The organism is Hydrogenovibrio crunogenus, assembly GCF_004786015.1.
Taxonomy (GTDB): Bacteria; Pseudomonadota; Gammaproteobacteria; order Thiomicrospirales; family Thiomicrospiraceae; genus Hydrogenovibrio; species Hydrogenovibrio crunogenus.
In genome coordinates this window covers 461374-519044 of the sequence record NZ_CP032096.1, presented here as the reverse complement: position 1 = coordinate 519044, position 57671 = coordinate 461374, and the positions used below count along the sequence as shown (strand labels likewise).

Annotated in this window: 55 protein-coding genes (2 of these 55 only partly in view); 28 read left to right on the top strand and 27 right to left on the bottom strand. The window is 42.1% G+C overall.

Going from position 1 to position 57671, the window contains the following annotated elements:
- From GHNINEIG_RS02410 to GHNINEIG_RS02350, 13 genes are all read right to left on the bottom strand, one after another.
- Positions 1-303, bottom strand: partial view of a nitric oxide reductase activation protein NorD gene (locus GHNINEIG_RS02410; protein ID WP_135795169.1) — the start only. Its footprint begins 1446 nt before the window's first position; 303 of the gene's 1749 nt are visible here — the first part of the coding sequence; its start codon is at positions 301-303; the stop codon falls past the left edge of the window.
- Positions 304-317: 14 nt separating this feature from the next.
- Positions 318-1361 (bottom strand): aliphatic amidase, encoded by a 1044-nt coding sequence (locus GHNINEIG_RS02405; protein WP_135795168.1) that lies wholly within the window; start codon positions 1359-1361, stop codon positions 318-320.
- 307 nt (positions 1362-1668) lie between these two features.
- Positions 1669-2316 carry a hypothetical protein gene (locus tag GHNINEIG_RS02400; RefSeq protein WP_135795167.1) on the bottom strand — a complete coding sequence of 216 codons (648 nt, stop codon included), beginning with the start codon at positions 2314-2316 and terminating at the stop codon, positions 1669-1671.
- A 5-nt stretch (positions 2317-2321) separates the two neighbouring features.
- Positions 2322-2924 carry an urease accessory protein UreG gene (gene ureG / locus GHNINEIG_RS02395; protein ID WP_135795166.1) on the bottom strand — a complete coding sequence of 201 codons (603 nt, stop codon included), beginning with the start codon at positions 2922-2924 and terminating at the stop codon, positions 2322-2324.
- A gap of 49 nt (positions 2925-2973) precedes the next feature.
- On the bottom strand, positions 2974-3672 hold the full coding sequence (locus GHNINEIG_RS02390) for an urease accessory protein UreF (protein ID WP_135795165.1): 699 nt from the start codon (positions 3670-3672) through the stop codon (positions 2974-2976).
- 18 nt (positions 3673-3690) lie between these two features.
- Positions 3691-4194 (bottom strand): urease accessory protein UreE, encoded by a 504-nt coding sequence (gene ureE / locus GHNINEIG_RS02385; protein ID WP_135795164.1) that lies wholly within the window; start codon positions 4192-4194, stop codon positions 3691-3693.
- A 28-nt stretch (positions 4195-4222) separates the two neighbouring features.
- Positions 4223-5938, bottom strand: coding sequence for an urease subunit alpha (gene ureC, locus GHNINEIG_RS02380; protein WP_135795163.1), 1716 nt, complete (start codon positions 5936-5938; stop codon positions 4223-4225).
- Positions 5935-6270, bottom strand: a complete 336-nt coding sequence (locus tag GHNINEIG_RS02375) for an urease subunit beta (RefSeq protein WP_135795162.1) — start codon at positions 6268-6270, stop codon at positions 5935-5937. The genes ureC and GHNINEIG_RS02375 overlap by 4 nt, the downstream gene beginning before the upstream one ends.
- Positions 6271-6300: 30 nt before the next feature.
- Entirely contained in the window at positions 6301-6603 is a 303-nt protein-coding gene (gene ureA / locus GHNINEIG_RS02370) for an urease subunit gamma (RefSeq protein ID WP_135795161.1), read from the bottom strand.
- Between the two features lie 42 nt (positions 6604-6645).
- A complete protein-coding gene (locus GHNINEIG_RS02365; RefSeq protein ID WP_135795160.1) occupies positions 6646-7485 on the bottom strand; it encodes an urease accessory protein UreD in 840 nt (279 codons plus the stop codon).
- 69 nt (positions 7486-7554) lie between these two features.
- Positions 7555-8271, bottom strand: coding sequence for a TorF family putative porin (locus GHNINEIG_RS02360; RefSeq protein WP_135795159.1), 717 nt, complete (start codon positions 8269-8271; stop codon positions 7555-7557).
- A 211-nt stretch (positions 8272-8482) separates the two neighbouring features.
- Positions 8483-8965 carry a hypothetical protein gene (locus GHNINEIG_RS02355; protein WP_135795158.1) on the bottom strand — a complete coding sequence of 161 codons (483 nt, stop codon included), beginning with the start codon at positions 8963-8965 and terminating at the stop codon, positions 8483-8485.
- Positions 8966-9118: 153 nt separating this feature from the next.
- Entirely contained in the window at positions 9119-10156 is a 1038-nt protein-coding gene (locus GHNINEIG_RS02350) for a porin (protein WP_135795157.1), read from the bottom strand.
- Between the two features lie 639 nt (positions 10157-10795).
- Between GHNINEIG_RS02350 and nrdA the strand changes: the two genes are divergently transcribed.
- Positions 10796-13078 (top strand): class 1a ribonucleoside-diphosphate reductase subunit alpha, encoded by a 2283-nt coding sequence (nrdA, locus tag GHNINEIG_RS02345; RefSeq protein ID WP_135795156.1) that lies wholly within the window; start codon positions 10796-10798, stop codon positions 13076-13078.
- A gap of 163 nt (positions 13079-13241) precedes the next feature.
- Here nrdA and rpsI read toward each other — a convergent pair whose 3' ends face one another.
- From rpsI to GHNINEIG_RS02330, 3 genes are all read right to left on the bottom strand, one after another.
- Positions 13242-13634 carry a 30S ribosomal protein S9 gene (gene rpsI / locus GHNINEIG_RS02340; protein WP_135795155.1) on the bottom strand — a complete coding sequence of 131 codons (393 nt, stop codon included), beginning with the start codon at positions 13632-13634 and terminating at the stop codon, positions 13242-13244.
- A 13-nt stretch (positions 13635-13647) separates the two neighbouring features.
- Positions 13648-14076, bottom strand: a complete 429-nt coding sequence (gene rplM / locus GHNINEIG_RS02335; protein WP_135795154.1) for a 50S ribosomal protein L13 — start codon at positions 14074-14076, stop codon at positions 13648-13650.
- 243 nt (positions 14077-14319) lie between these two features.
- Positions 14320-14703: a winged helix-turn-helix domain-containing protein gene (locus GHNINEIG_RS02330; protein ID WP_135795153.1), complete on the bottom strand. Its 384-nt coding sequence runs from the start codon at positions 14701-14703 to the stop codon at positions 14320-14322.
- 127 nt (positions 14704-14830) lie between these two features.
- On the opposite strand from GHNINEIG_RS02330, the gene GHNINEIG_RS02325 reads away from it, so the two are divergent.
- Positions 14831-15028 carry a YgaP family membrane protein gene (locus tag GHNINEIG_RS02325; RefSeq protein WP_135795152.1) on the top strand — a complete coding sequence of 66 codons (198 nt, stop codon included), beginning with the start codon at positions 14831-14833 and terminating at the stop codon, positions 15026-15028.
- Between the two features lie 63 nt (positions 15029-15091).
- On the opposite strand, the gene GHNINEIG_RS02320 is transcribed toward GHNINEIG_RS02325, so the two are convergent.
- Entirely contained in the window at positions 15092-15604 is a 513-nt protein-coding gene (locus GHNINEIG_RS02320; protein ID WP_223260916.1) for a hypothetical protein, read from the bottom strand.
- Between the two features lie 283 nt (positions 15605-15887).
- Here GHNINEIG_RS02320 and GHNINEIG_RS02315 point away from each other — a divergent pair, with 283 nt between their 5' ends.
- Complete coding sequence (locus GHNINEIG_RS02315; RefSeq protein ID WP_135795150.1) at positions 15888-16937, top strand: GGDEF domain-containing protein; 1050 nt, start codon at positions 15888-15890, stop codon at positions 16935-16937.
- A gap of 21 nt (positions 16938-16958) precedes the next feature.
- Positions 16959-18038, top strand: coding sequence for a CobW family GTP-binding protein (locus GHNINEIG_RS02310; protein ID WP_135795149.1), 1080 nt, complete (start codon positions 16959-16961; stop codon positions 18036-18038).
- Between the two features lie 72 nt (positions 18039-18110).
- On the opposite strand, the gene GHNINEIG_RS02305 is transcribed toward GHNINEIG_RS02310, so the two are convergent.
- From GHNINEIG_RS02305 to GHNINEIG_RS02290, 4 genes are all read right to left on the bottom strand, one after another.
- Positions 18111-21428, bottom strand: coding sequence for an efflux RND transporter permease subunit (locus GHNINEIG_RS02305; protein WP_135795148.1), 3318 nt, complete (start codon positions 21426-21428; stop codon positions 18111-18113).
- Positions 21428-22549 (bottom strand): efflux RND transporter periplasmic adaptor subunit, encoded by a 1122-nt coding sequence (locus tag GHNINEIG_RS02300; RefSeq protein ID WP_135795147.1) that lies wholly within the window; start codon positions 22547-22549, stop codon positions 21428-21430. Before GHNINEIG_RS02300 ends, GHNINEIG_RS02305 begins: the two co-directional genes overlap by 1 nt.
- Positions 22550-22612: 63 nt before the next feature.
- A complete protein-coding gene (locus GHNINEIG_RS02295) occupies positions 22613-24025 on the bottom strand; it encodes a TolC family protein (protein ID WP_135795146.1) in 1413 nt (470 codons plus the stop codon).
- 301 nt (positions 24026-24326) lie between these two features.
- The gene (locus GHNINEIG_RS02290; RefSeq protein WP_135795145.1) at positions 24327-24980 is read right to left on the bottom strand and encodes an alpha/beta hydrolase; all 654 of its coding nucleotides are present in this window, start codon (positions 24978-24980) and stop codon (positions 24327-24329) included.
- Between the two features lie 132 nt (positions 24981-25112).
- On the opposite strand from GHNINEIG_RS02290, the gene GHNINEIG_RS02285 reads away from it, so the two are divergent.
- The 4 genes from GHNINEIG_RS02285 to GHNINEIG_RS02270 all read left to right on the top strand — a co-directional run bounded on the left by GHNINEIG_RS02285 (position 25113) and on the right by GHNINEIG_RS02270 (position 29903).
- Positions 25113-26240, top strand: coding sequence for a 4-phosphoerythronate dehydrogenase (locus GHNINEIG_RS02285; protein ID WP_135795144.1), 1128 nt, complete (start codon positions 25113-25115; stop codon positions 26238-26240).
- Positions 26241-26456: 216 nt separating this feature from the next.
- Positions 26457-27026 (top strand): DUF302 domain-containing protein, encoded by a 570-nt coding sequence (locus tag GHNINEIG_RS02280; RefSeq protein WP_135795143.1) that lies wholly within the window; start codon positions 26457-26459, stop codon positions 27024-27026.
- A 517-nt stretch (positions 27027-27543) separates the two neighbouring features.
- Positions 27544-28920 (top strand): OmpP1/FadL family transporter, encoded by a 1377-nt coding sequence (locus GHNINEIG_RS02275; protein ID WP_135795142.1) that lies wholly within the window; start codon positions 27544-27546, stop codon positions 28918-28920.
- A 152-nt stretch (positions 28921-29072) separates the two neighbouring features.
- Positions 29073-29903 (top strand): NAD-dependent epimerase/dehydratase family protein, encoded by an 831-nt coding sequence (locus GHNINEIG_RS02270; protein ID WP_135795141.1) that lies wholly within the window; start codon positions 29073-29075, stop codon positions 29901-29903.
- A gap of 72 nt (positions 29904-29975) precedes the next feature.
- On the opposite strand, the gene GHNINEIG_RS02265 is transcribed toward GHNINEIG_RS02270, so the two are convergent.
- Entirely contained in the window at positions 29976-30497 is a 522-nt protein-coding gene (locus GHNINEIG_RS02265) for an FxsA family protein (protein ID WP_223260915.1), read from the bottom strand.
- Between the two features lie 162 nt (positions 30498-30659).
- Between GHNINEIG_RS02265 and dsbD the strand changes: the two genes are divergently transcribed.
- From dsbD to GHNINEIG_RS02190, 15 genes are all read left to right on the top strand, one after another.
- A complete protein-coding gene (gene dsbD, locus GHNINEIG_RS02260) occupies positions 30660-32849 on the top strand; it encodes a protein-disulfide reductase DsbD (RefSeq protein ID WP_135795139.1) in 2190 nt (729 codons plus the stop codon).
- Between the two features lie 277 nt (positions 32850-33126).
- A complete protein-coding gene (aroQ, locus tag GHNINEIG_RS02255; protein WP_135795138.1) occupies positions 33127-33561 on the top strand; it encodes a type II 3-dehydroquinate dehydratase in 435 nt (144 codons plus the stop codon).
- Between the two features lie 41 nt (positions 33562-33602).
- A complete protein-coding gene (gene accB / locus GHNINEIG_RS02250) occupies positions 33603-34067 on the top strand; it encodes an acetyl-CoA carboxylase biotin carboxyl carrier protein (RefSeq protein WP_135795137.1) in 465 nt (154 codons plus the stop codon).
- Between the two features lie 12 nt (positions 34068-34079).
- Positions 34080-35429, top strand: coding sequence for an acetyl-CoA carboxylase biotin carboxylase subunit (accC, locus tag GHNINEIG_RS02245; protein ID WP_135795136.1), 1350 nt, complete (start codon positions 34080-34082; stop codon positions 35427-35429).
- Positions 35430-35524: 95 nt separating this feature from the next.
- Complete coding sequence (gene prmA / locus GHNINEIG_RS02240) at positions 35525-36409, top strand: 50S ribosomal protein L11 methyltransferase (RefSeq protein ID WP_135795135.1); 885 nt, start codon at positions 35525-35527, stop codon at positions 36407-36409.
- 11 nt (positions 36410-36420) lie between these two features.
- Positions 36421-37383, top strand: coding sequence for a tRNA dihydrouridine synthase DusB (gene dusB, locus GHNINEIG_RS02235; RefSeq protein ID WP_135795134.1), 963 nt, complete (start codon positions 36421-36423; stop codon positions 37381-37383).
- Entirely contained in the window at positions 37380-37643 is a 264-nt protein-coding gene (locus GHNINEIG_RS11805) for a helix-turn-helix domain-containing protein (RefSeq protein ID WP_135795133.1), read from the top strand. The genes dusB and GHNINEIG_RS11805 overlap by 4 nt, the downstream gene beginning before the upstream one ends.
- Positions 37644-37704: 61 nt before the next feature.
- Positions 37705-39267 carry a bifunctional phosphoribosylaminoimidazolecarboxamide formyltransferase/IMP cyclohydrolase gene (purH, locus tag GHNINEIG_RS02225; RefSeq protein WP_135795132.1) on the top strand — a complete coding sequence of 521 codons (1563 nt, stop codon included), beginning with the start codon at positions 37705-37707 and terminating at the stop codon, positions 39265-39267.
- Positions 39268-39311: 44 nt separating this feature from the next.
- Positions 39312-40604 carry a phosphoribosylamine--glycine ligase gene (gene purD / locus GHNINEIG_RS02220; protein WP_135795131.1) on the top strand — a complete coding sequence of 431 codons (1293 nt, stop codon included), beginning with the start codon at positions 39312-39314 and terminating at the stop codon, positions 40602-40604.
- A gap of 102 nt (positions 40605-40706) precedes the next feature.
- Complete coding sequence (locus tag GHNINEIG_RS02215; RefSeq protein WP_135795130.1) at positions 40707-40982, top strand: late competence development ComFB family protein; 276 nt, start codon at positions 40707-40709, stop codon at positions 40980-40982.
- Between the two features lie 88 nt (positions 40983-41070).
- Complete coding sequence (locus GHNINEIG_RS02210; protein WP_135795129.1) at positions 41071-41856, top strand: outer membrane lipoprotein-sorting protein; 786 nt, start codon at positions 41071-41073, stop codon at positions 41854-41856.
- Between the two features lie 4 nt (positions 41857-41860).
- The gene (locus GHNINEIG_RS02205) at positions 41861-43156 is read left to right on the top strand and encodes an ABC transporter permease (RefSeq protein ID WP_135795128.1); all 1296 of its coding nucleotides are present in this window, start codon (positions 41861-41863) and stop codon (positions 43154-43156) included.
- Positions 43157-44434 (top strand): ABC transporter permease, encoded by a 1278-nt coding sequence (locus GHNINEIG_RS02200; RefSeq protein WP_135795127.1) that lies wholly within the window; start codon positions 43157-43159, stop codon positions 44432-44434.
- 30 nt (positions 44435-44464) lie between these two features.
- A complete protein-coding gene (locus GHNINEIG_RS02195) occupies positions 44465-45166 on the top strand; it encodes an ABC transporter ATP-binding protein (RefSeq protein ID WP_135795126.1) in 702 nt (233 codons plus the stop codon).
- Positions 45159-46388 carry a hypothetical protein gene (locus GHNINEIG_RS02190; RefSeq protein WP_135795125.1) on the top strand — a complete coding sequence of 410 codons (1230 nt, stop codon included), beginning with the start codon at positions 45159-45161 and terminating at the stop codon, positions 46386-46388. The genes GHNINEIG_RS02195 and GHNINEIG_RS02190 overlap by 8 nt, the downstream gene beginning before the upstream one ends.
- Positions 46389-46448: 60 nt before the next feature.
- Here the strand turns inward: GHNINEIG_RS02190 and GHNINEIG_RS02185 are convergent, their stop codons facing one another.
- From GHNINEIG_RS02185 to GHNINEIG_RS02165, 5 genes are all read right to left on the bottom strand, one after another.
- Complete coding sequence (locus tag GHNINEIG_RS02185; RefSeq protein ID WP_135795124.1) at positions 46449-46982, bottom strand: hypothetical protein; 534 nt, start codon at positions 46980-46982, stop codon at positions 46449-46451.
- Between the two features lie 18 nt (positions 46983-47000).
- Positions 47001-49334: a nitric oxide reductase activation protein NorD gene (locus GHNINEIG_RS02180; protein ID WP_135795123.1), complete on the bottom strand. Its 2334-nt coding sequence runs from the start codon at positions 49332-49334 to the stop codon at positions 47001-47003.
- Positions 49335-49439: 105 nt separating this feature from the next.
- The gene (locus GHNINEIG_RS02175; protein WP_135795122.1) at positions 49440-50258 is read right to left on the bottom strand and encodes a CbbQ/NirQ/NorQ/GpvN family protein; all 819 of its coding nucleotides are present in this window, start codon (positions 50256-50258) and stop codon (positions 49440-49442) included.
- Between the two features lie 243 nt (positions 50259-50501).
- A complete protein-coding gene (locus GHNINEIG_RS02170) occupies positions 50502-50855 on the bottom strand; it encodes a ribulose bisphosphate carboxylase small subunit (RefSeq protein WP_135795121.1) in 354 nt (117 codons plus the stop codon).
- Positions 50856-50876: 21 nt separating this feature from the next.
- The gene (locus tag GHNINEIG_RS02165; protein WP_135795120.1) at positions 50877-52295 is read right to left on the bottom strand and encodes a form I ribulose bisphosphate carboxylase large subunit; all 1419 of its coding nucleotides are present in this window, start codon (positions 52293-52295) and stop codon (positions 50877-50879) included.
- A 221-nt stretch (positions 52296-52516) separates the two neighbouring features.
- Between GHNINEIG_RS02165 and GHNINEIG_RS02160 the strand changes: the two genes are divergently transcribed.
- From GHNINEIG_RS02160 to GHNINEIG_RS02140, 5 genes are all read left to right on the top strand, one after another.
- Complete coding sequence (locus GHNINEIG_RS02160) at positions 52517-53443, top strand: LysR family transcriptional regulator (RefSeq protein WP_135795119.1); 927 nt, start codon at positions 52517-52519, stop codon at positions 53441-53443.
- A 9-nt stretch (positions 53444-53452) separates the two neighbouring features.
- On the top strand, positions 53453-54397 hold the full coding sequence (locus GHNINEIG_RS02155; protein ID WP_135795118.1) for a LysR substrate-binding domain-containing protein: 945 nt from the start codon (positions 53453-53455) through the stop codon (positions 54395-54397).
- Positions 54398-54612: 215 nt separating this feature from the next.
- Positions 54613-55992 (top strand): ribulose-bisphosphate carboxylase, encoded by a 1380-nt coding sequence (locus GHNINEIG_RS02150; protein WP_011369845.1) that lies wholly within the window; start codon positions 54613-54615, stop codon positions 55990-55992.
- Positions 55993-56236: 244 nt separating this feature from the next.
- A complete protein-coding gene (locus tag GHNINEIG_RS02145; protein WP_135795117.1) occupies positions 56237-57037 on the top strand; it encodes a CbbQ/NirQ/NorQ/GpvN family protein in 801 nt (266 codons plus the stop codon).
- A gap of 86 nt (positions 57038-57123) precedes the next feature.
- Positions 57124-57671 carry the 5' end (the start) of a nitric oxide reductase activation protein NorD gene (locus GHNINEIG_RS02140; RefSeq protein ID WP_135795116.1) on the top strand. 1726 nt of this gene lie beyond the right edge of the window, so only the first 548 of its 2274 coding nucleotides appear in the window; the start codon lies at positions 57124-57126; the stop codon falls past the right edge of the window.

The window sequence follows — 57671 nt, the reverse complement described above, 5'->3', positions numbered from 1 at the left end:
CACTCTTGCATCTTCAATAAGAGAGACCATCACTAACTGTCGATTTTTATATCCCTGAGCATCCATGGGTGTTGAATACAAAATATGCCCCATTGCATGAATGACACACATAAAATAATAAGCTTTAGCTTGGAGGTAGGATTCTGCAGATATGCTACTTGGAAGCGAAATACTTCCTTCTTGAATCATCGGTCGACTTTGCGGAGCACCCAAAGGCAGTAATTGAATTTTCCTACCAAAGAGTGCCAATATAGTAAGCTCCAGTTGAGGAACGAACAACTTCAACTGGAATTGAATTGCCATAGAAAAGCTAGACCTTAACTGTGACTTTTAACAGTATCTTCATTGGGAATGCCTTCGATTGGGCACTCAGCAGTTCCAACAGTTGAGCGTGTAATTTTTTCAACTTGCTCTTTCGCTTTCTGAGGATCATTAATCCAAGTCGAGTAGAACTCGTAAGGACAAGCAGCCACTCCTTCATCATCTTCACCGGAGTTTATTTTTCCTGTATACCCTCTATGAAGTAATTTAAATAAATGGTTTTGTGATTGAGCATTTTTTCTAAAATCTCTAATCTGCGACACTGAAAGCTCTGCGTACTGAATACCGTAATCTTCCTCGCCGCATTCACCCAATGTATGACCATCAAAACCAACAATTGCAGAATGCCCAAAGTAAGAATACACACCATCAAAACCACTGGCATTAGCAACGGCTACATAAGTATTATTCATCCATGCCATTGCTTTAGACACCATAATTTGCTGCTCTTTGGCCGGATACATATACCCCTGACAACGCACAATTAACTCTGCCCCTTTCATTGCACAATCTCGCCAAATTTCAGGGTAATTCCCATCGTCACAGATAATCAAACTGATCATCATTCCCTTTGGCCCTTCGGTGACATAAGTCTTATCTCCTGGATACCAACCTTCAACAGGACACCAAGGCATAATTTTTCTATATTTTTGGACAATTTCACCTTCATCATTAATTAAGATCAAAGTGTTGTAAGGGGCTTTATTCGGGTGATCTTCATGCCTTTCCCCTGTTAAAGAAAAGACCCCCCAAGTTTTCGCTTTTTTACATGCTGCTGAAAAAATCTGAGTTTCATCCCCCGGTATTGTTGATGCCGTGTCATACATTTCTTTGGCATCATACATAATCCCATGCGTAGAATACTCAGGAAAAATCACCAAATCCATTCCCGGTAATCCCTGTTTCATGCCAATAAGCATATCCGCTATTTTATTAGCGTTATCCAGTACTTCTTGCTTGGTATGTAAGCGAGGCATCTTGTAGTTTACAACTGCAACCCCAACCGTATCATTACTTGAAGAAATATCACCATGTCTCATTTCAAACACCTCTTATTATGGTTTTAAATTATTTAGATAAACAACCGTGTTTAAAAACTGTGATTACTTCGTTGTAATACAGCGCTACTGCATAAAAATTATTAAAAACGTAATAACCATAAAACAAGAAGTGCGCCACTCTATAAGACAATTCTAAACATTAAATAAAACCATTTAATAATCGCTTATAATTCATAATGTTAGAACATATACTTGATATTTAAAACAGACACATAAGGCCGTTAAGAACTCATTTCAGCGAGTTTTTGCACTATTTTTGTGCGCATTGCCAATGTACAGCAAAGCGTTAGAGAAACGCTTGCCCACCAACCAGGCATGAAATCAACCCTGCCCCGAAAACGGCACGTCTTAACGGCTTTTTAGACTGAAGAAACTTTTGATTGAATACGGCAATGGTCAGCCCGAAAACAGCAAATACTAATGTCACGCCCAATGTAAAACTTAGAATCATAAGACCTGAAACTTGATCATTGGAAACAGCTGATAAGGTAACTAACATTCCTCTTACTCCACCAATCCCCATTAAAACCCCCATCATTGCAGAACCCGAAAGCCACTTACGGTTTGCATTCTGGTGGTGATGCTCATGACCAAACCAAATATGGGCATGCTCTATTCCATGGTGCTCATGCTTTCTAATATGGATTTGGTTCGCGGCCACTAAATACAGCAGATACATTCCCATTAAAATAAGTACCAAAGAGGCCAACACATCCCCATATGCCAATACCTGCTCAGGTATCTCTAAATCTGACAATAGAAGAGAAAACAAGTACAAACTAACGCCATGCCCCAAAGCAAACCCCAATGTAATCATCATTACTTTGGCTTTTTGTTTTCCAATTGAAAAATTAACAATCGCAGTCATATGATCTGGAGCAAAAGCATGCATCAAACCATACCAAAATATTAAAAACAGTCCGTACTCAATCATAAAGATTACAACATCCCTTTATCAACGATAAACTCAATGATGGAATCCAATCCATGCTGGCTTTTAAGATTGGTAAATACATAAGGTTTGTCGCCACGCTGAATCTTGGTATCACGATCCATGACATCTAAGTCCGCACCAACATAGGGGGCTAAATCAATTTTATTAATAATCAACATATCAGAATGAGTAATGCCTGGTCCTCCTTTTCTAGGAAGCTTATCCCCTGCGGCGACATCGATCACGTATAAAGTTAAATCGGATAGTTCAGGACTAAACGTCGCACTTAGATTATCGCCACCCGATTCAATAATTACCATTTCTAAGTCATCAAACTTAGCATTTAATTCATCAATCGCCGTAAGGTTCATTGAAGCATCTTCACGAATCGCGGTATGCGGGCACCCTCCTGTTTCAACTCCAACAATCCGGTCTTCACTTAATGCCTGCTGACGAATCAAAATTTGTTGATCCTCTTTGGTATAAATATCATTGGTCACAACGGCAATGTTGAATTGATCTCGCATACGCTTACACAACATTTCAACCAACGCCGTTTTCCCTGACCCTACAGGGCCTCCAATACCCAATCGTAATGCTTGCTTCATATCCTTCCTTTACTGCATAAAGTGTGGCAAAACACACTTTCAAAAAATATTATGAACGAAATAAACGACTGTATTGAGTTTCATGCTGACTGCTTAAAATTGCCAGCATTGGCAAGCTACTGCCTATTTCGTCTTCCTCAACAAGCAGTGCCTTTTTGACAGCCTGCTGAATTAAATCATCAAAACTCAGCATCAATTGCTGGCCTTGAGTTTGTCCAAGCGGCACCAATTTAACCATGGCTGCCAATTGATTTTCTAACCAGCTCCATGCATAGCCTTGAATCGTCTCTTCAACTGAAATATTCCAACTCACTGCAAAACGCGCAAACAACATAGGGTAGGTCTTAGGCACATCTGAATCCAACTGCAATTCAACACCCAGTGGCTGAGCCAATCGCGTCAAGGCCAACGCCATATGCTGATCTTCTTGCAATAATTCAGCCGTTTCTCGAATAGCGGCACTTAAGATCGCTAAAGATTTTAATTTTGAACGGGCAGAAAGAGCTGAGGGAACATCAAGAGATTGGGCGTCACATTCTCGCCAGGCCTGGTAAAAATAATTTAACAACGCTAAATCACCGTATACTTGGCCATGCAACAAACACCCTTCTAGCCAGTCTTTAACGGAATCAACATCTGATACCAACCCACTATATACGGCCGATTCTGCCCCTTGAGAATAGGCATACGCACCTACTGGAAGGGTTGGACTGGTTAACTGTAACAATCGTGTTAAGGCCATGTTCATTACAAATACCCAACGTTGTTAGACAGCTGCAACATGATGATTATGGCTGTGAGACGACTCATGATCGTGACCATGTTGATGACCACCTCCATAAGCACCACTTTCGGGTTGCAAAGGTGCCTGTTCAACAGTAACGTGACCACCCAATAAACGAACCATATCATCCAAGACATGATCATGTGCATAACGTAGCCAAGTTGATTCCACCTGCAGCGGAACATGGCGGTTACCTAAATGATAAGCTATCCTTAATAACAGGTGCATATCATCCGTATAAATGGTCGAAACACTTTCTTCTGCCGCACAGACTTCTAAGACATCCCCTGCATCATTTGTTAATAAATCACCCTGTTTAAGCACACTGCCCCGTGGCAAAAACAACCCAACGGATTCTCCGGAGAGCAAACTCACTTTCAAACGACTTTTTTCTCGTTGTTTAAATGTTAAGGTAAGTGATTCAACAGAATCCGTTAAATGAACAGTCTCATCAGTTACTTCAATAATATCTGTAAACTCTCTCATTTCATTTCCTTTGATGTGACAAGCAGCTTTAAAACAAAAAGTAGCGTTGCGCCAGTGGTAACTCAGCCATCGGCTCACAAGATAATAATTCACCATTAGCTTTAACCACATAGGTTTCCGGATCAACCGACACATCTGGTTGAAAATCATTCAACACCATATCGGCTTTGCTAATGTTTCTAGTGTTTTTGACTGGCATCACCCATTTTTGCAATCCTAATTGAGACTGAATATCAGCCTCAAACGCGGCCTGCGAAACAAAGGTGATGGCGGTTTTAAAAATGGCTTTACCATGTGCTGCAAACATGTTGCGATAATGCACGGGTTGAGGCGTTGGAATTGATGCATTCGCATCCCCCATTGGAGCCGCCACAATCATTCCACCTTTAATAATCATCGATGGTTTGGTCGCAAAAAAGGCTGGCTTCCATAACACTAAATCGGCCAGTTTTCCCACCTCTATTGACCCCACCACATGACCTATTCCATGCGTTATAGCAGGATTAATGGTGTACTTCGCCACATAGCGCTTCGCTCTAAAATTGTCGTTATTAACAGGAGGCGCACCTTCAGGCACTAGCGGCCCTCGCTGTACTTTCATTTTATGGGCTGTCTGCCAAGTACGCGTGATAACCTCCCCCACTCGCCCCATTGCTTGCGAATCTGATGAGATCATAGAAAACGCACCCAAATCATGAAAAATATCTTCCGCTGCAATCGTTTCACGACGAATCCTAGATTCGGCAAATGCCACGTCTTCAACAATATTGGGGTCTAAATGATGGCACACCATCAGCATATCCAAATGCTCATCAATGGTATTTACCGTAAATGGGCGTGTTGGATTGGTTGAAGAAGGTAAAACATTACTTAAACCGCACGCTTTAATAATATCCGGTGCATGACCGCCGCCAGCCCCCTCAGTATGATAGGTATGAATGGTTCGTCCCTTCAAGGCACCTAAGGTACTTTCTACAAAACCCGACTCATTTAAGGTATCGGTGTGAATCGCAACCTGAACATCGTATTCATCCGCAACCGCTAAGCAATTATCAATTGCGGCGGGCGTAGTTCCCCAATCTTCATGTAATTTCAAACCAATAGCACCGGCTTCAACCTGTTCTTTTAAAGGCTCAGGCAAAGAAGCATTCCCCTTGCCTAAAAACCCAATATTCATTGGCAAGTCTTCTGCTGCTTCTAACATGCGATGCATATACCAAACACCTGACGTACAAGTCGTTGCATTGGTTCCTGCTGCCGGGCCTGTTCCACCACCCAACATTGTCGTCACACCCGACATTAAAGCTTCTTCTACTTGTTGCGGACAAATAAAATGAATATGAGAATCAATTCCCCCTGCTGTTATAATTTGCCCCTCACCTGCAATTACTTCTGTTCCGGGGCCAATTTCAAAATCAACATCAGGTTGAATATCAGAGTTGCCTGCTTTACCAATACCGACAATAAAGCCCTCTTTAATGCCGATATCCGCTTTTACAATGCCCCATGTATCCAAAATAAGCACATTGGTAATAATCGTATCAACTACCGTACCGGCACAGCCTTGCCCTTGTCCCATTCCATCGCGAATGACTTTCCCACCGCCAAACTTGACCTCTTCACCATAAGTCGTAAAATCTTTTTCCACTTCAATCAGCAGTTCAGTATCGCCTAGACGAACTTTGTCACCCACGGTTGGCCCATACATCTCGGCATAAGCTTGACGATCGATGGCATAACTCATAATGGACCTCCTGACTCTCTATATCCTTCAAGTGATCCCATAATTTTTTGATTAAAACCATATACCATTTGCTTACCTGCATAGCGTACGAGCTGAACTTTTCGTTTTTGTCCTGGTTCAAAACGCACCGCCGTGCCAGCTGGAATATCCAGTCGAAAACCCAATGCCGTTTTACGGTCAAACTCAAGACTACCATTGGTTTCATAAAAATGATAATGAGAACCAACCTGAACCGGGCGATCTCCGACATTTGCAACCTCAACCTCAACGGTATCTCGGTTTGCATTTAATTCAATTTCACCTGCTTCAACAATCACTTCACCTGGAATCATTTACTTAATCCTTTAAATCATTAACCCTAATCACACAATCGGTTGATGAACCGTTACCAGTTTGGTTCCATCTGGAAATGTTGCCTCCACCTGAACATTGTGGATCATTTCAGGAACACCATTCATCACATCCTCTTGAGACAGAATGGTTGAGCCATAGTCCATAAGCTCTGCTACAGTTTTTCCTTCACGCGCGCCCTCTAAAATGGCGCAACTGATCAAAGCCACTGCTTCGGGATAATTAAGCTTTAACCCTTTTGCAAGTCTACGCTCAGCCAGTAGCCCAGCTGTAAACAGCAATAATTTATCTTTTTCTCTTGGTAATAATTCCATGCATCCTCCTCCGACGCACTGCTTTAATAACTATCATTCGATCTATGTATTCCAAATCCTGGGCTTAACCACCGGCACTTTTAAAATATCAGGCCTGGCGATTTTCCATGCTTCAAACAAAAGGGTTTTCAATTCATCCAGCTCAGTCGCCAAAGCGCGTAACACAATCAATTTTTTGATTTTGGTGACGCCAAAATTAACTGGCGAAGACATTGCTTGAAGCTTCTCCAATAAATCACTCTGAACAGTTGAGTCTTCACAGTAAAACAATGCTGAAGCATACAGTACATGAGCATTTAAGCCACTGATACTATCTAAGAGGATTGAATCTTGGCTCAACTTTAATCGATCGACAAAAACCAACTCATTTTCTATCCAAAACTCAAGTGATTGAGTCAATACCCCAGACGCAAACCCCTCCCCTCTGGCGGGCCGACCTAGGCCAACAATATCCCAAGCTATTAATTTATTGTTAGGAGAATCCAGGCAAATAATTAAACGGTTATCAACATTGGAGTGATCAAAAAATAGAGTCTCTTGCGGTAACCACTCCACTTCGGCGAACTCATTCACGTGAATAGTTTGTGTCTGTTTGGCCAACTGGCCTTGACTACGATAAAACTTTGTCGCAGCAGGCGTGCTGACCAGCCCTTTAGCTTCTAAACCGAAGCGCACAATAACTTCTAGCTGATCTCCTCCAACAATCCCTCCCGGCGGATGTATTACCAGCACCGTCGGGCGATTCAACTCTTGATAATAAGGTCTCTGTAAAACAAGCGGACCAAAATGTTGTTTATCTTTTACGACTGTTTTGCTTTTTTGATTCACAAACGTAAAAGATAAAAAGCCTTTCCAACCCGTTTTTAATGAAATGTTTTGCATAATTTTTTCTTAAAAAAAAGGAGCCTTTCGGCTCCTTAAAACTAACTAACTATTCATAGGAGGAAATAATTAGATTGGGAACGCGTAAGTAACTTGTAGTTGTGGGTTTTCAGCTTTTTCACCAAGAGCTACATTATTAAGTTTAATATTTTTTGCTCCATCACCCTGCGCTTTACTTAGAGTAAACGTCAAATTGTCTGTTGCTGCATAACTCACATTAAACTCTGTGTATTCTGATGCTGAGTCGTCATTTTTGTTAATCCCTGCATGCAAGCCAAATTTACCAATTGCGTAATCAGCCGTAATATAGTAGTTATTACCTGAATCTTTACGCACAGTATTCACATAAGCAGTCAAAGAAAGATCTTTATAAGAAGCCCCTAGGATATAATCAGAAAGCATCCCACCACCATCTGATTGTTGCTTAAGCATATCCTTATTATTATATGGATACAAATAAGCGACATATCCTACTGTGAATCCAAAGTCACCAAATGTTGGAGAATAACCAGCATACAAATCCCACTCAGAACTATTATCGAACCCACCTTCAGATGAAGCCCATGTCCCAGCATAAAGACCAGATTCATGACTATAATCAGCACCACCAAAAACTACTGGGGATGGGTTACTGATGTTAATACCACGCCATAAATACATATTACTCACAGCCGCGTTATAAGAAATCTCACCCGCTTGTGTTGTTGCAGGTGCAACAGATAAGGCAGCAGAAGAAGCGATAGCCATAGAAACTAATAAAGATTTAACAGAAAATGTTTTTTTCATTTTTATACTCCAAGGTTTAACGAATAATGACTTAATAAAATCAACTCTCTTATAGAAAGGAGTATACCAACATTTTAATTAAACTTTAAAAACAACAAGTTAACCTAAAAACCCAACTATAAATTAAAAAATAGATCAGAGAACCTTTATATTTTTGTCATATTTTGCACCAGAATATTTTTTTTGCACCATCTCAATCATTTTGCAAGCATTACCATAACTTCACTCCCTGAGCCTGCTGCTCAAGCACCCACTCTTGAAATGCCGGTGGACCATAAGCCAGGGTTAACGGATTTTTCTCCAACACATCAGCTTCAGGATCTTGCATTTGATAAATCAAAGGGCGCATGGTCTGTTCCGCATGCTGCATTAACCATTGCAATGTCTTTTCTGGAATTTCTCGCCCAACCGGAACCGCTAAATCCACCACCAAACCTTGCCACTTTAAAATATGATCAATCACTAAGGCACCGCATTCATTGGGACGAAAGTCTTCTGGCAAAAAACTCCCAGGCCTGACCCAAGCACATTCAAATTCACGACAAGGGCTTACGGGACGGTTTTCATAATCATCACACCCCTTTCCCGTGCTATGCGGGCAAGGATGACCAGGATAGGCTTCACAGCCTTTAACGGTAATTTGCACCCAGCCATCACAACAGGCGGTACAAGGTTGACACTCTCTCTTAGACATCAATACATCCTTTATCATTCTTTTAAATAGATATAAAAATATATAAAATTTTGTTTAGAAAACCCTATATATTTTTATAATTACTGAAACTAAAAAACCCCGCCTAAGCGGGGTTTTCATCTAATGATAACACTCGCTTAAACGAGCCTTAAATTAGAACTTGTGGAACAACCCAACTGAAATCGCTGAATCAGATGCTTTACCACCAATATTCTTACGATCATAAGTTGTTTTATCATAAGAAACATACTCAGCGTAAACTTTAGTTTTCTTAGCTAAAGCATAGTCAAGACCTAACCCAAGACCTGTAGAATCTTTAGTTGCTTTATCTTTGTAATCATTCATTGAATACTTGATTTTAGGCATTAGGTTACCCATTTTATACCCAACGTTCAACATGATGTTAGACCCTTCTTTTTTTGCACCATCACCAGAAACATCTTGGTACATTGCGTTTGCAATTAAACCTGCAACAGCATACTGAGCTGCTAAACGATATTGAGTAGCATCACCTGCAGCTGACCCGCCAGCACCATCACCAATCAAAGCTTTATTCGCTGAATCCATTGCTGCCGTCAGGTAAAGACCTTTTTTCTTAGAACCGTACATCGCTGCTACAGAAACCCAATCAGTCATAGAAGATTCTTTCGTTGTATCACCGGAATTTTCTTTAGGAACCAAAGCACCCACTAATTTAACACCACCGAAAGAAGGTGAAACATAAGCTAATACATTAGACACACGGTTTTCACCACCGTTTCCAAGGATACCTAAACCACCTGTCATAGGCTTGTTATCAGCACGAGCATCGTTAAATAAATCTTTTGGTTGAGCCATTTTATAAGGCGTGTCATGACGACCTAGAAAAACAGTCCCGAAACCACCCGATAAACCAACATATTGGTTACGGTTTTCAAAGCTTTCTTTAGCATCAGGATTAACTTTAAACTCAGCCTTATAGATTGCTTTTAAACCATTCCCTAGGTCAGCAGACCCTTTAACACCAACACGAGAATTATAGCTGTTTACTTGTGAACCAGATTTTGCTTGAACTTTATCACCATTAGTATCTTTATAACTAATAGAGTCGATTGATAATTGCATTTGACCATATACAGTCGGAGCGTCAGCCATAGCAACTGGAGCGGCGATAGCAGATGCAACTGCTAGAGCGATAATATTCTTTTTCATGTAATAGTTCCCTATTCAAATAGTTAGTTTTGAAACTTGCTCACTTAATGTGAACTTGTTGGCAACTATATTGAGTTTTACTGGGACGTGCAACCTTTTTTCAAAAAAAAACAACAAAAATTGCATGTGTTGTTTTTTTACCACACAATAAGAGTGATTACTTATTGGAGTTTTCTTGCTTTTTCCCATAAACATTGGGCAGACAAGCCTTTTATGTATTACCGAATCATAATTGATTTACATCAATTTTTATTAAAACCAAAATCATTCTTGTAAAAACCTCAACCCTTACACAAAAACATCACCTAACTTTATTAAAAACACATTAAATAAGGTGCGTAAAAAAACGTCAAAAATTCTAAGTAAAAACACTCAATCTTTATTATAGGCAGGCTTAACCCGCGTTACCTTCTCTACTATCAAATTTTTATATGGAATACTTAAAAATAATTCATCAAATTGCTTTTTTTTAAGCTTGATTTAAACGTCTGTTTGCACTATATTTTGTTAAGGATTCTGATTGCTTAACTACATATAGTGTATAAACACAAAAACAACCACACTATGTTAATCGCACTTATTCAAGTCCCACGACACGATACTCATTTAACCAACTGAAATAATTAAAGATTGCAAATTATGTCTACAGAAACCATGAATGTTGCCAAGCGCAATGGCGAAACAGAGCCGCTCGATTTAGAAAAAATTCACCGCGTCATTACATGGGCCGCAGAAGGTCTGGAAAATGTCTCCGTATCTGAAGTTGAACTAAGATCTCATATTCAGTTTTATGATGGCATGAAAACATCGGACATCCATGAGACAATCATCAAATCTGCGGCAGACTTGATTTCGGAAAGCGCACCCGACTATCAACATCTTGCAGCGCGTTTGGCTATTTTCCACTTACGCAAAAAAGCATTTGATCGCTTTACGCCGCCAACATTATTTGAACATGTCAATAAAATGGTACGCAATCGCCTTTATGACCCTCAAATACTGGACGACTACACCAAAGCCGAATTTGATGAGCTGGACAACTATATCCAGCATGACCGTGATATGAACTTCAGTTATGCGGCCGTCAAACAACTGGAAGGGAAGTATTTAGTTCAAAACCGCGTTACCGGCAAAATTTACGAAAGCCCGCAATTCATCTATATGCTGATTCCGATGAGCTTATTTGCACACTATCCAAACGATGCGGAATCAGGTAAAACTCGACTGGATTATGTAAAACGCTTTTATGATGCCGCGTCTAACTTTAAATTATCGCTACCAACCCCAATTATGTCAGGGGTTCGCACACCGACACGCCAATTCAGCTCTTGCGTATTAATTGAATGTGGAGATTCTTTAGACTCTATCAATGCCACCTCTTCTTCTATCGTGAAGTATGTATCACAAAGAGCCGGTATCGGCGTGAATGTCGGGCAAATTCGTGCCTTAGGCAGCGAAATCCGTGGTGGTGAAGCTTACCACACGGGCATGATTCCTTTTATCAAACACTTCCAAACAGCGGTTAAGTCCTGCTCTCAAGGAGGAGTACGCGGTGGCGCAGCAACCCTTTTCTATCCTATTTGGCACCTGGAAGTGGAATCTTTAATTGTTCTTAAGAACAACCGCGGTGTGGAGGAAAACCGTGCCCGCCATTTAGATTATGGGGTACAGGTCAATAAACTCATGTATCAACGCATGATAGAAGGCGGTAATATTACGTTATTCAGCCCATCTGACGTACCTGGGCTTTATGATGCTTTCTTTGAAGACCAAGAAGAGTTTGAACGCTTATATAAAATCTACGAAGCCGACGATACCATTCGTAAAAAGACCATGAAAGCCGTCGATTTGTTTACACAAGTTGCACAAGAGCGCGCACAAACCGGTCGTATTTATATTCAAAATGTGGATCACTCCAACACCCACAGTTCATTTGACCCGAAAAAGGCACCGATTCACCAATCAAACCTTTGTTTGGAAATCACCCTTCCGACCCATCCGCTTGACTCCGTAGATGATCCAAATGGTGAGATTGCCTTATGTACATTATCTGCTTTTAATTTAGGTGCTTTGGAAAACCTCGACGAACTGGAAGAGCTGTCGGATCTTATCGTACGAGCCTTAGATAGCTTACTTGACTATCAGGATTATCCTGTTGAGGCGGCACGTAAAGCCAGCATGGGACGACGCACCTTAGGTGTTGGGGTTACAAACCTCGCTTATTATTTAGCGAAAAACCACGTCAAGTACTCTGACGGCTCTGCCAATAATATCGTGCATAAAGCATTTGAAGCGATTCAATACTACTTATTAACAGCTTCTTTAAATTTGGCAAAAGAATACGGTAAGTGCGACTTTTTTGAAGATACCAAATATGCTCAAGGCATTTTACCAATCGACACCTATAAAAAGGAATTGGATGAATTTTGCAACGAACCTTTGCATTATGATTGGGAAACACTTCGAACTGAAATTCAGCAACACGGTTTAAGAAATTCAACCATGACCGCATTAATGCCTTGTGAAACCTCTTCACAAATCACCAACTCAACCAATGGGATTGAACCACCACGGGGCTATGTTTCAGTTAAAGCTTCTAAGGATGGGATTTTAAAACAAGTGGTTCCAGGCTTTAAAGAATACCGTGATCAATATGAACTACTTTGGCAAATCCCTGATAACAAAGGCTATTTGCAACTTGTTGGTATCATGCAGAAATTTGTGGATCAGGCGATTTCAGCCAACACCAACTACGATCCAGCGAAATTTGAAGATGGGCGCGTCCCGATCAAATTAGTGCTTCAGGATTTATTGTATGCCTACAAAGCAGGGCTAAAAACGCTTTATTATCACAACACCCGTGATGGGGCTGATGATGCTCATGAAGATGACGGCTGTGCAGGCGGTGCTTGCAAACTTTAAACTCTGTAACACATACTCAAATAAAAAAGGCGCTTAATAAGCGCCTTTTTTATTGCCTGCATTTAAAATGATAGAACCCCGTCAAAGTCTGCCATTTCAAATTCAACAGACATAAAAAAACCGCCAGGCCTGGCGGTTTTTTTGTTCGTAAACGATAATCGAATTAACGTTTTGAGAACTGTGGACGACGACGTGCTTTACGTAGACCCACTTTCTTACGCTCAACTTGACGCGCATCACGAGTCAATAGACCACGCTGACGTAAAGGAGAACGATTGTCTTCGTTGAATACAACTAGAGCACGTGAAATACCATGACGAACCGCACCAGCTTGACCAGTAGTTCCGCCACCAGCCACTGTAACAGTGACATCAAATTTGTCCACGTTTTCTGTCGCTTCTAATGGTTGATTGATTACCATTAAATCTGTCTCACGAGCAAAATACTCTGTGACATCACGACCGTTTACTGTCATTTTCCCAGAACCTGCACGTAGGAATACGCGAGCCACTGAGTTTTTACGACGACCTGTTCCGTAATATTGTTCTGTTGCCATTATCAAATCCCTCTTACAAGTCTAGTTCTTTAGGTTGTTGTGCCGTATGAGGATGCTCAGCACCTTCATACACTTTCAGTTTTTTCAACATTGCACGGCCTAGAGGACCACGAGGCAACATTCCTTTAATGGCAAACTCAACTGGACGAGTCGGCTTGCTACCAACAAGTGTTTCAAAGTTTGTTGATTTTAAGTTACCAACATACCCTGTTACGTGATGGTACATTTTATCTCTACGCTTATTACCTGTAACGGCAATTTTTTCAGCATTGATCACCACAATATAATCACCACAATCAACATGCGGTGTATATTCTGGCTTATGCTTTCCACGTAGACGTGCTGCAATTTCTGCAGCCATACGACCTAAAGTTTTACCTTCAGCGTCAACAATATACCAGTCACGTTTTACTTCAGCTGGTTTTGCAACAAATGTTTTCATAACTTTGTCCTAAAAATAAATAACTAATCCATTACAACTATCTGATTCAATCAAATAATCAACTTACTGTTTAACGGGCAATAAGGAGGGGTAAGGATTAAAGGATGGAATTTTAGAGACTTTCTCTATAAAGTCAAGCGTTTACCCAATATTAATACAATAAAAGACAAAACATTCAGCTGACTCATTTTTTAAACGCACGCATAAGACGCTTTAAGTGATTCATAAGACTCAGTTAATCTTTTAAAAATTCAATTTTTTAGATTCTTCTTGTAAAAATGCCACCAGCTTTTTTTCCAATTGTCGAAACTCTTCCACTACTGACTGCCCTTTAGAGGTAAGCTGCGTTCCCCCGCCTGATTTACCACCATGCTCTTTCAACACCAAAGGCTCGTCAAACATCTGATTCATTTCATCAATCAGTTTCCAAGCCTTTTTATAAGACATTTTCATCTCTTTGGCCGCCTGATTGATAGAGCCTCGCTCATGAATCTTTTCCAGTAACGTAATACGACCGATTCCAGCATAAGCACCGGACTTTCCGGTCAACCAAAAACGTGCGCGAATATTTTGCGCATACCCTTCTCCAGGAAGTTTCGGCTGTGTGGACTTGTCAGAAGAAGACATAAAGAAAATTACCTATGTTTAGTTGATTTTTATATAAATTAGAATAACAATGATTTTGTAATATCAAACTAAATGATACTTATTATAACGTTAACATCATCAACTAACTAACCTTAGGGGGTATGAAATGAATGTTGGAACAGTAGATCGCTGGTTAAGAATTATCGTAGGGGCATTGCTGATTGTCTTGGCTGCGACAAACATCTTGGGCGTTTGGGCTTATATCGGAATTATCCCTTTAGCAACTGGACTCATTCGATGGTGTCCTCTTTACAGCTTGCTTGGAATTCAAACTTGCACACTCCCTGAACAGGTTAAAAAATAACTTTCAAGCATAAAAAAGCCAGACAAAGTCTGGCTTTTTTAGTAAAACATCTTTGTTTAGCGCTTATTTTAAGCCGTGAAATGCTTTAAATTTTGCTATTGTCTTCACTGGACGCTTTTTCTTATTCTCTTCATTTAAAACGTAAATAACCGTTTCTCCATTAGGACCAGATGCGATGTCACTGAAACGTAAATTATCTGCACCCGTCTTGACGTATTTGTCAAAATCCGCCCAATCAGAAAATACATAAAAACGGTTTTCTTCTTGTTTGAAAACTTCACCATAGAAATCTTCAGATGCCTGCAACTTGCCAGACATCATCTCTTCTGCTGGGTTGGTTGTTTTCTTTTTATCTTGCTTCGTTAAGCCATAAACAACCGTCTCACCATTTGGACCTGCTCCAATGAATGTACGACGGTAAGAAGTTTCACCATGCTTTAAAAACTTTTTATATAACTCACCGTCGTAAAAAATATTCATTCGGCCATCATAAAAAGCAATATACAAATCATTATTAACAGGTTGTGTGGCTTCACTTTCTGTTGCTTTATGATTAGATTTATTTTCAGGGGTCATTGAACAAGCCGACAGTACACCAACGGCCATCATTACAGCGAATAGTTTCTTCATGATTTAACTCTCTCAGGTTTAAAAAAATTACTCGGTTATTCTAAAAGCCCGACATAACAACCATGTGAATGAAAAATGACAAAAAAATGAAACCCGCACTTTTTTTCCACATCAAAAACGAAATTTACCCTTACAAAATCACGGATTTAGGTATTTATTCTCAAGAAAGTCTATAATATTGTCTATATTTATAATAATAAAATGCACACAATAAAGATTTAGGCTATCAATGAATTCATCAAAATTAATTCAAGCCCCTTGTCGTTACAGCTTCTCGAAAGAAGAAGCTCGCGAACTGGCGGAACAAACGTTGGCAAAACTGGAACAGCATAAGGTAAGCGCCAACCCTATCCACTTCACTCTTTTTTTTGAACTTTTAACCTCAATCAACCCTAATATTGCCGAACAGGTCGAACACGCATTAAAATTTAATACTTATAACGATGACTCCGCCCGAGTCATGTTCAATGCGCTTTGGAATGAAATCATTACCCATAGCCTGCACTCTGAAGAATTTTCCGAGATTGTGGATAATTTAATCCTGTATATCGACAACTGGATTAAAGCGGCTCAAAACAAGTCCGATAAAATCAGCACCGAAGTCGAACAAGTATCACAACTCAGCACAGCGCAAGAAATGGTTGACCGCCTAAAATCGAATGTATTGCCCGCCATAGAATCTTACCAGTCTGAAACACATGCCTTGCAAGAACATATCCAAGATTCAAGCGCTGAAATTATCCGCCTGAAAAAAGAGCTCGATAAGGCAACCGCCATTGCTAAAACAGATGAGTTGACCAATATTCCAAATCGTCGAGGTTTTAATGAAATCATTGCACACGCCATGAAAGAAGCCAACGAAAAACAAAGCAGTTTCGCCCTTTTAGTGCTAGATATTGATTACTTTAAAAAGGTCAATGATACCTATGGACATTTGGTTGGAGACAGCATTTTAAGATACCTCGCTAAAAGTCTTCATAACGAGACCAAGGGAAAAGATTCAATTGCACGTATCGGCGGCGAAGAGTTTGTTGCCATTTTACCAAGTACCAGCTATGACTCTGCTTTGAAATTAGCCAATACCATTCGTGAAAAAATTGCCTCACGACCGCTGCATGTCAAAAACAATGCGAACCCCATCACTTTAACCATTTCAATTGGTGTCGCCATGTTTCAACTTAATGAAACATTAGACTCACTCTTTACCCGGGCAGATAAATGCCTTTACATGGCTAAGTCAAATGGTCGAAACCGGGTATACGGTGAAGCTGAATTATAAAGCCAACACAGCAACCTTAGCATGACAGCAAAGACCGCACTTAATATTATTTCTGGTCAACTGGGGGCTGGAAAAACCACTCTGATAAAACAGCTACTTAAGCAGCAACCTGCGCATGAGACATGGGTTTTACTGGTCAACGAGTTTGGTGCGGTAGGAATTGACGGACCTATTTTAAGTGGTCAAAACAGTAAGATTTTAGTCAGACAACTCCCCGGTGGGTGTATTTGCTGCACGGCGCAAGGGGAACTTGAAACGGCTGTATTAGACATCATCCAAACGCAACATCCAGATCGAATCCTGATTGAACCAACGGGTCTAGGGGAACCCGAAAGCCTAGTTGACATATTCAGACAAGCCAAACTGCAAACGATTTGCGAGGTCCACTCCCTCTTTTCAGTGTTCGATATAGCTCATACGCCTTTAGAGGAGCTCCAAACCTTATCCATTTTACAAAGCATGTTAACGATGGCAGACGTCATTGTTCTCAACAAGGCAGATTTAGCGACACCTGAACAAACCCAGTCGTTAAAAGACTATATTGAAACTTTGTATCCACCTAAACAAGCAATCATTGTGACAGAACAGGCTGACATGTCACCTGATTACCTGAATCTCCCACACTTCCACACGCCAGTTTATGTCCCTATGCCTTCCTCAACTCATTCTTTTACACGACAAAACCGACAAGCAAGTTCTACCGCGACTAAAACGCTGCCTTATACACCTGTCGAGATGCCAAACCTTTTAGAAAGACATTACCAACTACAGCTTAATACCGAATCGATAGGTTGGATCTTCAATGAAAATGTTTGTTTTGAATGGCCTAAACTGCTGGTACTTTTTGAAAACCTTGCGGCAGGGCATTTTTCCTATCAAGCAAACAATCAACCAGCATCGATAAAACGTGCCAAAGGTATTTTTCGCGTCGGCAGCACCGCTAGAATGCTATTTCAACTTGTGCACAACACGCTTACGCGAGAGCTCATCGCCTATCGTAAAGACAGCCGTTTAGAACTTTTATTGGAGATAGATGCGCACTTTGACTATGAGTCGTTTGAAAAGGCATTGCGCAACTGCATACAACCATCATCAGGTTAACCCCGTTTGTATGAGACAGACATAAAAAAACCGCCAGGCCTGGCGGTTTTTTTATTCTCACCTTACTAAAAACTAAGGTTTCACTTGATTGCCTTCGGTGTATTTCACTCCCGAATGCCACTGCCAAATAAAGTAAAGCAATGGAATGACCAGCAAGGTCAAGACGGTTGAAGACAAGGTCCCGAAGATCAAGGAGACCGCCAACCCACCAAAGACCGGATCGGTAATCATAATCATTGATCCGAACATAATGGCCAATGCAGTTAACAAGATAGGACGGAATCGAACTTTTCCTGCTTCAATCACCGAGTCTTTCAGGGTTTTACCTTCCTGACGATATTCCAAGATGAAATCAATCAGCAACAAGGAATTTCGTACCACTATCCCCGCTAGAGCAATTACCCCAATCATCGATGTCGCGGTAAAGGCCTGCCCGGTTAACCAATGCCCAGGGAAGACCCCAATCATTGTTAACGGAATGGCACCCATTACGATGACAGGCATCATAAAGGACCGGTAATACCCTACCAAAATCAAGTAAATGAAAATCAACGCCACAATAAAGGCACTCCCCATATCCCGGAAAACATCTAATGTGAGTCGCATCTCGCCCCCCCACAATAAAGTGTATCCCATCACATCTTCTGGCTGAGCTTCCACAAACCCGAGATTGGCGGTATGGAAGGTCACATTGGATTCTGGTAGCTTCACACCATCCAGCATACCGTCTAAAGATAAGACCGCATACACAGGACTGGAGCGCAATAATTCACCGCCCACCATGACCATTTGATGTTGATCACGACCAATAATCGGCTTCGCTTGCGGCACCTCTTCAATTTTGGCAAAAGCAGAAATTGGCACCGATTCTCCAGAACGCGATTGTACATTTAACGACAACAACTGCTCAGGCACCGTTCTTTCAGAACGTGGCAAACGCACAATAATATTGACCGGTTCGCGCACATTATCCAAATGCATATATCCCAGTTCAAAGCCGTTAATATAGTCTCGCAACATTTTCGCAACTTCTGCCGGCACGATCCCCAGCAGGTTCGCTTGTGTACGGTCAATATTGATTTGATAACTGGTTGTGGTTGCCGTCACACTGTCATCAATATTCGCCAACCCATAGATATCATGCATTTTGGCATTAATCTCTTTGGCCGCCGTTCTTAACTTATCATAATCCGGACCATACAGTTCCGCCATAATCTGAGTCGTGACAGGGGGACCCGGTGGCGTTTCATAAAGTTTGATATTGGCATTAGGAAACACTTTCTTCACCGATGCCAATTTTTTATCCAACAACTGCACAATTTCATGCGAAGACAAATCTCGGTCATGTTTATTAACCAGATTGACACGAATCTGAGCAAAGTTAGACCCTTCTTTAATCAGGTCACCACGGACGAGTGCTGCAAAATCAATCGGAGCATGGTCACCCAAATAAACACTATAATCCGTCACAAACGGTGTATTTGCAATCACATCATTGACTCGGCGAACAACAATATCCGTCGCTTCAAGAGCGGTGCCTTCCGGCATATCGACCTGAACCAAAAAGGTACTGGTGTTGTCATAAGGCAACATTTTCACTTCCACACCTGCTGAATGAAGCGGGTTATTCATCCCGTCACCGCGCAGGAATTGTAGCGCCGGCTGAATCATTGCAGCAAACAGAGAAATCAACACCACAAATAAGAACACATTACGCTTGGTACGACTCTCCAGCATTGGCACGATTGATTTTTCATACAATGACTGCATCCAATCCGGCTTCGTCACATGATGAGATGCCAAGCTGTCGCGCTCTTTCATCTCTTTCAAGGCTTTCTTACCTAAGAAGCGGTAAGAAGCATAGGGCACTAAGATATAGGCAATCACCAGTGAAGCAATCATCGCCACAGGCACATTAAATGGAATCGGTGCCATAAACGGTCCCATCATCCCTGTAACAAACATCATGGGGATAAAGGCGAGGATAACCGCAAAAGTGGCCACATTCGTCGGATTACCAATTTCATTGGTTGCTCGAATTAAGACTTCATCGAACTTTTCCGGATCAAATCCGTCATGGATATGCCGGTGTATGTTTTCAATTACCACTATCGCGGCATCCACCAGCAACCCTAACGATAAAATCAATGCAAACAGCGTAATTCGGTTAATGGTTTGCCCAGAAACATACCCCACGAAAAGTACCACAAATAAAATCAATGGCACGGTCAAGGTTACAATGCCCGCTTCTCGCCAGCCTAAAAACAACACCATAACCACAATCACGGAAGCAACGGCTATTGCCAAGTGCTCCATGAGCAAGTTCACGGCAGCATTCGCCTTCTCACCATCATTACGGGTAACAAATACATCTACATTAGCGGGCAAAGTACTCTTTTTCAGCTCATGCAGCTTATCCAGCACCGCATCGGCCACTGTCACCGCATTGGTTCCAGGTTTTTTGGCAACCGATATCGTGACCGCTGGTCTCTCACCTCTCGCGGATTGTTCCGAAGCCACACCATAACCAATGCGTGTATCCGTATCGGTTTCTTTTGGACCGTCCTCAATTCGGGCGATGTCTTTTAAATAGATAGGTCGACCTTGTTCCATGCCAATAATGATTTCGCCCACTTCCTCAGCATTTCCAAGAAACCCATTGACCCGGATAGGATGGCTTTCATTGTTGCTGACCAGTGATCCGACAGGCAAGGAAACATTACTGCCCTTTAACATTTTGCTGATTTGCTCTAAAGACATGCCCGTTAAAGCAATTTTTTGAGCATCCAGCCAAACATTGACTGCTCTTTTCTGCCCACCAACCACTTCGGTAAAAGACACACCAGGCGTGTTTCGAAGGTTCTCTACCAACTTAAGGGAAATATCACGCAGGTCATACCCCGACAGTTCATCAGATGTGACCGCGAGGGTTAATATGGGGACATCATCAACATTAATGGGTTTAATCAACGGCTGCTGGGTATCCGGCGGCATTTTATCCATATTCTGCATGAGCTGGTTATACAGTTTCACCAAACTGTCCACCTGATTTTCACCCACGTCAAACTGAACCGTCACCACACCAAAATCATTCGAGGCATAACCAAAGGTATGTTTTACCCCCGGTAAAGCTCCCATAATGGTTTCAAGCGGTTTGACCACCATGTTTTGTACTTCACTTGGCGTCGCACCCCCTTTTGGCACAATGATGTTCGCTGCCGGCACCACGATTTGAGGGTTATATTCCCGAGGCGTCACCATATAAGCCAAAGCACCAGCCAAAGTGACCGCAACCATAATCATCATGGTAATTTTTGAATGAATAAACGCTTTTGCAAGCTTTCCTGCAATGTTTAAATCTGAAGTTTGCTTTTCATCTGTACTCGACATTAGGCAGCCCCTTTCTGTACCGTACTTTCAGAATGTTCCGAATCAATCGCCTCGACTTTGTCACCATTTAACAAACTCATATTGTTATCAACAACGATATGATCCCCAAGGTTCAAACCGGCTTTAATTTCAACTTTATTACCGATTTCTTCACCTAACCGCACCATATGAAAATAGGCTTTTCCGTCTTCGACAACAAAAACGCCTTCAATCCCTGAACGATTCAATACCGCTGTTTTAGGAACCATCATTGTTTGTCTTTCACCGCGTTTGAATCCAACACGTGCAAAAGTTCCACTGTTAACGTTGACTATCGACGGGAGACTTAATTTAACGGTATGCGTGCGCGTCTTAGGATCGGCCGCACTGACTAAGGTGTAAATCGTGCCTTTAATCGGTTCTGGCCTACCATCAATCATCACTTCAGCTTCGTCCCCTAGGCGCAACACCGCGAACAGATCTTCCGCGACCTGAGTTTTAACGCTTAGGGAGGTTAAGTTTTCTAAAACCAGTACAGGGTTACCTGGTGCAGCCAGCCCCCCCGCAACAGCCATTTTGTCTACGACAACCCCATCAAAAGGTGCTTTAACGTTAGCATAATTTAACTGAGATCTAGCTTGATTCAGATTGGTCTTCGCAGCCACCAGATTCTCTTGTGCTACTTTATATTGCAAACTGACCTTATCGAACTGCTGCTTGGAAACAGAATCGTCTTTATAAAGTTTTGAAAAACGATCATAGTCCAGTTTGGCATCTTTTAAAGCTGCCTGCGCTTGTTGATAAGCGGACTTTGCTTTTAAAATCTGGCTATTGACGTCACTGGAGTCAATAGAAAAAAGCAAGTCTCCTTTTTCTACTTCCTGCCCGACTTTAACGTTAAAATTCTTAATATACCCCATTAAACGTGAAGCAATCTGCGCTTTCTGGTCAGGCACCACTGCACCTGGCACTACCGCTTTCAAAGGAATCGTGCCCAAATTAACCGTTTCAACCGGCGCTTTAATGGTTTGCTGAATGCCATTTGTTTCGCTTGTTTCCTGTGAAGCCTCTTGGCTGCAACCAGACAAGCCAATCATTGCAATCAAACTACTTGTTAGCATCAGTTTTGACATGGTTTTCATTTCGTTCACCTATTAAATATTATTCTTTAAATATGGATTCATTTCGGGCGTTGAGCTTCGTCTTTACAATTGGTCAATGCTCATAACACCGGCTTCTAAACGCAATTTCGCTTTATGAATGTTCTTTTCAAAAATCGATTGAACCAAATCTGCCCTGGCTTTATCCAATTGCGCTTGACTGGCCAAGACTTCTGTCATCGTCGACACACCGTTCTTGTATCGTTTCATAATAAGGCGTTGTGCTTCTTCAGCTTGTTCAACCGCCAAACGGTTAGAAGATACTTGTTTTTCAGCCACTTTCAATGTGCGCCAGGATTTTAGAACCGCCAAACGGGTTTGGTTTTCTTGTGAACGTAACGCCGCTTGTTTTTGTCGAGCGGCCGCCCGTGCTTTATTAATTCGATTAGAGGTAATTCCGAAGTCAGTGATTTTCCAGGATACGATACCGGCGACTGTATATGAAGAGCTATCAAACCCAACAGTATCATCGTTAAACTCACCTCTTGCCATAATATTAAAGCTTGGATACTGGTCAGCCTTGCTGGCATCGATTGCCGCACGGCTTGAGCGAGCCTCTTCTCGTTGTGCTTCTAGCTTAGGGTTGGTTGTCGTTGCCATGGTCGTCAATTCGCCTATTGAATTAGCCGGCAAAGACACATCGACTCGAGGACCGATTTCCAAAGGCATGTTGGGGTCGACTGCCATCAGCATTTTTAAATTGTCTTTTGCAATCAACTCTTGCGTTTTTGCTTTTTCCAAAGCAGTTTTTGCTTCAGATAAGTGTACATTCGCACTCAATAACTCTGAACGAACCACCACACCTTGGTCCACTAAATTTTGCGTGGTTTTGACATAGGCCTCTGAAGCCTTAACTGCTTGCTGTGCTACCGAGACAAACGCTCTTGCGGTATGCACGCCTTCATAGGCCTGATAGACATTGTAAGTTAGATATTGCTGCACGGCTTTATCACCATGTTGTGCCGCTTTAATCATCGCTTTGGCTTGATTCTGATAACTGGATACCTTGCCACCATTCCAGACGGGAATCATCACCTCTAAGCGCGAATTAAAATCAGAGTATGAACCAGGGTTATTTAAGTCATCAGGTTTGTACTCATAATTACCAGCGCCGAACTCGGCCGCAGAGGTTGCATTAAAACCAAAATCGCTAAAAGCGGCATCTCTTTGACTGAGCTTCATTCCGAAAACATTCATAGCATTATTCGAGTTGGTTCCGGTAAAAGAAGCGGTTACTTGAGGCATCCGATTCGCATTGGATTCGGCCAGTGCGTATTCTGCTTGCTTCAATCGGTATTCACTCACTTCCATTTCAGGGTTTTGACCTAACGCTGTTTCCACACAGGCTTTGAAATCAAGTGATGCGGCCTCCGCTGAAGAGAAAAACGCAACCCACATGGCTATGGGTAAAAAAGAGGCGCGAGCTTTAAAATGGCACGGTGCACTTGTTGCTTTCATAAAGTGTTTCCCCAAGGCTTTTAGCAATTAAATTAAACGTTTTCACTAAGTGATTCTAAATAGCTTTATCGACCGTTATCACTGCTTTTATAAAGCAATCGAAGTAACGGTATAAGCCTGTTTGACAATAAAAACAAACATTACCGACCTTCGCACGATAACTCAAACTTATTAGAGTATTAGCATTTACTTATAATTGGCTCGAATTATATATAAGTTTTTCCTTATATTCCATGTTTTACCCAACAAAAAACACTGCCCTACCGGAAAATACTGACTAAAAGCGTCTAAACTCTCTTTCTCACTTTTCAAATGTCGTTATCAGTATCTTTTTTAACCAGATGAGCTGTCGATGAAAAAAGTGACTTGCCTCAGCGCGCCAGAAAACATCCGGTTGTTTTTTTATTTGCATCGCCCAGTCCAATACTTCTCTGGCATCAATCACCTCATCCTGCCCCCCTTGTATTAAATACCACGGCATTGTGGGTTCGATATCTGAAAAGTCATACATAGAAACTGGAGGAGCCACCGTACAAATAGCGGTGGGTTGAATTTGGTCGGCTTGCTTCAACACAATATAACTTCCAAAAGAAAACCCCGCTAAAACAAGCTCGGATAAATTGGCAGACTCTCTTAACCAGCGAACGACGTCATACAAATCTTGCTGTTCACCCCTACCGCCATCATAAGTCCCTTCAGACTCTCCCACACCACGGAAGTTGTAAGCTAAAGTGCCGTACCCCAAACTTTGGAATGTTTTTTCCATCGTAGTAACGACTTTATTATTCATTGTGCCACCAAATTGAGGATGAGGATGACTCAGAACCACCCACTTTTGAGGGCTGTCAGAAGCTAAGCTTGTCGTTGAATTTTCACCAGGCCTGGTCATTCTGATTTCAAGGCGGCCAGCTTGGCCGACAATAAAGTCTGGTGTAAGGGATGTTACATCTGTCATGTTTACTCAACTATTCTATTTACTGATTCATTAAAAGGCTTGATACAATATAGTGTAATCAAGTCATTAACGACTTCAAATCATTTAATCGACAAAATGATCCTTTAATTTTCTAATTTAAAACGGGTTTCCATGACGCCAAGCCGAACTTTAGTAATAGACGATGCCGTGCCTTATGCCAAAGAGCTGTTTGCTCACCTAGGAAATGTTATCTCTCTACCAGGAAAAGAAATCAACACAGAGCATCTTCAAAATGCAGATGCCTTGATTGTCCGTTCACGAACCCAAGTCAATTCGGCTTTATTGAAACACACGAACGTTTCCTTTGTTGGCAGCACTGTCGTGGGTTTAGACCATGTCGACCAATCCTATTTAAAAGCAAACGCCATCGAATTTTATTCAGCCCAAGGGTGCAATGCCAATTCCGTGTCTGAATATGTCATGACCAATATAGTCAATCTGGCGATTGAAAAAGGGTTCAAACTGTCAGAAAAAAGCCTGGCCATTATTGGCGTCGGCCACGTGGGCAAACTGGTAGAACAAAAGGCCAGTGCACTGGGTATGAAGGTTTTACTCAATGACCCACCAAGAGCTCGACAAGAGATGTCTGACGAGTTCATTGACTTAGATACAGCTCTTAAAGCGGACATTATTACCGTTCATACACCTTTGACACAAACAGGTCCGGATGCGACTTACCACCTCCTATCTGCTGACAAGCTCAAAAAAATTCAACCCCATCAAATCCTTATTAACGCGGCTCGCGGAGGTATCATTGACGAACAAGCCTGGATTCATACCCAGACTGAAAGCAATATCATCGACTGCTGGGAAAATGAACCGAATATCAATTCAGATCTCTACAATACAGCAGACATTGCAACGCCGCATATCGCCGGTCATGCCTTAGATGCCAAGATTGCAGGAAGCGAGATGGTTTATCAAGCACTTTGCCAACATTGGCAAATCCTCCCTGACGACGACTGGCGGAAGTTCTTACCGCCACCACCACCGCCAATATCACTTTCATTGACAGGCGATCTTCAGCAAGACATTCATAATGTATTACAACAGTGTTACCGCCCCGAAGACGACGATGCAGCCATTAGAGCTAATAACATTGTAGTCACCCATAAAAAATATGAATACTACCGAAGACACTATCCTGTTCATCGAGAGTGGCACCAACACAGGGTCATTAAAACGCCCGACCCAACCTTCAATAACCTTCTGTATTCTCTTGGATTTCAGCTCATTTGAGCCCATGACAAATAAACAGTTAATAAAAGAATTATATTAGTAAGTGATAATGTGTATAAAAGAAAGTTATTAGGTCACAAAAAAATTAATTTTTATTTTATAAATAACAAGAGTAACCTTGTTTGCTGAAAATTGATTCAAATCAAGCCTAAAAAATGCATTAGATTATAAATAAAGTGCGTTCTTGATTATAAAAAAGCAACGGAGAAAGACTCAATGAAAATAGCTAACTTTTTTAAAGCTGCCTTTATCGCCGCTTCTATTACAACATTAACAGGTTGTGGAACAATCAATGGCATCAACAACCTTGCTGATGGCGCTGGTGGCACATTTATGGAAATCTGGGATAAATGGGTTGAAGCAGAAGGTGACATCGCCGATGCAACCATGTGGGAAGTGAAAGTGGAAGACGGCGTTGAATTACAAGACGTCATCGACTCGATTAACAATGTCGGAATCAACCGTAACATCAAAAACGTTGGTGAACTGCCTTTATCAGAAGAACTGAAAGCACGTGGCATCGAATCAAAAGTCATTCACGTTATGTCTTTCTGTAACCCAGAAACAGCTCGTAAAATGGTTGATTTCTCACCTGCAATGGGTGGGTTCCTTCCTTGTCGTGTCAACATCATTGAAGAAGAAGATGGTCTTCACATTTATACAATGAACATGGACATGGCAATCAAAATGGGTAAAAAAATGCCGCCAGAACTAAGAGAAGCAACCATGAAAGTACGTGATACTATGTGGGAAATGCTACAAAAAGGTAAAGAAGGTGCGTTCTAAAACTTAACGCGTTCCAAACCCTTTAAATAAAGCCTGCTCTTTAGCAGGCTTTTTTATTCCTATCGACTTTTCTGTTAGATAAATGAAATACACTCCTTAAAGCGAAGACACCACTTTCAACTGAGCACCTCATACTAACCGCCCTCCATACCAACGCTTTAAATTATTTTTTAATAATATTAGCAAGTCATGATAAAAAAAATCAGCTCTCACATAAAATTATTTTCATTTGCCAAAAAGCTTAGCACTCTATAAGAAAATAATTATATTAGATTAATCTAATATTCTTTATTTTCAATAAGTTATGACAAAAATAAGTAATTATCCTACCCGGTAATTGTGTACTTATAAATACGGATTAACCCCCCTAATCGACCATAAAATTTTTTTAATTATTAAAAGCTTTGCAACTTCGGCATAGTAGCTTCTGACGAAAAACAGCATGCTGGCAGCGAAGTGATAAAACGGCACCAACATGCTTAAATTGTATTCATTAGATAAAAAAGAGAGACACTCGATGAAAAAAACAAGAATCGCTTTAGCAATTGCAACAGCTGCAATGGTTTCAACGCCTGTTCTAGCAACGAACGGTACTAACATGATTGGCTTAGGTGCACAATCAAACGCAATGGGTGGTACTGGGGTCGCGGCAAGCTACGGCGCTGAAACAGTTATCGCTAACCCGGCAATGATCGGTAAAACAACAGGAACCGAAATGACTTTCGGCGGCACTTTATTCATGCCATCCGTTGAAACAACTAACAACATTAAAAACAGTGCCGTTGCTGCAGCCAATGGTATTACGTCTGCACAAGCAGCTGCCAATGGAGCACCGATTGGAAGTGCAACAAGTGATGCAGATACCAATGTCATTCCTGCGGTTTCTTTATCAAGCCGTATCAATGATAAATTAACTTTCGGTATCGGGATGTTTGGAACATCAGGTATGGGGGTTGATTACCAAGATGAAGACATGTTATTTAACGCACAAACAAACATGCAAATCATGAAGTTTGCGCCAACCCTGGCTTATAATTCATCAAACTTCGGTTTTGGTGTATCGCCAATCCTTCAATATGGTTCACTAGACATTAATTTCAAAACGCAAATGACAAATAACAATGGTGCACCGATGTACGTTCAGTCTAGCGGAACCATCACCACAAACCAAACAACAACGCCAGCAATAAAAACGGTAGGTCATGGCATGGCTTCAGACCTTGGAATGGGCTTTAACATTGGTGGTTATTTTAATATCACTAATGACTTAACAGTTGCAGCTTCGTACTTGTCTGCTGTTGATATGAAGTATAAAGGCCAACTATCAACTGCATCAGGTGCATTTGTTAACCCGAATTCAGATTTCAAAACTGCATTTGGCGACAACCTTGAACAACCTTCTGAAATCAAAGTTGGTGCAGAATACGTCATGGGAAGCTTCTCTGTTAATGCCGACTATAAAAAAGTAGGCTGGGGATCAGCAAAAGGTTATAAAGACTTTGGTTGGGAAGACCAAGATGTATTTTCTGTAGGTGCAAAATTTGCTGCTAACAACTACTGGTTAGGTGCGGGTTACAACTACGGCAGCAACCCAATCAAGGAGCAAGATGGTACTACCTATAAAGGTGCCGTTGTGAACATGTTTAACAACACCTTCTTCCCTGCAATCACAGAAAGTCACTTCACTTTTGGTGGTGGGTATTCTATGACTAAAAATACAACATTAGAAGGATCTGTTGTGTATGCACCAGAAGTTAAAAACTCTGTTGATACAACAGGCGTTTCTTCTGCATTTGCAACAGGAATGGCAGGTTCACAAACTGCAGCAGCAAGTACCAGCACAACAAAGCATTCTCAAATTGGCTACACAGTGCAGGTAAAATATAACTTTTAATTGTCTAAATTAAGAGTTACTTCTAAGAGCCCCTTTTTAGGGGCTTTTTTTTGTCCTAAAAATAACTTTTTGACTTCTTAATCATTTGTCATATTCCCTTTCTCTTTTTTTGTGATACTATGCGAAAAACAAGCTAACTAAAAGGTAAATATATGGCGCGCGTTTTGATTGCAGGATGTGGCGATATTGGTTGTCGCCTAGGTGTAAACTTAGCGAAAAAAGGGCATGAGGTTTTTGGTATTCGGCGAGATACGTCAAAAATCACCTCCCCTATCCAGCCTATTGAAGCCGATTTATTTGGCCAATTACCCGAGCTTCCGGATCAACTTGATTATGTTTTTTATATTGTCTCGGCTAAAAGCTACAATGATGTCGCTTATTATAAAGCGTATGTTATGGGCTTAAAGCACTTAATTGATGCGCTTAAAGATCAACCTATCAAACACCTTTTCTTTATTTCAAGCTCATCGGTTTTTTCTCAATCCGAGGGAGAACGCGTCACAGAGGAAAGTCCAGCAGAAGGCAAAAACTTTTCTAGTCGTCGCTTACTGGAAGGAGAAGAGCTTGCTTTAACGGCTCCTTTTCCAGGCACAGTGATTCGATTTGGTGGCATTTATGGACCAGGAAGAACGTACCTCATTGATTTGGTCCTACAAGGTAAAGCGCATTGCATGGAAGATGTGTATAGCAATCGCATTCACTCCGAAGACTGTGTTGGTCTGTTGGAGCACTTAATGGAGCAACCCGATTTAGATCCGGTTTATATTGGCGTGGACGATGAACCGACGTTGACTTGTGAAGTGTATGAATGGTTGGCTGAGCAATTATCTGTTTCGAATATTGAACACCTTGAGCCGACAGAAAACAGCCGTGCATTAAGAAGCAATAAACGCTTGTCGAACGCTAAAATCAAAGCAACCGGCTACACATTCAAATACCCAAGTTATCGCGAAGGGTATTTAGAATTGCTTGAATCGATGTAAAAACAATCTATCAATAATGCTAAAAACGACCAGGCCTGGTCGTTTTTAATACAAGATTACTGATTCTTATATTCAGCGATTCGGCTTCTTATCATCGTCCAGCACCTCACCTTCAATCACATCCGACTCTTTATCCGGCGCACCCGACTCAATAATCCTGACATGCTGAATCGACTGACCATCTGAAGAACGTTCCGTCCACTCTGTTTCATATACCTGACCTTTATATTGAGCGTATTGCGTTTGACGCTGAGCGATTAATTTTTTCGAGAACAGACGTCTGACTGGTGGAATCAACAATAAAAATCCGATTGCGTCGGTAATCAGTCCCGGGATTAAAAGCATCAGTCCACCTAAAAAGATAAACACCCCTTCCATCATTTCTACTGCCGGCAATTGCCCTTGCGCCATATTCAGCTGTGCTTTTTGCATGGTAGAAACGCCTTGATGACGCATTAAGGCGGCTCCGATAATCGCGGTGACAATGGTTAACAAAATAGTAGGTAAAGCCCCAATCTCACTGCCAACTTCAATCAACACATAAAGTTCCACCAAAGGAACAAATAAAAATAATAGGAAGAAAATTTTAAACATAAAGGTCTCTTTTAAGACTGAATTCAAATAAAGCGTTTCTGCTTTAAAATTGATTGTCAGCATTTACACAAAGTTTGCACAACATCCTAACGCGATTCTACGTTAAAATCGTGATTAACTTATTACATAAGTCTTTAAATTGTTTTTTCAAGGTGGACATAAATGAGAAACACATCGTTTTTTAAATATCTATTAACGATATTGTTATTTTTAACATTCCATTCGGTAGCCGCATCGGATGAGTTATTAGATGTTGATCAAGCTTTTTCCTTACAGCCGGTTAAGGTTGAGAATGGCCAATTCAAAATCAGCTGGAAAATTGCAGACGATTACTATTTATACAAAAAACGCATTTCAATCGAATCGGAAGACTTAGAACTCAGTCCACCACATTACCCTAAAGCCATTACTAAAAATGATCCTGCCTTTGGCCAGAGCGATGTGTTTAAACACCAACTAACCGTAACACAACCCTATTCAGGAAGCGTTACGAAAGCAAACTTAACAATCAAATACCAGGGGTGTGCTGAAAAACTTGGCGTTTGCTATCCTCCGCAAACGAAATCTGTCACGGTTGAACTGCCTGCCGCCGCAGACACCAACGGCAATACCCTTGCGGATTTAAACAGCTTAATCATCGACAGTTCCGGAGCAGACTTACTGCCTGCAGATGAAGCTTTTCAGCTACAGGTGACTCCCAACGATAACAATCAACTAATGCTTGATTTTAGAGTCGCTGAAGGCTACCACCTGTACAAGGATAAAATTAAAGTCCTACTTAAACAAGGAAATGCCACCCTCGGTTCTCTTCAATTACCTGAAGCCATACAAACAAATGATCCAGTGTTTGGTGACGTTCAAGTTTATCATGGCGATTTCCAAGCCATTCTGCCAGTGAATCATATTGTCGGCGCTGCTGAAATAGAAATCCACTATCAAGGTTGTTCATCTGAATCTGGCGTATGCTACCCACCCGCGAAAAAACTGATGACGGTAAATGCCAGTGACTTCAAACAAACAAGCACAAACTTACCGACTCAAACAACGACGTCTGAAAATCTATCTGAAACCGACCAGATCACCAGCACCTTACAAAACAGTTCGGTTTGGATTGTCATTGGCACCTTCTTTTTGTTTGGACTATTACTGTCTTTAACACCTTGCGTTTTTCCAATGATTCCAATCCTCTCCAGCATCATTGTTGGACAAGGAGATCAACTCACCACGCGCAAAGCTTTCATCATGTCTCTAGTCTATGTTCTGGCGATGTCGGTTACCTATACCGCTGCCGGGGTTTTAGCAGGGATTTTTGGCGAAAACCTCCAGGTCCTTTTCCAAAATCCATGGATTATTGGGAGTTTTGCATTGATTTTCATTGCTTTGGCCTTCTCCATGTTCGGTTTCTATGAACTACAACTACCAAGTGGCCTGCAATCCAAAATCACGAATTTATCTAATAAACAACAGGGCGGCACCTTAACGGGTGTCGCCATCATGGGGTTCTTATCGGCTCTAATTGTCGGCCCTTGTGTGGCACCGCCTCTTGCCGGCGCCCTGATTTACATCGGGCAAACCGGCGATGCGCTTCTTGGCGGCACCGCTTTATTTGCTATGAGCATGGGGATGGGCGTGCCTCTATTGTTATTAGGAACGTCCGCCGGGAAACTCCTTCCTCGCGCTGGCGCCTGGATGGATAACGTTAAGGCCATCTTCGGTGTTCTGATGATCGGGGTTGCCATTTGGATGGCCGAAAGAATCCTTCCCGAATGGACAATTCTATTTGCCTGGGCGGCGTTACTGATCGGTTCCGCTATTTATCTCGGAGCTCTGGAACCGGTTGGCGACAAATCCGGCTGGCATAAGTTCGCAAAATCCATTGGTGTGATCTTTTTGATCTACGGTATGGTAATACTGATCGGTTTGGCCGGTGGTAGCAAAAATGTCTTGCAACCGTTAACGGTATTTCAGTCATCCGGAACCAGCAGTAGCAGCCAGACTGAACATCTAAACTTCAAGACTATTCGTACCTTAGCGGAGCTGAAGCAAGAAGTCGCCAAAGGGAATCCAGTGATGCTCGACTTCTATGCAGATTGGTGCATCAGTTGTAAGGAAATGGAAAAATTCACATTCTCCGATCCAGGTGTTCAGAGCGCATTGGCAAATGTCACCCTCTTAAAAGCCGATGTGACCGCCAATAATGCAAATGATAAAGAGTTAATGAAAGCATTTAACATCATCGGCCCCCCTGCTATTCTGTTCTTTAACCATCAACAAGAACAAAAAGCACAACGCGTGGTTGGTTTCAAAAAAGCAGCTGACTTTACACAGAATATCAATCAAGCTTTTCAATAAGATTTATTTTAATCAAAAACGTCACGAAAAACGGCCAGGCCTGGCCGTTTTCATTCTAGATAACACCACCTTTCAATACGTTTTTTATCTCATCTTGATGACAAAAACGCCGTTTTAAAGAACTCAACCCTGTTTTTTTCATTTAATTTAAACTTCGCAACATTTCACGAATTTTCACGACTTTTTTATAACTTTCTATATCGTTAAAGCTAACTTTCAGGTATAATTTTCAACAATTTAATGATTAGCTCCGCTGAAATGCATCAAGGATACTTTCATGGCAAACATTCTCGTAATCAATGGTCCCAATCTCAATATGCTAGGCAAAAGAGAGCCTGAACATTATGGCCGCCAAACCTTAGGCGACATTATTGAAGAACTCGAAACCCTTGCTGATGATTACGAAGTACGTCTATACAACTTCCAGAGTAATGCCGAGCACGAAATAGTGGAACGCATCCAAACCGCGATTGAAGATATTGATTTTATTATCATCAACCCTGCCGCTTTCACACACACCAGTGTTGCAATACGGGATGCTTTATCGACCGTCAAGATTCCTTTTATTGAAGTGCATTTATCTAACATTCACAAAAGAGAAGCTTTTCGAACCCATTCATATTTTTCTGACCTGGCTGAAGGCGTGATTGCCGGTCTGGGTCCAATAGGCTATCAGCTCGCGCTGGCTGCCGCAGTTGAAAAACTGAAATAAAAATACATTTAAATAACGACTATTTAAGAGGAATAGAGAACATGGATATTCGTTCAATTCGTAAATTGATTGAAATTGTAGAACAGTCTGACGTTGCTGAAATTGAAATTAAAGAAGGTGAGCACAACATTCGCATCACTCGTAGCAAAGAGCCTGTCATGATGTCTGCGCCTGCAGCGCCAGCACAAATGGCTTATGAAGCTGCACCCGCTGCGGCTGCACCACAACAATCTGCCGCACCTGCGGAATCACCTGCGGCTCCTGCAGAAACAGGACATACCGTTCCATCTCCAATGGTCGGGACTTTTTATGCCTCACCTTCTCCGGATGCGGGTCCATTTGTCAGCGTGGGAGACCAAGTCTCAGCCGGTGACACCCTTTGTATTATTGAAGCGATGAAAATCATGAATCCAATTGAAGCAGATGTTTCTGGAACCGTGAAGAAAATTCTTGTTCAAAACGCTGAACCTGTTGAGTTCGGTCAAGCTTTATTCATCATCGAATAATAGGATACCTGCATGATTGAAAAAATTCTGATTGCCAACCGTGGAGAAATTGCACTACGCGTGCTAAGAGCCTGTAAAGAAATGGGCATCAAAACGGTCGCAGTCCACTCCACAGCAGATGCTAACCTAAAACATGTCTTGCTAGCAGATGAGTCTGTGTGTATTGGGCCTGCACCGTCTTCTGAAAGTTACCTCAATATTCCAGCCATTATTTCAGCCGCTGAAATCACGGATGCCGAAGCGATTCACCCAGGGTATGGTTTCTTATCTGAAAATGCCGACTTTGCCGAGCGCGTTGAAGAAAGCGGATTTATTTTTATGGGGCCTAAGGCTGAAACGATCCGCATTATGGGCGACAAAGTATCCGCTATCCGTGCGATGAAGGCGGCAGGTGTTCCTACCGTTCCCGGCTCCGGCGGCCCATTAAGCGACGATGAAGAAGCTAATAAACAACTGGCTAAAGAAATTGGCTACCCAATTATCATCAAAGCTTCCGGTGGTGGTGGTGGACGCGGTATGCGCGTTGTTCATACCGAATCAAACCTGATTAAGTCAATTCAGTTGACTAAATCAGAAGCAGGTAGCTTCTTTGGTAACCCAGAAGTGTATATGGAAAAATTTCTGGAAACGCCGCGCCACATTGAAATTCAAGTACTGGCCGATGGGTTGGGCAACGCCATTCACCTAGGAGAGCGTGACTGCTCAATGCAGCGTCGTCATCAAAAGGTGGTTGAAGAAGCCCCTGCGCCGGGCATTACAGAAGAACAACGTAACCGTATCGGGCAAGCTTGTGTAAACGCCTGTATTGAAATCGGCTATCGTGGTGCGGGAACCTTTGAATTTTTATATGAAAACGGCGAGTTTTATTTCATTGAAATGAATACCCGTTTACAAGTAGAACACCCTGTAACGGAACAAGTCACGGGCGTGGACTTAGTAAAAGCTCAGATCGAAATTGCAATGGGTAAACCGCTAAGCATCAAGCAGGAAGATATCATCATTCGAGGTCATGCCATTGAATGTCGTATCAATGCCGAAAACCCATCGAACAACTTTATTCCTTCTCCAGGTAAAATTGAACGTTTACACTTAGCCGGTGGAATTGGCGTTCGTTGGGATTCTCATATTTATACGGGTTACCCAGTTCCGCCGCACTACGATTCAATGATAGGGAAACTGATTTGTTATGGCCCTGACCGTACTTCAGCCGTGGCACGTATGGACACTGCTTTGGATGAGTTGATTATCCAAGGCATTGAAACCAATATTCGTATGCAACGCGAAATCATGAATGACTTTGGGTTCTGTGAAGGTGAACAAAATATCCATTATTTAGAACACCGATTGGAACATCTCGTTTAGACTCTAGTTCATCACAAACTCATTAACATCAACCACGTTGAGCCTATAATGTAACTATTTATCGGCCGCGTGGTTTTTACGTTTAAAGGACCCTTATGGCTTGGATTCAAATTAACACCACGGTTTCAGAAGCACTTGCAGAACCACTATCAGATGCATTCATGGAAGTAAATGCAGCATCCGTCACATTTGCAGACGCAAAAGACCAACCCATTTTTGAACCTGAAATTGGCACAACCCCTATTTGGAATCAAACCAAAGTCATCGGTTTATTTGATGCCGAAACCGACATTCCAGCGATCATCAGTCAACTAGAAACCTTAATACCGGATATACCAGCTGAGTGCTATAGCATTGAAGCGCTTGAGGACAAAGACTGGATTCGAGCCTGGATGGATCAATTTCAACCCATGCAGTTTGGTTCACGACTCTGGATTATACCCAGTTGGTGTGACATCCCTGAACCCGAAGCAGTTAACCTCATGCTAGACCCAGGGATGGCATTTGGGACAGGGACTCACCCAACCACGGCTTTATGCCTTACTTGGCTCGACCAAAACCCACCTACTGATTTAACTGTCATTGACTATGGTTGCGGTTCAGGCGTATTGGCACTCGCCTCTGAAAAGTTAGGCGCAAAACAGGTAAAAGGCACCGATATTGACCCACAAGCGATTATCGCCAGTCAACAAAATGCGGATAGAAATGAGGCCGATATTGAATTCAAACTGGTCAAAGAATTTCATTCCGATCCTGTTGACCTATTAATTGCTAACATTCTTGCAGGGCCTCTCAAAGAACTGGCACCAGAATTTATTCGTTTGATGAAGCCAAATGCCACGCTGGTGTTATCAGGTTTATTAAGCAACCAGGCAGCAGATTTGATTAGCTTTTACCAGCAACAAGGATTTGAATTGATTGCTCAAAATGATTTGGATGAATGGTCTCAACTTAGCTTTAAAAAGCTAGCGGCGACTTAACTGCTTTCAACATGATGCCCTTATTTGATTCTGACACCCCCACAATTGCACTGGCGCCTATGGCAGGTATTACCGACCGAATTTATCGAGATATCTGCCGTGAGACTGGTGCCAGTTATGCGGTGTCAGAAATGGTCGCTTCCAAAAAGCAATTACGCGAATCGGCAAAATCTTCAACGCGCCATGCGGATAAAACAGAAACTTCTCCCCGGATTGTTCAATTGCTGGGCACCCAACCCGATGAGCTGGTGGACGCTGCATTATGGCAACAATCCCAGGGAGCGGATATGATTGATCTCAACATGGGGTGTCCAGCAAAAAAGGTGTGTGATGTGGCCGCTGGCTCTGCTTTAATGGGGCAACCTGAACTGGTTGCCGATATTTTTAAAAGTTTGACCGAAGCAATTGACCTTCCTGTAACGGTTAAAATCCGAACCGGAACCGATGCGGATAACATCAATGCCATTGAAATTGCCAAACTGGCACAAGACTCCGGCTTAAAAGCCATTACCATCCATGGTCGCACCCGTGTGGATAAATTTAATGGCCAAGCCGAATACGACACCATTAAAGCCGTTAAACAGGCGGTTGAAATCCCAGTTATTGCAAACGGTGATATTTGCAGCCCAAAAGAGGCTCAATTTGTATTAAAATATACAGGTTCAGATGGCATTATGATTGGTCGAGCCGCCCAAGGATATCCTTGGATTTTCAGAGAGATAGCACACTTTCTAGAAACCGGGGAGTTTTTGCCCCCTCCTAGTTTGGCTGAATTTCAGCAAGTGATGACTCGACACTTTTCAGAACTCGAAACACTTTATGGTAAATATTTAGGCCATAAAATTGCTCGAAAGCATCTGGGCTGGTACAGCCAATACCTTCCCAACGGTACAGAGCTAAGAAAAAGATTTAATCGGCTTGAGAGTACTCAAGCACAACTCAACTTAATCAACCATTACTTTGATACTTTATGACATTACTATCTGATAATAACCCAGCCAGTCAAGCACTCAGCACCCATGTCACCATGACGCTGAAAAACTATTTTGAAACACTGGAAGGTGAAGTGCCGAGTGATGTTTATCAAATGGTGATAAGCCAAGTAGAGCGTCCGCTCATCGAATTTGTTTTAAACGAAACTGCGTTCAATCAAAGTCGATCAGCTGAAATATTAGGTATTAACCGAAATACCTTAAGAAAAAAAATGCAGCTTTATAAAATAACGCCTGCGTAACGAATTCGCCTTTAATAGGCACCCTTTTTACTGACTAACCAATTTTGGAGAGAAATCCCTTATGAAACCTGTTCGCCGCGCCCTGATTAGCGTCTCAGATAAAAATGGCATTTTAGAGTTTGCCAAATCTTTAACCGCTATGGATGTTGCCATCTTATCAACAGGAGGAACCTATAAGGTTCTTTCTGAAGCAGGTCTGCCTGTCACAGAGGTTTCAGAATACACCGGTTTCCCTGAAATGATGGATGGTCGAGTCAAAACACTTCATCCAAAAATCCACGGCGGTTTACTGGGTCGCCGTGGTACAGATGATGCCGTTATGACTGAACATGGTATTGACCCTATCGATATGGTGGTGGTTAATCTGTATCCTTTCGAAGCCACGGTGGCCAACCCGGATTGTTCATTAGAAGATGCCATTGAAAACATTGATATTGGAGGGCCGACAATGCTTCGCTCGGCGGCCAAAAACCATAAAGATGTTGCCGTTGTCACAGATCCACAAGACTATGCTCGCATTCTAGAAGAAATGGAATCGAATAATGGCCAACTGTCTCATGCTACCCGTTTTGATTTAGCCATCAAGACATTTGAGCAAACGGCTCGCTATGACGGGGCAATCTCAAACTACTTCGGAACCATGTTCAGCGAAGATAAAAACGATACTTTCCCGCGCACATACAACACTCAGTTTGTGAAAAAACAATCAATGCGTTATGGAGAAAATCCACACCAGTCGGCGGCCTTCTATACGGAGCGAAACCCAACGGAAGCGTCTATTTCAACCGCCAAACAGTTACAAGGTAAGGCTCTGTCATTCAATAACATTGCTGACACCGATGCAGCATTAGAGCTGGTCAAAACGTTTGATGAAACGGCTTGTGTCATTGTTAAACATGCTAACCCTTGTGGCGTATCTGTTGGTCAAAACGTTTTTGAAGCTTATGATCGAGCGTACAAAACCGATCCCACGTCAGCATTTGGAGGCATCATTGCTTTCAACCGCGCATTGGATCAAGAAACGGCTCAAGCCATTATTGATCGTCAATTTGTGGAAGTCATCATCGCACCGAATGTATCAGAAGATGCAAAGAATGTTATTGCCGCCAAACAAAATGTCCGTTTACTGGTGTGTGGAGATCTAGGTATCCAAGAACCGGCTTATGATTACAAACGGGTTACCGGCGGTTTATTGGTGCAAGACCGTGACTTAGGTTCGGTTACTGAAGACGAGCTTAAGGTGGTAACCAAGCGTGCGCCGAGTGAAAAAGAAATGGCGGATTTACAATTTGCCTGGAAAGTAGCGAAATACGTTAAGTCCAATGCCATTGTTTATGTAAAAGACGGCATGACCATTGGGGTAGGTGCGGGGCAAATGAGCCGCGTTTATTCTGCGAAAATTGCCGGCATTAAAGCAGCCGATGAAGGTCTTGAAGTGCCGGGTTCAGTGATGGCTTCCGATGCATTTTTCCCTTTCAGAGATGGCATTGATGCGGCAGCCGAAGCCGGCATCACAGCTGTAATACATCCAGGTGGCTCCATGCGAGATCAGGAAGTGATTGATGCAGCGGATGAGCACGGCATCGCGATGGTCTTTACTGGCATGCGTCACTTCAAACACTAAATACACTGATTGAAATACGATAGATTTACAAGAGAGAAAAACACATGAATGTACTCATTATTGGAAGCGGTGGCCGCGAACATGCTTTGGCGTGGAAAACCATTCAATCAGATAAGGTTTCAAAAGTATTTGTTGCACCTGGCAACGCTGGAACGGCACTGGAAGACAATATCGAAAATGTTGATATTGCCGTTGAGGACTTACCAGGCCTGGTAGATTTTGCTCAAAACAATGCCATTGAACTCACCATTGTTGGCCCGGAAGTGCCTCTTGTGCTTGGTGTGGTTGACGCTTTTGAAGCGGCAGGCCTAAAATGCTTTGGTCCAAGCAAGGGAGCAGCGCAACTGGAAGGATCTAAAGCTTTCTCTAAAGATTTTTTAGCGAAACACAACATTCCAACAGCCGCCTACTCCGTGTTCACAGAGATCCCGCCTGCAGTGGCTTATATTAAAGAGATGGGCGCGCCAATTGTCATTAAAGCCGATGGCTTAGCCGCAGGTAAAGGCGTTATCCTGGCTGAAACCAATGCCGAAGCGATTGCCGCAGTAGAAGATATGCTAGCAGGTAATAAATTTGGGGACGCTGGTGCACGTGTTGTTATTGAAGAATTTCTAGTCGGCGAAGAAGCCAGTTTTATCGTGATGGCAGATGGTCAAAACATCTTACCTATGGCGACTTCTCAAGACCATAAAGCCCGAAACAATGGTGATACCGGGCCAAATACAGGCGGTATGGGGGCTTATACCCCTGCGCCAGTGGTGACGCGTAAAATCCATGACCGCATTATGCAGGAGATCATTCGTCCAACCATTGATGGGATGGCTAAAGACGGCCTACCCTATACTGGATTTTTATATGCCGGGATTATGATTGCACCGGATGGGACACCGAAAGTCCTTGAATTTAACTGCCGCTTTGGTGATCCTGAAACTCAGCCTATCATGATGCGCTTACAATCCGACTTATCTGAACTGTGTTTAGCGGCATTGGATAAAAAACTAGACACGGTAACCGCTAAATGGGATTCCCGTCCTGCATTAGGTGTCGTTTTAGCCGCTGGCGGCTACCCTGATGAATACCGTAAAGGAGATGTCATCCAAGGCATTGAAGATGCCAACAATACGGATATTAAAGTTTTCCATGCGGGTACCCGTTTGAATGATCAAGGACAACTGGTTACATCAGGAGGGCGCGTTCTTTGTGTGACCGCGCTAGGCGAAAATGTTACCGATGCTCAGAAACGTGCCTATGAAGGGGTTTCAAAAATTCATTGGGAAGAGGTTTATTACCGTACTGACATTGGTCATCGTGCCGTTAAACGTGAATCCTTAAGTTAAGGATAAAACGCCTCTCACTTAAAAAGCACTCAACGAGTGCTTTTTTTATATCTATATTTTCGGTATAGTAAAATAATGGTTATTCATTAAGGAATTTTACTCATGTCTGAACTTCAATCCGTCCATAATTACTATGAAAGACCTGTCTTTAATCATATACAAGAAAACTATCTCGATGTCGGATTAACTGAAAACCAGCTGGCAGATATGGCCTGTATCGCACTCAACCGTATTGCACCTCGCTATATTCGTCATGATATCGACATGTCTTTTTACATGTCCTCCGAAGAATACCAGGAAATACAAGCACGCATTCAAAAGGCCGTTAAAAAAGCCTATAAAAAAGTGAAAAAATTAGATGGGCTAGAAGAGGCCTAATTTAAAGCTTTAAATTATAAGCCTCTTCTTTCTGAAAAAAAGATGCCCCTCCATTGCTTCACATCACACTTCTTATTTAGGAGCAGAGATGCAGCATTCTAAGATTTTGATCTCCATTAAAACAGTAAGTAGCCCCCTAAGCTTATCAACTCTACTTTTCCTTATTTTTTCTTTGCCGGTAAAGGCGATGCAAGCAGACGAACTGGTTCGTCATATTGATAGCTTATGGCGCGGAACGACATCTCATGCATTCATGACCATGAGCGTCAAAACACAACGTTATCAAAGAAACATGACAATGGAAGCCTGGTCTCTGGGGAATGACTATTCATTGGTTGTCATTCAGAAACCCATTAAAGATCGAGGTATTTCGACTTTAAAGGTGGAACAAAACATCTGGAACTATTTGCCTAAAATCAACCGCGTCACCAAAGTGCCGTCAAGCATGATGTCCGGCTCTTGGATGGGAAGCCATTTCACGAATGATGATCTCGTAAAGGAAAGCACCTTTGAACAGGATTATGATTCGACTATCACATTTGAAGGGCTTCGAAATAATCAAAATATTTATGAACTAACCTCTATTCCAAAACCGAATGCCGCTGTCGTTTGGGGGAAGGTTGTGATGCAGATCACACAATCAACTTTGGCCCCTATCAAAGGGCTCTACTATGATGAAGATGGCCATCTGATTCGCACCCTAACATTTGATCAAATTCAAAAAATCGGTGAGCGGATCATCCCCATGCGAATGACATTACAGCCAATAGACAAGCCATCAGAATCAACCGTCATTCTCTACAACGACATTCAGTTCGATATCCCTTTAACTAAAAACTTTTTTTCATTAAGAAATCTTAAACAGCGGCATTAACGTCATGAATAATCCGGTTTTCAACCGCCTGATCTTATTGCAGTTTATAGCTTGGCGAAATATTTGGCGAAACCCAATCAGAAGTGGCCTGACGATTTCAGCGTTGGCTGGTGGATTAATTATGCTTATCCTTTACGCAGCTCTGCTAGAAGGCATGTCTCGCCAAATGGTGACCTATGCGACAGACATCTCCAGTTCACATCTTCAAATGCACCGTTCAGCCTATATAGATAACCAGGATATTTACGCCACTCTTCCATGGTCATATTTAACAGCATTTGAAGACTCTTCACTTCCCGTGAAAATCGCTCCTAGACTTTATGCTGCTGCTTTAGCGAGCTCAAAAGATAATTCAACAGGGGTAATGATCAAAGCAATTGACCCACAACGAGAACACCATGTCACCAAACTGCTTAGCCACTTACGATCTGGCGAAGCCTCGTTTGAGCCTAAACAAAAAAATGCATTAACGCATTACCCGGTTTTGGTTGGAGCACAGCTTGCAAGAAACTTACAACTTTCTCCTGGAAGTGAATTGGTTCTGGTCACACAAGCGATTGATGGCAGTATAGGAAACGCTATTTTTGAAGTCACAGGAGTTTTAAAACCGCTTGAACCTAACTTCGATCGCATGGGGGTTTTAATGTCGATCAAAGCGTATCAAAGCCTTATGTACCAAGAAGATGGCTTCCACGAACTGGCAATCAAGGCGCAGAATATTGACGAATTAAATACTTTGCAAAAACAACTTCAGACACAAATTACTCACTTACAAAAGCAAACTCCCTTAGACGAATTGGGAGGTAAGGTGATTATCCGAAACTGGAAAGAACTGAACCCTCCGGTTGCCGACATGTTGGAGTTGAGTGGCACCATGTTACTGATTGTTGGATTAATCGTCATTGGCCTCGCCTCACTGGGGATGATTAATACGATGTTAATGTCAGTGCATGAAAGAACACATGAATTTGGCACCCTATTGGCCATTGGGATGAAAGCGCGCTGGATACTATTAATGGTTGTTATTGAGTCTTTTTATTTAGCTTTAATCTCCGCGGTTATTGGTTCAATAATCGGGAGTGTCATTGCCAAACAATTTGAAGACAAAGGCATTGACTTCAGTCATATGATGCCAGATGGTTATGACTGGGCCGGTGTTGTCTTTGAACCTGTGATGAAAGGTTATCTTATACCGGAACAAGTCTTTCAGGCCAGTCTATTAATGATTCTATTAACCATGCTAGCGGCCTTAATTCCATCCTGGCGTATCGTACGTTTAAAACCAGCTGAGGTCATTTAAATGTCAATTCAACATGGTCACCTCCCCTTTTCAATATTGATGAATTTTGCCTGGCGTAATTTATGGCGACACCGACGAAGAACCCTGATCACCTTGACTACAATTGGGATTGGATTTGGCTTGGCTGTATTATTCATCGGAATTGGAGATGGAAGTCACAACTCTATGGTGCGTAATGCCATTAAATTGGGAGAGGGTCATTTAACAATCCAACCCAAAGGATATCAAGAAGCGCCAGCCAACTATAAATACATTCATAATGGCAAAGTACTTTATCAACAACTCAAAAGTCTATCCCTTGATGCGAATATTGCTCCTCGTATTTCTTTACAGGTTCTTGCCAGTACTGCCAGTAATTCGACAGGGGCAATGCTTGAAGGGATGCAATCCCAATTGGATACCCGCACCAGTATGCTCAAACCCTTTTTAATCAAAGGACACTGGTTAACTGAAGACGATCATAGAGGCATATTAATCGGGCAGGGTATGGCGCAAAAACTCAAAGCAAAAGTCGGTAGCAAAGTGGTCATCATGGCAGGCAAGAAAGATGGCGATTCCCAAGCACAATTAGCCCGTGTCAGGGGCATTTTTAACGCCCATATCAATGAAATGGATGACTTTCTTATTATTAGCAACTTAAGTCTACCTACAGAGTTTCTTGTTGGTGAGGGAGCGAACCCTCTTTTAATGCCAGTGACAAGGCTTGCCCTCTTTCTAAACAATCCAGATGACTTGAGTCGTGCAGAGGTAACAATTGAAAAGACACTTATAGACCAAAACAGTGTTGTTTTAAACTGGCAAGAAATGATGCCGCAATTAGTGCAATTCATTATTTTAGATGATGCTGGAAACTATGTCTTTTTAGTGCTCATTTTAATTATGGTAATCTTTGGAATCGTCAACACCGTCCTCATGAGTGTTTTAGAACGTACCAGAGAATTTGGTCTACTTCGAGCCTTGGGTATTAGTCGCCGACAATTACTATTGCTTGTGTTTTGTGAAGCCGTTTTATTAAGTTTTTTATCGGTCACGATAGGATGGCTAGTGGGTGGGAGTACCCACTTATGGTTTGCCCATCACGGCATCGATTTTTCCGCGTTAATGGCAGAAGGCACCTCGGCAATGGGCACGTTTATGGACCCCGTAATTTACACAGAACTTTCTTGGGACCGCGTTCTTCAATTAACAATCATTGTATTTGCCACGACGCTTTCAACCGGAGTTTACCCAGCCATTAAAGCGGCTAGAGTAGCGCCTGTAGAAGCGCTACGAACTTAGAAACTATTGAAATCGGCCTGGAGTCATAAAATGGTGCTACTGAATTTAAACAATATCGGGAAATCCTACCGTCAGGGTGAGTTAGAAGTGACTGCACTTAAAGACATCAACCTTTCGATACGAGAAGGTGAATTTGCCGCACTTGTCGGCCCATCAGGATCAGGCAAGACGACATTGCTCAACATCATTGGGGGGCTAGATGCACCCTCTACCGGATCAATTCATATACAAGAAACCGATTTAAGAACCTTATCAGAATCAGATCTTTCGGATTTTCGCCTTTTTCAGTTGGGATTCATTTTTCAAGCCTATAACCTTGTACCCGTTTTAAATGCTTTTGAAAACGTAGAATTGGTCATGGTACTCCAAGGACGTTCGAAAGCAGAACGTCGTGAAAGAGCCGAACATTACTTGGAGTTGGTCGGCTTAAAAGAGGTTATGAGCCGACGCCCTGCTGCCTTAAGCGGTGGACAGCAGCAGCGCGTTGCCGTTGCTCGCGCTTTAGCAGCAGGACCTCGCCTGGTATTGGCTGATGAACCAACTGCTAACTTAGATTCTGAAAATGCTTTCGCTTTACTGGATATCATGCATCGCCTATCCCATGAAGAAAAAACCACTTTTCTCTTTTCTACACACGATCAACGGGTCATGGAACGAGCCGAACGGATCATCACATTAAAAGATGGAGCGATTGAAAATGATCAAAAAATGAACGTCACACCCCATGAATAACACTCGATTTCTGCTGAACTTACTCCCTGAAACACTGCTTACGGGTTTACTGCTATGCTCAACAACAAGCTTTGCGATGGAACTCACTGGTCGTTTTTCCATGCTAGCCAATATGGCACAGGCCTCAGAAGGACAAATAGGGTATATCAATAAAGACCAAAATATCCTCAGTGCAGACCAACAGTCGTTACGTTTCATGCTAGACGAGCATTCCGAACAAGCTGAGTGGTCAGTTCATCTTCGAATGACACGACAACAACTGACAGGACTTCCGGATACCGTTTTACACTATACAGATTTGTTTCGCTACCAACCGTTATCGGATAATTGGATCTCACAACAAACCCGTACATCCTCTTTAGAAGCGGGTTATGAAGTTGATCGTGCTGTCTATCAATATCATTTTAAGCAATCGGTTGTTTCAGCAGGTCGCCAACCTATTGACTGGGGGGTAGGAAGACTTTGGCAACCCATGAATGTATTTGGAGCCTTTGCTCCGACAGACTTGGATACCGACTTTAAACCAGGTATTGACGCCATAACCTATGATTGGTATCCCTCTGCTTTTTCAAACCTGACTGCCGCATTTGTTTTAACCAACAAAGACCAAAAAGAAATAGATACGCAGAATAGTTTTGCAATTCATTATCGTAATCAAATAAGCGATTCATGGGAAGTATTATTATTAGCCGGCCAAGTCATTAGCAATCAAGTATATGGAGGGGCGATAGAAACTGCATGGCAAGGCATAGGAATGAGACTTGAAGCGGTTTATTCTCACTTAACAGAGCAAAATGAAGACACTTTATTTTGGGTAGGAGGCTTTGACTACCAATTGAACGAGAAAACAACCCTTCTTTTTGAAGTCTATGACAATAGTCATGGTGCGACTTCATACAAAGAATTAACGACCCTGCGAACAGACCCACTTGTAACCTATGGGCTTCAACCCCAGCTAAGCCGACATATGGCAGGAGTTGGCATTACCCGTGAGTTAACGCCTCTATGGCAAGCTGGGTATACCTTATTAGGTAGTTTTTTAACCGATTCAATGTCTTTCTTACATCAGCTCAATTTAACCTATTCTGTCAGCAATGAATCGGATTTACTGGTTTCGGCGGTAATGACCAATGGTGCTACAATGAATTCTGCAGAAGAGATACAGTCTGAATTCGGTGCTGTCCCTAATAGTTTGACCGCCCGCTTGAGATTTTACTTCTAACCGTTCCAATAAAAAAGGCTGCACAAGGCAGCCTTAGCAAGGATGAAATTCTTTAAAGAGTTATTCCATAGCGCTGAATCGACAGACATTCACACTGATGTAATCACCGTAGGCCGTACCGGATTGAACCCAGTTTTTAACTTTATTGGCTCTTGCTAGCGGTTTAATGTGATCCTCAATGGTCATGAACATGCCGTATTTGAAACGAGGACTGGATGCATCTTCAGAAATCAGCTCCCCATCTTCAACAAACAAAACCCGCTCTGGCTCTCCATCAGGCGTTGCCGAAAAAGCATCCGGTCCATATTCTTCAAACAACTTGTTCAAACTGCGATCGAAATATTGACGACTAACGGGATTGAACTGGTAATACTCTTTTAAAAGCGCTTCGGCATTCTGTATTAAAAAAGCCTTAATCTCATCAGAAGATGTAAAAGGGTCTTCTCCCAGCTCATAAATAACATAAGCACTGTCGGCTCTTCCTGTCGTTAATGCCACATCATGTTCAATGATAATGGCACTCCCTTCAAGAATAAGCTGAAAGTCATCGTCACTTAATTGGTTGACGGCTTCGATAAACGGTTGTGCTTTCATCTTGTTTTACTTTCCAAATTAAGTGGTTAAGTTTGCAAATAATTGCGGTAATTTTTCAGGCAGCTTCAAGACATTATCTACAATGGCATAACGGTTTTGACCGAAAATATTATGCACATACTTATCGGCATATTGGTCAATTGTTAAGCAATAAGAATAAACCCCTTTAGACTGAAGTTCCTCAACCGCTTTTTTAGCATCTTGTTTTAAGTATTGGCCATCTTTTTCATCAATATCCGCTGGTTCACCATCGGTAATCACCAACAGCAATTTCTGCTTACTGGATTGTTTTTCAAGATAGCTTCCTGCATGACGCATAGCGCCACCCATACGAGTTGATAAACCACCTTGCATCCCCGCAAGACGTGAGTGGACATCTTGATCAAAAGGCTCATCAAACTGTTTGAATCGAGTATATTGCAGATCATGACGTCCATCCGATGAAAAACCATGTACTGCAAACTGATCACCGATACCATTAATGGCATGGGAAACCAGGATCGCGGCTTCTTGTGTCACTTCTAGGACAGTTTTATCCCCTCCATCAACCATTTCATTAGTTGATTCCGATAAATCAAGCAACACAACCACCGAGACTTCACGACTGCGAATCACATTTTTCATCGTAATGCGTGGATCAGGCTCTTGCCCCATACGAATAGACGTAATCGCTTCAACACACGCATTTAAATCCAACTCATCTCCATCTTCAATGCGGCGAATACGTTGTAAGCCAACGGCTTGTAGTTTATCCACGATTTGTTTAATACGATGTGCAATCCCTTTATTCTGATCTAGAATTCGGTTATATAACTGAGGGTCGCCCTTTTTAGCGCGGTGCTCGTATAAAGTCACCCAGTTTGGACGATTCAGCTGAACACGATAATCCCATTCATGATAATGGAAAGGATCTGAAATCGGCTCAATCCCCTCCATTTCGTTATAGGACAGACCATTATCTTCATAAGGATAAAGCTCAGATCCTAATACCCAAACTTCTTCATGATCGACATCCACCAACTCTGAATCAATTTCATTAATCATCTCCATCAATGAAACATGCTTACGAACCGTTTCTTGGTGCGGCGCACCGCCGCCCTCCATATCAGCCCATTCATCAGATGCCCAAACCAAACGGTTGTCATCACGATAACCAAAACGTTGTTGACTGATGTCCGTAAGCGATTCCCACTGAGTGGTTGCTTTGTTCAAGACGTTATAAAGCAGAATCCCTAAATCCCAGGACCACTTTTCGTTATCCAAATTTTCTTCAATTTCATTATGGAAACGTTCTGCCACCACCATCATTTGCTCATCTTGCAAATCATGTTTCTCATCCATCAATTTCAAAGCAAGTTGCTCTAAACGATAAGCCGTCGACTTTTCAGACAGCTCGGATGCTTCCATACTCGCTTTGATCACTTTTTTCCACAGCCCTTTCAGGCCTGGGAAATTTTTAATGGCGTTATACTCCACACGCGCATCTTCAATCAACTCAATAAAGAACATCTGCTGGGGGTTTAGCTGCTCCATCGAAATGGCTTCTTTGGTATACGCTAAATGCGATGCCATATGAGCTGCCATTGCACGATACAATTCGCCCCCTTTAATCTCACCTAAATCATTCAAGGCATCCGGCAAATGCATCGCCATGTTTTCAAAGTAAGGCTTAAAGTCATCATAATCTGCTGCCGCAGGGCGAATAAAAAAGTCACGCGCCCAAAAAGCTCTCAAATAAAAATTGATGGGTCTATGATAATCAATGAACAATGACCCTTTACGCTGTTGCTGGAATACGGCTTTAGAGTCTTCAGATACCAGTCCGAAATAGTCAATCTGAGCTTGGAAGTTTCGAGCATGCGCTTGAGCCCCCCATTGTGCCCAGCGTCTTAAGCCAGAGACCGTCAGTTTTGACATCAACTCGTCAATATTGTTCAACATCGGACGCATACCGCGCGGAGTCTTGGAACCAATTTGATAAACCAGCGCTAAATATTGTCTTAGAAGATCGATATCTCCGGTTCTTTCAGCCACAACAGGCAAGGAATCCAATACCAAAGACACCACTTCTCCGGACGTCACCGAAGATAACTTCATGACGGTTTCAAGAATATCATCCAGAATCTCATCATCAATCTTGGCAATCACTTGCGGCACTGCTTCAAGATAGCTAACGACAACCTGTTGGCCTTTTCCTAAGTAAGCAATTCCCTGTGCGTTCTGCAACCATGTTTCACGAGAGGCTTCATTCATATAATGCGAAGCTTCATGAATCAATGAATCAAGCATTTCTTCCAGTTGCGGCACACTTTCAATCAAGGATGCTTTGACTTCTTCAATATCAAAACTCATAGCTCTTTCTCTTATTTAAATCATCAATAATATCTACAAGTCACCGTGAAAAATTAGGCCGCAAAAGCGACCTAAATTTTAACCGGTTGACTGAGCTGATTTTTATTACTCGAAGAAAGTATCAACAGTGGTTAATAAGGTATCTAGAATATCGTCATCATCTGTCAACGGTGTAATCAAGGCCATAGTACAAGCTTTTTTAGGATCTACACCTTTATTGATTAGCTGTGCTGCATACACCAATAGACGGGTTGAAATCCCTTCATCCAGACCGTGCCCTTTAAGGTTACGTGAACGCTGAGCGATTTGAACCAATTTTTCAGCCGTTTCTTTATCAATCTCTGCTTCTTTCGCAACGATATCCGCTTCAACAGCTTCTTCTGGATAATCAAATCTAAACCCACCGAAACGCTGTTTAGTTGATTGCTTAAGATCTTTCATCATTGACTGATAACCCGGGTTATAAGAAATAACCAATTGGAAATCAGGGTGCGCTTCGACTAACTCACCTTTTTTGTCTAAAGGTAAAACACGACGGTGATCTGTTAATGGGTGAATAACAACCGTCGTATCTTGACGGGCCTCGACCACCTCATCCAAATAACAGATTGCACCAATACGTGCAGCAACGGTTAGAGGACCATCCTGCCAACGCGTACCGTTAATATCGATTAGGAAACGACCTACCAAATCAGAAGCCGTCATATCTTCGTTACACGCCACAGTAATTAATGGCTTACCAAGTTTGTGAGCCATGTATTCTACAAAACGAGACTTACCACACCCTGTAGGACCTTTTAACATGATAGGCATTCTTGAAGCGTAACCTGATTCAAACAGTTCAACTTCATCTGCAACTGGACGATAAAACGGCTCGTCTTTAATAAGGTATTGACTAGGATCTAATGCGTTAATTTCCGACATGTTTTTTCTCCATTGGCAAGTAGCATTCAAAATATTTAGATTTAGTTACTTTGTTGAAATAAGCAAATCTAAATGGATTGAAAACCAGCTAGTTTCGGGGCTAGCTGGCCGTTACTTAGACAGGAGGTATAAAGCTGCCCAAGTAAACCAGGGTAGAGAAGCGTTAAACTCACTGTTTAATCTCCCCTAAAAAATTTGGCCCCTCAGGCAAAACCTGAGGGGTAAGGTTATGTAATATTTAAATTACATATCACCACGCTTAACAAGCATGTTCGCACCTTGAGACTGTGCATAGTTATCATAACCAATCAAACGAACGTGGTTGTTTGGATTAGCTTTGATACATGCATCTACTTCTGCCAATACGGCATCAGCATCAGTTTCACCGAACATTGGAAGCTTCCACATATACCAGTAGTAAGAGAAAGCATTCTCTGGCTCTGAATGTTCGATTGCTGGGTTCCAACCTTTATCAATGATGTACTGAACTTGTGCTTTGATTTGCTCAGCCGTCATTTTTGGAAGGTAAGAGAACGTCTCTGCCTTACGAGATTGTGGATCTGAAAGACGAGATGGGTAATCTTGAATACTCATAATTATATTCTCCTAAATTATCTATTACTTATGCTTAACATCTAGCTTGTCAACTGTGTCGAATTCGAACTTGATTTCTTTCCAAGTTTCCATTGCGATCTTAAGTTCTGGGCTATCTTTAGCAGCGTTAGTAAGGATTTCTTTACCTTCTTTCTCGACTTCTTTACCTTCGTTACGTGCTTGTACACACGCTTCCAAAGCAACACGGTTCGCAGCCGCACCCGCAGCGTTACCCCAAGGGTGACCTAGCGTACCACCACCGAACTGAAGAACAGAGTCATCACCGAAGATAGAAACAAGTGCTGGCATATGCCATACATGGATACCACCAGAAGCAACTGGCATAACACCAGGCATTGCACCAAAGTCTTGATCAAACATGATCCCACGTGAACGATCTTCAGGAATGAATGAATCACGCATAAGATCGATCCAACCTAGAGTTGCTTCACGGTCACCTTCAAGCTTACCAACAACAGTACCTGAGTGTAAGTGATCACCACCAGATAGACGTAGTGCTTTAGTTAAAACACGGAAGTGAATACCGTGGTGTGGGTTACGGTCAATTACACCGTGCATTGCGCGGTGAATGTGTAATAACAGACCATTCTTACGACAGTAGTTCGCAAGACCAGTGTTAGCAGTGAAACCACCTGTTAGGTAATCGTGCATGATGATCGGAGTACCGATTTCTTTAGCGAACTCAGCACGCTCGTACATTTCTTCTGGCGTACCAGCTGTACAGTTTAGATAGTGACCTTTACGCTCACCTGTTTCTGCTTGTGCTTTTTCGATAGCATCTTGACAGAATAGGAAACGATCTCTCCAACGCATGAACGGCTGAGAAGTAACGTTTTCATCATCTTTCGTGAAGTCTAGACCACCACGTAGACACTCATATACAGCACGACCGTAGTTTTTAGCAGATAGACCTAGTTTAGGCTTGATAGTACAACCCAACATTGGACGACCATACTTGTCCATTTTGTCACGCTCTACTTGAATACCGTGTGGAGGTCCACCACAAGTCATAACATATGCTAGAGGGAAACGGATATCTTCTAGACGACAAGCACGTAGTGCTTTAAATCCGAATACGTTACCAACTAAAGATGTCATTACAGAAACGACAGAACCTTCTTCGAATAGATCGATTGGGTATGCGATGAAAGCATAAAATGCAGCATCGTCACCAGGAACGTCTTCAATTTTATAAGCACGACCTTTATAATAATCAAGATCTGTTAACAAGTCAGTCCAAACAGTTGTCCATGTACCTGTTGAAGATTCTGCCGCAACAGCTGCTGCGATTTCTTCACGTGGAACACCATCCTGTGGGATTACTTTAAAACATGCTAGAAAATCTGAGTCTTTAGGCTCATATTCTGGCATCCAATACGTTTCGCGGTATTCTTTTACACCGGCGTTATAAGTCTTAGCCATGGTTTACCTCTTCGTTTTAGTTTAATCATGAAAAGAGTTAGAGAAAACGATTTTTAAATTGCGTTTTAAAAACGCTTCCGCTTTCAGTGATTCGTATCTTATCTAAAATAATCTGGCGACATATTGAGTATTTGTTATACAATTCATAAACAAATGTATATGATTCGTTTCATTTACTTTATATATCAACCAGTTACGAGTTTACCAATTAGGAAAACCAAATGCAAAACTTACATATAACAGCCCAACAGATCAGGATTTTCGAGGCTGTTTCAAGGCATTTAAGTTACACAAAAGCAGCCGAAGAACTTAATCTTTCTCAACCTGCCGTCTCCGTTCAAGTTAAGCGTCTGGAAGAAAATAATGAAATTAAATTGATTGAAGTCATCGGAAAAAAACTCTATTTAACATCCGCAGGTGAACACATGTTTAAGACCTGCACCACCATTCTAGAAGAGCTTAAGACCCTTAACACCAACATTAAGACGGATCAAAATAAAATTGAAGGGGAACTTAAATTGGCGGTTGTCACCCCGGCCAAATTTTTTATTCCTTATGTTTTGAAGGCATTTTTAAATAAATACCCGGATGTCATTCCTTCCATAACAGTTGTTAATAGAAGACGCATCATAGATGAGCTTAAACAAAACCAATATCACCTCTCTATTATGGGAAGAGTACCACCCGAATTAAAAATGGAAGCCTTCCCATTTTTCAAGAACGAATTGATTGTAGCTGCGCCGCCTAACCACCCTCTGGCAAAGCATAAGCAAATTCCATTGAGCGACCTGGTGAATGAAAACTTTTTAATGCGCGAAGCTGGCTCAGGCATTCGTATTGCCACAGAAGAGCGCTTTGCCGAAGAAGGCTATGCCATCCAACCTTACATGGAATTGGGCAGTACCGAAGCAATCAAGCAAGGAGTTATGGCAGGCCTGGGTATTTCTGTCATTGCCCGGCATGCTGTTCGCATTGAAGCAAAATACGGCCACTTAACCGTTCTCGATGTTCAAGGATTTCCTCTGAGCCGCGACTGGTACATTGCTAAAATGCAAGATAAAGTACTCATGCCACCAGCTGTCGCATTTTTAGAATTTCTAAAATCGGTCGACATTAACAAATTGCTGGCCATGTCGGATACGCGTTAAGGATTCATTATGCCTGAAAAAATTTCTATCCTGGCTCGAAACGCCACGTTAAGACAACTCCAAGTATTTGAAAGTATTGCCCGGCATAACAGTTTCTCCAAGGCAGCTGAGGAGCTTCACCTCACTCAACCAACGGTTTCCATGCAGGTTAAGAAACTGGCTGAGATTTTGGAAAGTCCATTGTTTGAGCAGATCGGTCGCAAAGCTCATTTAACAGAGGCCGGCAAAGCTCTTTATGACTCAGCCAACAATATCTTGCAGCAACTGTCTATCGCAGAACAGAAAATAAACCACCTCAAGGGATTTTCCGGAGGCAGCGTCAAGTTTACCGTCATCTCAACGGCGCAATACTTTGTCCCTAAGGTCATTCAACATTTCGCGCAATCCTATCCCGATGTCACTATTATTATGCGGGTTGGCAATAAAGAAAGTTTGATCGAACGTATCAACAACAATAAAGATGACTTTTATTTGCTCGGACAACCCCCGGAAGATTTAAATGTTGAATCCTCTCAGTTATCCGTCAATCCGTTGGCCTTTCTAGCCAACAGCGACCACCCCCTGGTCGGAAAACAACTTGCCATTCAAGACTTAGTCAATGAACCTTTTTTAATGCGTGAGACGGGCTCAGGTATTCGTGCCCAAATTGAAAAAGTCTTTGAAGAGTTTGAGTTTCAGCCCAATATTAAAATGGTGCTGGGTGGCAATGAACCTATTCGACTTGGACTACTACAAAACTTAGGCATCACGGTTGCTTCTGTTCCCACCTTAATGGAAGAAATCAATCAAGGTAAAATCAGCATTCTCAATGTGAAAGGGTTTCCAATCAACCGTCATTGGTATCTAGCTTACCCAAAAGGCAAAGTGCTTTCTATTGCAGCGGAAAAACTCATCGAGCTGTTGAAAATGGAAGGTGAAAAACTCAGCGAACAGGCGTTTAACCAATTTCGCTAACCCTTTCTTACGAGCTATTACGCATTATTTAAACCCCTTTATACCAATATAGATAATAATCTATCAATTTAATCAAAATTATTGATTTGAAGTTATCTGAGCACCCTCTATAATGACCTTTCAAATTTCGGGGTTAAGCTATTTTCGCAATCGCTTAACAAAAATTATGGACACGCTTACCTGAGTTGCTGTCCCAATATATAGAGGTATAAAACATGGATCAGTCGAATCGTTATGCTGATTTAAGCCTAAAAGAAGAAGACCTGATTGCTGGTCAGAACCACATTCTTGTTGCTTACACAATGGAACCTGCTGCTGGTTACGGTTACCTAGAAGTGGCTGCACATATCGCAGCGGAATCTTCAACTGGAACAAACGTTGAAGTTTGTACAACAGATGACTTCACTAAAGGCGTTGACGCGATTGTTTATGACATCGACGAAGCAAACGGAATCATGAAAGTTGCCTACCCTTTCGATCTTTTCGATCGTAACGGACTTGACGGTAAAACAATGATTGTTTCTTTCTTGACTCTTGCCATTGGTAACAACCAAGGTATGGGCGACGTTAAAAACCTTCAAATGTTTGACTTCTGGGTACCAGAAACAAAACTTCACCTATTCGACGGTCCTGCTGTTGACATCACTAACATGTGGAAAATGCTTGGTCGTGATAAAGACAACGGTGGTTACATCGCAGGTACAATCATCAAACCTAAATTAGGCCTACGTCCTGAGCCATTTGCTGATGCTGCATACCAGTTCTGGCTAGGTGGTGATTTCATCAAAAACGATGAGCCACAAGGTAACCAAACGTTCTGCCCAATGAAAAAAGTAATTCCTCTAGTTGCTGACGCAATGAAGCGTGCACAAGATGAAACAGGTGAAACAAAGTTATTCTCTGCAAACATCACTGCAGATGATCACCATGAAATGTGCTACCGTGCAGATTACATCCTAGAAACTTTCGGTGCAGACGCGCCTCAGGTTGCTTTCCTGGTTGATGGTTATGTTGGTGGCCCTGGTATGATTACGACGGCTCGTCGTAACTATCCTTCACAGTACTTACATTATCACCGTGCAGGTCATGGTGCGATCACTTCGCCTTCAGCGAAACGTGGTTACACTGCTTTCGTTTTGGCTAAAATCTCTCGTCTACAGGGTGCTTCTGGTATCCACGTGGGTACAATGGGTTACGGTAAAATGGAAGGTGATGCTTCTGATAAGAACATCGCATACATGATCGAGCGTGATGAGTGTCAAGGACCTGCTTTCTACCAAAAATGGAATGGTATGAAGCCAACAACGCCTATCATTTCTGGTGGTATGAACGCACTACGCCTACCTGGTTTCTTCGAAAACCTAGGTCACGGAAACGTTATCAACACTTCTGGTGGTGGTTCTTACGGTCACATCGATTCTCCAGCGGCAGGTGCAACGTCACTTCGTCAATCTTACGAGTGCTGGAAGTCTGGTGCAGACCCAATCGAATTCGCAAAAGATCACAAAGAGTTCGCTCGCGCATTCGAATCTTTCCCTGCAGATGCAGACAAAATCTATCCAGGTTGGAGAGAGAAACTGGGCGTACACAAATAAGTCATTCTTTCACGAATGTTTATTTAAACACCGAAAAAACCTCTGCGTTCGCGCAGGGGTTTTTTTAACATCCACACCAAAAACCTAGCCAAAAACAAGGTTATTTAATTTTCTCTTTTCCCATTTGCAATGCAGAACAGAAACCTAAATGACTTTAATATCGCTTTAATTTATTCATCGGTATAACCAAAAAATTACGTTCTATTTTTTGAAATACCTACCATAAACGTTACGGGGAACTGATATGGACATTACACAATACAAAATTGAAAACGAACCATTCTATGATGCTCAATCCAATGAGGTTGAACTTTATGAAGCGGCTTATGCGGCTCGCTTACCCGTGATGGTTAAAGGCCCAACGGGCTGTGGTAAATCGCGCTTTGTGGAACACATGGCCTGGAAATTAGGTAAGCCGATTATCACCGTTTCGTGTAATGAAGATATCACCGCCTCAGATTTGGTTGGACGATACCTGCTGGATGCGAATGGTACCCGTTGGGTAGACGGTCCTTTAACACTTGCTGCACGTTATGGTGCGATCTGTTATTTAGATGAAATTGTTGAAGCACGTCAAGACACTATGGTTGTCATTCATGCGTTAACGGATCACCGTCGCGAACTGTCTTTAGATAAAAAAGGAGAGTTGATTAAAGCTCACCCTGATTTCCAGTTAGTGATTTCATACAACCCTGGCTATCAATCGCTAATGAAAGATTTAAAGCAATCAACCAAACAACGTTTTTGCGCATTGGACTTTGATTATGCGCTACCTGAAGTGGAAGCGCATATCCTACAAAAAGAAGGAAACGTTGATTCTGAAACGGCTCAGAAACTGGTTAAAATTGGCGAAACAGCTCGTAACCTGAAAGGCCACGGGCTGGATGAAGGCATTTCAACGCGTCTAATGGTGTATGCGGCAACCTTAATTAATCAAGGCATTGCACCGATTGAAGCCTGCAAAATGGCTTTGGTTCGCCCTATTACCGACGATGCTGATATCCGTCAGACCCTTGATAATGCCATTGAAATGATTTTTGGCTAAAAACGGCCAGGCCTGGTCATTTTTAACCGAACCACCGCCTAAAAATGAGCGGTGACGATTTATCATTCAATCAAATGAGTTAGATTATGAATGCAGACGTCATAACAGAAGTCGTTTCTGAGTATCAAGACAAATTCACCTGTAATTTCCCAAAAGCCCTGGAAGTTTTTCCAGCGTGTATCGAAGAGGCGACCCAGCAACTTTCAGACGAAGGGGTGACGGCCTATATTGATGGTGCCAACTTCCTTTGTAAGATAGGCATGGGGGTTGAACCCGTTCTGGTTTACCTCGAAATTATGCCGGAAATCGCCTCTCATATAGGAAAGGGCACCATGAAAATGGTGGCCGACTATGGTTATAAACTGGCGCGTAGCCCTAACAAAAAAGCCTTAATTCCTTTTTTGGCCTCACTCAGCAGTGTCTGCCGACGCATCGACACATTGGAAGACCTTCAGCACTATCTAGACATTATTGATGAATATGTCGATAAAACGCAAACCGTCATTCATGGTCACCACTCTTTGTATGAAAGCCCAGGAATGATTCCCTTGCTGGAATCCATGCCACAACTAATTTCCAAATTGAGTCTGGCTGGAATCCGTAATTTTATCGATTATGGCGCGCGCAACTATAA

What these genes read in the sequence shown, in the direction of transcription:
- GHNINEIG_RS02405 (WP_135795168.1), bottom strand. Translation starts at nt 1,361, where the DNA reads ATGAGACATGGTGATATTTCTTCAAGTAATGATACGGTTGGGGTTGCA.
- GHNINEIG_RS02400 (WP_135795167.1), bottom strand. Translation starts at nt 2,316, where the DNA reads ATGATTGAGTACGGACTGTTTTTAATATTTTGGTATGGTTTGATGCAT.
- ureG (WP_135795166.1), bottom strand. Translation starts at nt 2,924, where the DNA reads ATGAAGCAAGCATTACGATTGGGTATTGGAGGCCCTGTAGGGTCAGGG.
- GHNINEIG_RS02390 (WP_135795165.1), bottom strand. Translation starts at nt 3,672, where the DNA reads ATGAACATGGCCTTAACACGATTGTTACAGTTAACCAGTCCAACCCTT.
- ureE (WP_135795164.1), bottom strand. Translation starts at nt 4,194, where the DNA reads ATGAGAGAGTTTACAGATATTATTGAAGTAACTGATGAGACTGTTCAT.
- ureC (WP_135795163.1), bottom strand. Translation starts at nt 5,938, where the DNA reads ATGAGTTATGCCATCGATCGTCAAGCTTATGCCGAGATGTATGGGCCA.
- GHNINEIG_RS02375 (WP_135795162.1), bottom strand. Translation starts at nt 6,270, where the DNA reads ATGATTCCAGGTGAAGTGATTGTTGAAGCAGGTGAAATTGAATTAAAT.
- ureA (WP_135795161.1), bottom strand. Translation starts at nt 6,603, where the DNA reads ATGGAATTATTACCAAGAGAAAAAGATAAATTATTGCTGTTTACAGCT.
- GHNINEIG_RS02365 (WP_135795160.1), bottom strand. Translation starts at nt 7,485, where the DNA reads ATGCAAAACATTTCATTAAAAACGGGTTGGAAAGGCTTTTTATCTTTT.
- GHNINEIG_RS02360 (WP_135795159.1), bottom strand. Translation starts at nt 8,271, where the DNA reads ATGAAAAAAACATTTTCTGTTAAATCTTTATTAGTTTCTATGGCTATC.
- GHNINEIG_RS02355 (WP_135795158.1), bottom strand. Translation starts at nt 8,965, where the DNA reads ATGTCTAAGAGAGAGTGTCAACCTTGTACCGCCTGTTGTGATGGCTGG.
- GHNINEIG_RS02350 (WP_135795157.1), bottom strand. Translation starts at nt 10,156, where the DNA reads ATGAAAAAGAATATTATCGCTCTAGCAGTTGCATCTGCTATCGCCGCT.
- nrdA (WP_135795156.1), top strand. Translation starts at nt 10,796, where the DNA reads ATGTCTACAGAAACCATGAATGTTGCCAAGCGCAATGGCGAAACAGAG.
- rpsI (WP_135795155.1), bottom strand. Translation starts at nt 13,634, where the DNA reads ATGGCAACAGAACAATATTACGGAACAGGTCGTCGTAAAAACTCAGTG.
- rplM (WP_135795154.1), bottom strand. Translation starts at nt 14,076, where the DNA reads ATGAAAACATTTGTTGCAAAACCAGCTGAAGTAAAACGTGACTGGTAT.
- GHNINEIG_RS02330 (WP_135795153.1), bottom strand. Translation starts at nt 14,703, where the DNA reads ATGTCTTCTTCTGACAAGTCCACACAGCCGAAACTTCCTGGAGAAGGG.
- GHNINEIG_RS02325 (WP_135795152.1), top strand. Translation starts at nt 14,831, where the DNA reads ATGAATGTTGGAACAGTAGATCGCTGGTTAAGAATTATCGTAGGGGCA.
- GHNINEIG_RS02320 (WP_223260916.1), bottom strand. Translation starts at nt 15,604, where the DNA reads ATGACCCCTGAAAATAAATCTAATCATAAAGCAACAGAAAGTGAAGCC.
- GHNINEIG_RS02315 (WP_135795150.1), top strand. Translation starts at nt 15,888, where the DNA reads ATGAATTCATCAAAATTAATTCAAGCCCCTTGTCGTTACAGCTTCTCG.
- GHNINEIG_RS02310 (WP_135795149.1), top strand. Translation starts at nt 16,959, where the DNA reads ATGACAGCAAAGACCGCACTTAATATTATTTCTGGTCAACTGGGGGCT.
- GHNINEIG_RS02305 (WP_135795148.1), bottom strand. Translation starts at nt 21,428, where the DNA reads ATGTCGAGTACAGATGAAAAGCAAACTTCAGATTTAAACATTGCAGGA.
- GHNINEIG_RS02300 (WP_135795147.1), bottom strand. Translation starts at nt 22,549, where the DNA reads ATGAAAACCATGTCAAAACTGATGCTAACAAGTAGTTTGATTGCAATG.
- GHNINEIG_RS02295 (WP_135795146.1), bottom strand. Translation starts at nt 24,025, where the DNA reads ATGAAAGCAACAAGTGCACCGTGCCATTTTAAAGCTCGCGCCTCTTTT.
- GHNINEIG_RS02290 (WP_135795145.1), bottom strand. Translation starts at nt 24,980, where the DNA reads ATGACAGATGTAACATCCCTTACACCAGACTTTATTGTCGGCCAAGCT.
- GHNINEIG_RS02285 (WP_135795144.1), top strand. Translation starts at nt 25,113, where the DNA reads ATGACGCCAAGCCGAACTTTAGTAATAGACGATGCCGTGCCTTATGCC.
- GHNINEIG_RS02280 (WP_135795143.1), top strand. Translation starts at nt 26,457, where the DNA reads ATGAAAATAGCTAACTTTTTTAAAGCTGCCTTTATCGCCGCTTCTATT.
- GHNINEIG_RS02275 (WP_135795142.1), top strand. Translation starts at nt 27,544, where the DNA reads ATGAAAAAAACAAGAATCGCTTTAGCAATTGCAACAGCTGCAATGGTT.
- GHNINEIG_RS02270 (WP_135795141.1), top strand. Translation starts at nt 29,073, where the DNA reads ATGGCGCGCGTTTTGATTGCAGGATGTGGCGATATTGGTTGTCGCCTA.
- GHNINEIG_RS02265 (WP_223260915.1), bottom strand. Translation starts at nt 30,497, where the DNA reads ATGTTTAAAATTTTCTTCCTATTATTTTTATTTGTTCCTTTGGTGGAA.
- dsbD (WP_135795139.1), top strand. Translation starts at nt 30,660, where the DNA reads ATGAGAAACACATCGTTTTTTAAATATCTATTAACGATATTGTTATTT.
- aroQ (WP_135795138.1), top strand. Translation starts at nt 33,127, where the DNA reads ATGGCAAACATTCTCGTAATCAATGGTCCCAATCTCAATATGCTAGGC.
- accB (WP_135795137.1), top strand. Translation starts at nt 33,603, where the DNA reads ATGGATATTCGTTCAATTCGTAAATTGATTGAAATTGTAGAACAGTCT.
- accC (WP_135795136.1), top strand. Translation starts at nt 34,080, where the DNA reads ATGATTGAAAAAATTCTGATTGCCAACCGTGGAGAAATTGCACTACGC.
- prmA (WP_135795135.1), top strand. Translation starts at nt 35,525, where the DNA reads ATGGCTTGGATTCAAATTAACACCACGGTTTCAGAAGCACTTGCAGAA.
- dusB (WP_135795134.1), top strand. Translation starts at nt 36,421, where the DNA reads ATGATGCCCTTATTTGATTCTGACACCCCCACAATTGCACTGGCGCCT.
- GHNINEIG_RS11805 (WP_135795133.1), top strand. Translation starts at nt 37,380, where the DNA reads ATGACATTACTATCTGATAATAACCCAGCCAGTCAAGCACTCAGCACC.
- purH (WP_135795132.1), top strand. Translation starts at nt 37,705, where the DNA reads ATGAAACCTGTTCGCCGCGCCCTGATTAGCGTCTCAGATAAAAATGGC.
- purD (WP_135795131.1), top strand. Translation starts at nt 39,312, where the DNA reads ATGAATGTACTCATTATTGGAAGCGGTGGCCGCGAACATGCTTTGGCG.
- GHNINEIG_RS02215 (WP_135795130.1), top strand. Translation starts at nt 40,707, where the DNA reads ATGTCTGAACTTCAATCCGTCCATAATTACTATGAAAGACCTGTCTTT.
- GHNINEIG_RS02210 (WP_135795129.1), top strand. Translation starts at nt 41,071, where the DNA reads ATGCAGCATTCTAAGATTTTGATCTCCATTAAAACAGTAAGTAGCCCC.
- GHNINEIG_RS02205 (WP_135795128.1), top strand. Translation starts at nt 41,861, where the DNA reads ATGAATAATCCGGTTTTCAACCGCCTGATCTTATTGCAGTTTATAGCT.
- GHNINEIG_RS02200 (WP_135795127.1), top strand. Translation starts at nt 43,157, where the DNA reads ATGTCAATTCAACATGGTCACCTCCCCTTTTCAATATTGATGAATTTT.
- GHNINEIG_RS02195 (WP_135795126.1), top strand. Translation starts at nt 44,465, where the DNA reads ATGGTGCTACTGAATTTAAACAATATCGGGAAATCCTACCGTCAGGGT.
- GHNINEIG_RS02190 (WP_135795125.1), top strand. Translation starts at nt 45,159, where the DNA reads ATGAATAACACTCGATTTCTGCTGAACTTACTCCCTGAAACACTGCTT.
- GHNINEIG_RS02185 (WP_135795124.1), bottom strand. Translation starts at nt 46,982, where the DNA reads ATGAAAGCACAACCGTTTATCGAAGCCGTCAACCAATTAAGTGACGAT.
- GHNINEIG_RS02180 (WP_135795123.1), bottom strand. Translation starts at nt 49,334, where the DNA reads ATGAGTTTTGATATTGAAGAAGTCAAAGCATCCTTGATTGAAAGTGTG.
- GHNINEIG_RS02175 (WP_135795122.1), bottom strand. Translation starts at nt 50,258, where the DNA reads ATGTCGGAAATTAACGCATTAGATCCTAGTCAATACCTTATTAAAGAC.
- GHNINEIG_RS02165 (WP_135795120.1), bottom strand. Translation starts at nt 52,295, where the DNA reads ATGGCTAAGACTTATAACGCCGGTGTAAAAGAATACCGCGAAACGTAT.
- GHNINEIG_RS02160 (WP_135795119.1), top strand. Translation starts at nt 52,517, where the DNA reads ATGCAAAACTTACATATAACAGCCCAACAGATCAGGATTTTCGAGGCT.
- GHNINEIG_RS02155 (WP_135795118.1), top strand. Translation starts at nt 53,453, where the DNA reads ATGCCTGAAAAAATTTCTATCCTGGCTCGAAACGCCACGTTAAGACAA.
- GHNINEIG_RS02150 (WP_011369845.1), top strand. Translation starts at nt 54,613, where the DNA reads ATGGATCAGTCGAATCGTTATGCTGATTTAAGCCTAAAAGAAGAAGAC.
- GHNINEIG_RS02145 (WP_135795117.1), top strand. Translation starts at nt 56,237, where the DNA reads ATGGACATTACACAATACAAAATTGAAAACGAACCATTCTATGATGCT.